The sequence below is a fragment of the Budvicia aquatica DSM 5075 = ATCC 35567 genome (genome assembly GCF_000427805.1).
Lineage (GTDB): Bacteria > Pseudomonadota > Gammaproteobacteria > Enterobacterales > Enterobacteriaceae > Budvicia > Budvicia aquatica.
In genome coordinates, this window is record NZ_ATYS01000034.1 from 1 (window position 1) to 57,080 (window position 57,080).

General features: G+C 46.7%; 58 protein-coding genes (1 of these 58 running past the window's edge). 41 read left to right on the forward strand and 17 right to left on the reverse strand.

Features of this window, described 5'->3' with window-relative positions; genetic code table 11:
* Positions 1-255, forward strand: a 255-nt coding sequence (locus YWE_RS31215) for a hypothetical protein (protein ID WP_211231014.1), incomplete at its 5' end; no start/stop codon positions are given.
* A 482-nt stretch (positions 256-737) separates the two neighbouring features.
* On the opposite strand, the gene mobB is transcribed toward YWE_RS31215, so the two are convergent.
* Both mobB and mobA read right to left on the reverse strand, forming a co-directional pair.
* Positions 738-1,271 carry a molybdopterin-guanine dinucleotide biosynthesis protein MobB gene (gene mobB / locus YWE_RS0114015; protein WP_036016124.1) on the reverse strand — a complete coding sequence of 178 codons (534 nt, stop codon included), beginning with the start codon at positions 1,269-1,271 and terminating at the stop codon, positions 738-740.
* Position 1,272: 1 nt separating this feature from the next.
* Positions 1,273-1,854: a molybdenum cofactor guanylyltransferase MobA gene (gene mobA, locus YWE_RS0114020; RefSeq protein ID WP_029095111.1), complete on the reverse strand. Its 582-nt coding sequence runs from the start codon at positions 1,852-1,854 to the stop codon at positions 1,273-1,275.
* 515 nt (positions 1,855-2,369) lie between these two features.
* Here mobA and nrfA point away from each other — a divergent pair.
* The 11 genes from nrfA to dsbA all read left to right on the forward strand — a co-directional run bounded on the left by nrfA (position 2,370) and on the right by dsbA (position 11,922).
* Positions 2,370-3,791, forward strand: coding sequence for an ammonia-forming nitrite reductase cytochrome c552 subunit (gene nrfA / locus YWE_RS0114025; RefSeq protein WP_227659909.1), 1,422 nt, complete (start codon positions 2,370-2,372; stop codon positions 3,789-3,791).
* Positions 3,792-3,837: 46 nt separating this feature from the next.
* Complete coding sequence (gene nrfB / locus YWE_RS0114030) at positions 3,838-4,386, forward strand: cytochrome c nitrite reductase pentaheme subunit (protein WP_029095113.1); 549 nt, start codon at positions 3,838-3,840, stop codon at positions 4,384-4,386.
* Positions 4,383-5,054 carry a cytochrome c nitrite reductase Fe-S protein gene (gene nrfC / locus YWE_RS0114035; RefSeq protein WP_029095114.1) on the forward strand — a complete coding sequence of 224 codons (672 nt, stop codon included), beginning with the start codon at positions 4,383-4,385 and terminating at the stop codon, positions 5,052-5,054. The genes nrfB and nrfC overlap by 4 nt, the downstream gene beginning before the upstream one ends.
* Positions 5,051-6,007 carry a cytochrome c nitrite reductase subunit NrfD gene (gene nrfD / locus YWE_RS0114040; protein WP_029095115.1) on the forward strand — a complete coding sequence of 319 codons (957 nt, stop codon included), beginning with the start codon at positions 5,051-5,053 and terminating at the stop codon, positions 6,005-6,007. Before nrfC ends, nrfD begins: the two co-directional genes overlap by 4 nt.
* A 26-nt stretch (positions 6,008-6,033) precedes the next feature.
* Positions 6,034-7,941: a heme lyase CcmF/NrfE family subunit gene (locus YWE_RS0114045; RefSeq protein ID WP_029095116.1), complete on the forward strand. Its 1,908-nt coding sequence runs from the start codon at positions 6,034-6,036 to the stop codon at positions 7,939-7,941.
* Positions 7,938-8,480 (forward strand): DsbE family thiol:disulfide interchange protein, encoded by a 543-nt coding sequence (locus YWE_RS0114050; protein ID WP_029095117.1) that lies wholly within the window; start codon positions 7,938-7,940, stop codon positions 8,478-8,480. The genes YWE_RS0114045 and YWE_RS0114050 overlap by 4 nt, the downstream gene beginning before the upstream one ends.
* Positions 8,477-8,935 (forward strand): heme lyase NrfEFG subunit NrfF, encoded by a 459-nt coding sequence (nrfF, locus tag YWE_RS0114055; RefSeq protein ID WP_029095118.1) that lies wholly within the window; start codon positions 8,477-8,479, stop codon positions 8,933-8,935. Before YWE_RS0114050 ends, nrfF begins: the two co-directional genes overlap by 4 nt.
* Positions 8,932-9,804 carry a c-type cytochrome biogenesis protein CcmI gene (gene ccmI, locus YWE_RS0114060; RefSeq protein WP_029095119.1) on the forward strand — a complete coding sequence of 291 codons (873 nt, stop codon included), beginning with the start codon at positions 8,932-8,934 and terminating at the stop codon, positions 9,802-9,804. The genes nrfF and ccmI overlap by 4 nt, the downstream gene beginning before the upstream one ends.
* 81 nt (positions 9,805-9,885) lie before the next feature.
* Positions 9,886-10,155, forward strand: a complete 270-nt coding sequence (locus YWE_RS0114065; protein ID WP_029095120.1) for a YihD family protein — start codon at positions 9,886-9,888, stop codon at positions 10,153-10,155.
* A 56-nt stretch (positions 10,156-10,211) separates the two neighbouring features.
* Complete coding sequence (locus YWE_RS0114070) at positions 10,212-11,201, forward strand: serine/threonine protein kinase (protein ID WP_029095121.1); 990 nt, start codon at positions 10,212-10,214, stop codon at positions 11,199-11,201.
* 22 nt (positions 11,202-11,223) lie between these two features.
* On the forward strand, positions 11,224-11,922 hold the full coding sequence (dsbA, locus tag YWE_RS27345; protein ID WP_084167094.1) for a thiol:disulfide interchange protein DsbA: 699 nt from the start codon (positions 11,224-11,226) through the stop codon (positions 11,920-11,922).
* A gap of 45 nt (positions 11,923-11,967) precedes the next feature.
* Here dsbA and YWE_RS0114080 read toward each other — a convergent pair whose 3' ends face one another.
* Positions 11,968-12,867, reverse strand: coding sequence for a 1-acylglycerol-3-phosphate O-acyltransferase, YihG family (locus YWE_RS0114080; RefSeq protein ID WP_029095122.1), 900 nt, complete (start codon positions 12,865-12,867; stop codon positions 11,968-11,970).
* Positions 12,868-13,604: 737 nt separating this feature from the next.
* Between YWE_RS0114080 and polA the strand changes: the two genes are divergently transcribed.
* Positions 13,605-16,400, forward strand: coding sequence for a DNA polymerase I (gene polA / locus YWE_RS0114090; RefSeq protein WP_029095124.1), 2,796 nt, complete (start codon positions 13,605-13,607; stop codon positions 16,398-16,400).
* 143 nt (positions 16,401-16,543) lie between these two features.
* Here the strand turns inward: polA and YWE_RS0114095 are convergent, their stop codons facing one another.
* Complete coding sequence (locus tag YWE_RS0114095) at positions 16,544-17,230, reverse strand: hypothetical protein (protein WP_029095125.1); 687 nt, start codon at positions 17,228-17,230, stop codon at positions 16,544-16,546.
* A 157-nt stretch (positions 17,231-17,387) separates the two neighbouring features.
* On the opposite strand from YWE_RS0114095, the gene YWE_RS0114100 reads away from it, so the two are divergent.
* From YWE_RS0114100 to YWE_RS0114110, 3 genes are read left to right on the forward strand one after another with little or no spacing between them, the layout of a single operon-like run.
* A complete protein-coding gene (locus YWE_RS0114100; RefSeq protein ID WP_029095126.1) occupies positions 17,388-17,834 on the forward strand; it encodes a hypothetical protein in 447 nt (148 codons plus the stop codon).
* A 30-nt stretch (positions 17,835-17,864) separates the two neighbouring features.
* Positions 17,865-18,269: a DUF6896 domain-containing protein gene (locus tag YWE_RS0114105; protein ID WP_029095127.1), complete on the forward strand. Its 405-nt coding sequence runs from the start codon at positions 17,865-17,867 to the stop codon at positions 18,267-18,269.
* Positions 18,269-18,787, forward strand: coding sequence for a hypothetical protein (locus YWE_RS0114110; protein WP_029095128.1), 519 nt, complete (start codon positions 18,269-18,271; stop codon positions 18,785-18,787). The genes YWE_RS0114105 and YWE_RS0114110 overlap by 1 nt, the downstream gene beginning before the upstream one ends.
* On the opposite strand, the gene YWE_RS0114115 is transcribed toward YWE_RS0114110, so the two are convergent.
* The 3 genes from YWE_RS0114115 to yihA all read right to left on the reverse strand — a co-directional run bounded on the left by YWE_RS0114115 (position 18,753) and on the right by yihA (position 20,679).
* Positions 18,753-19,193 carry a hypothetical protein gene (locus tag YWE_RS0114115; RefSeq protein WP_029095129.1) on the reverse strand — a complete coding sequence of 147 codons (441 nt, stop codon included), beginning with the start codon at positions 19,191-19,193 and terminating at the stop codon, positions 18,753-18,755. The two genes, YWE_RS0114110 and YWE_RS0114115, sit on opposite strands and share 35 nt — an antisense overlap.
* 20 nt (positions 19,194-19,213) lie before the next feature.
* Positions 19,214-19,549, reverse strand: a complete 336-nt coding sequence (locus YWE_RS0114120) for a hypothetical protein (RefSeq protein ID WP_029095130.1) — start codon at positions 19,547-19,549, stop codon at positions 19,214-19,216.
* 482 nt (positions 19,550-20,031) lie between these two features.
* Entirely contained in the window at positions 20,032-20,679 is a 648-nt protein-coding gene (yihA, locus tag YWE_RS0114125) for a ribosome biogenesis GTP-binding protein YihA/YsxC (RefSeq protein ID WP_029095131.1), read from the reverse strand.
* Positions 20,680-21,389: 710 nt separating this feature from the next.
* Between yihA and yihI the strand changes: the two genes are divergently transcribed.
* Positions 21,390-21,944: a Der GTPase-activating protein YihI gene (gene yihI / locus YWE_RS0114135; protein ID WP_029095132.1), complete on the forward strand. Its 555-nt coding sequence runs from the start codon at positions 21,390-21,392 to the stop codon at positions 21,942-21,944.
* Between the two features lie 190 nt (positions 21,945-22,134).
* On the forward strand, positions 22,135-23,508 hold the full coding sequence (gene hemN, locus YWE_RS0114140) for an oxygen-independent coproporphyrinogen III oxidase (RefSeq protein ID WP_029095133.1): 1,374 nt from the start codon (positions 22,135-22,137) through the stop codon (positions 23,506-23,508).
* A gap of 75 nt (positions 23,509-23,583) precedes the next feature.
* Here the strand turns inward: hemN and YWE_RS0114145 are convergent, their stop codons facing one another.
* From YWE_RS0114145 to glnA, 5 genes are all read right to left on the reverse strand, one after another.
* Positions 23,584-24,018: a GFA family protein gene (locus YWE_RS0114145; protein WP_029095134.1), complete on the reverse strand. Its 435-nt coding sequence runs from the start codon at positions 24,016-24,018 to the stop codon at positions 23,584-23,586.
* Positions 24,019-24,042: 24 nt separating this feature from the next.
* Positions 24,043-24,165, reverse strand: coding sequence for a hypothetical protein (locus tag YWE_RS31670; protein ID WP_255324307.1), 123 nt, complete (start codon positions 24,163-24,165; stop codon positions 24,043-24,045).
* 171 nt (positions 24,166-24,336) lie between these two features.
* Positions 24,337-25,755: a nitrogen regulation protein NR(I) gene (glnG, locus tag YWE_RS0114155; protein WP_029095135.1), complete on the reverse strand. Its 1,419-nt coding sequence runs from the start codon at positions 25,753-25,755 to the stop codon at positions 24,337-24,339.
* An 8-nt stretch (positions 25,756-25,763) separates the two neighbouring features.
* Positions 25,764-26,813 carry a nitrogen regulation protein NR(II) gene (gene glnL / locus YWE_RS0114160; RefSeq protein ID WP_029095136.1) on the reverse strand — a complete coding sequence of 350 codons (1,050 nt, stop codon included), beginning with the start codon at positions 26,811-26,813 and terminating at the stop codon, positions 25,764-25,766.
* Between the two features lie 232 nt (positions 26,814-27,045).
* On the reverse strand, positions 27,046-28,455 hold the full coding sequence (glnA, locus tag YWE_RS0114165) for a glutamate--ammonia ligase (RefSeq protein WP_029095137.1): 1,410 nt from the start codon (positions 28,453-28,455) through the stop codon (positions 27,046-27,048).
* A 363-nt stretch (positions 28,456-28,818) separates the two neighbouring features.
* Here glnA and typA point away from each other — a divergent pair, with 363 nt between their 5' ends.
* The gene (gene typA / locus YWE_RS0114170) at positions 28,819-30,645 is read left to right on the forward strand and encodes a ribosome-dependent GTPase TypA (protein ID WP_029095138.1); all 1,827 of its coding nucleotides are present in this window, start codon (positions 28,819-28,821) and stop codon (positions 30,643-30,645) included.
* A gap of 70 nt (positions 30,646-30,715) precedes the next feature.
* Here the strand turns inward: typA and YWE_RS0114175 are convergent, their stop codons facing one another.
* Positions 30,716-31,105 (reverse strand): YidB family protein, encoded by a 390-nt coding sequence (locus YWE_RS0114175; RefSeq protein ID WP_029095139.1) that lies wholly within the window; start codon positions 31,103-31,105, stop codon positions 30,716-30,718.
* 454 nt (positions 31,106-31,559) lie between these two features.
* Here YWE_RS0114175 and yihX point away from each other — a divergent pair, with 454 nt between their 5' ends.
* From yihX to YWE_RS0114200, 5 genes are all read left to right on the forward strand, one after another.
* Positions 31,560-32,147: a glucose-1-phosphatase gene (gene yihX, locus YWE_RS0114180; RefSeq protein WP_029095140.1), complete on the forward strand. Its 588-nt coding sequence runs from the start codon at positions 31,560-31,562 to the stop codon at positions 32,145-32,147.
* Between the two features lie 106 nt (positions 32,148-32,253).
* Positions 32,254-33,144, forward strand: a complete 891-nt coding sequence (locus tag YWE_RS0114185) for a virulence factor BrkB family protein (RefSeq protein ID WP_036016130.1) — start codon at positions 32,254-32,256, stop codon at positions 33,142-33,144.
* Positions 33,144-33,578 carry a D-aminoacyl-tRNA deacylase gene (dtd, locus tag YWE_RS0114190; protein ID WP_029095142.1) on the forward strand — a complete coding sequence of 145 codons (435 nt, stop codon included), beginning with the start codon at positions 33,144-33,146 and terminating at the stop codon, positions 33,576-33,578. Before YWE_RS0114185 ends, dtd begins: the two co-directional genes overlap by 1 nt.
* A gap of 70 nt (positions 33,579-33,648) precedes the next feature.
* Complete coding sequence (fabY, locus tag YWE_RS0114195; protein ID WP_029095143.1) at positions 33,649-34,563, forward strand: fatty acid biosynthesis protein FabY; 915 nt, start codon at positions 33,649-33,651, stop codon at positions 34,561-34,563.
* 123 nt (positions 34,564-34,686) lie between these two features.
* Complete coding sequence (locus YWE_RS0114200) at positions 34,687-35,676, forward strand: MBL fold metallo-hydrolase (RefSeq protein ID WP_029095144.1); 990 nt, start codon at positions 34,687-34,689, stop codon at positions 35,674-35,676.
* A gap of 67 nt (positions 35,677-35,743) precedes the next feature.
* Here the strand turns inward: YWE_RS0114200 and YWE_RS27350 are convergent, their stop codons facing one another.
* Both YWE_RS27350 and YWE_RS0114210 read right to left on the reverse strand, forming a co-directional pair.
* Positions 35,744-37,516 carry an AsmA family protein gene (locus tag YWE_RS27350; RefSeq protein ID WP_051323346.1) on the reverse strand — a complete coding sequence of 591 codons (1,773 nt, stop codon included), beginning with the start codon at positions 37,514-37,516 and terminating at the stop codon, positions 35,744-35,746.
* Between the two features lie 267 nt (positions 37,517-37,783).
* The gene (locus YWE_RS0114210; protein WP_029095145.1) at positions 37,784-39,187 is read right to left on the reverse strand and encodes a uracil-xanthine permease family protein; all 1,404 of its coding nucleotides are present in this window, start codon (positions 39,185-39,187) and stop codon (positions 37,784-37,786) included.
* Positions 39,188-39,504: 317 nt separating this feature from the next.
* Here YWE_RS0114210 and YWE_RS0114215 point away from each other — a divergent pair, with 317 nt between their 5' ends.
* The 14 genes from YWE_RS0114215 (at position 39,505) to YWE_RS0114280 (ending at position 52,644) form a co-directional block, all read left to right on the forward strand.
* Positions 39,505-39,819, forward strand: a complete 315-nt coding sequence (locus tag YWE_RS0114215) for a Rieske (2Fe-2S) protein (protein ID WP_029095146.1) — start codon at positions 39,505-39,507, stop codon at positions 39,817-39,819.
* 2 nt (positions 39,820-39,821) lie between these two features.
* Positions 39,822-40,130: a recombinase-like helix-turn-helix domain-containing protein gene (locus YWE_RS0114220; RefSeq protein WP_029095147.1), complete on the forward strand. Its 309-nt coding sequence runs from the start codon at positions 39,822-39,824 to the stop codon at positions 40,128-40,130.
* Between the two features lie 19 nt (positions 40,131-40,149).
* A complete protein-coding gene (locus YWE_RS0114225; protein WP_029095148.1) occupies positions 40,150-41,202 on the forward strand; it encodes an aromatic ring-hydroxylating oxygenase subunit alpha in 1,053 nt (350 codons plus the stop codon).
* On the forward strand, positions 41,199-41,960 hold the full coding sequence (locus YWE_RS0114230; RefSeq protein ID WP_029095149.1) for an SDR family oxidoreductase: 762 nt from the start codon (positions 41,199-41,201) through the stop codon (positions 41,958-41,960). Before YWE_RS0114225 ends, YWE_RS0114230 begins: the two co-directional genes overlap by 4 nt.
* A 38-nt stretch (positions 41,961-41,998) precedes the next feature.
* The gene (locus YWE_RS0114235) at positions 41,999-42,784 is read left to right on the forward strand and encodes an IclR family transcriptional regulator (protein ID WP_029095150.1); all 786 of its coding nucleotides are present in this window, start codon (positions 41,999-42,001) and stop codon (positions 42,782-42,784) included.
* A gap of 56 nt (positions 42,785-42,840) precedes the next feature.
* Positions 42,841-43,785, forward strand: coding sequence for a VOC family protein (locus YWE_RS0114240; RefSeq protein WP_029095151.1), 945 nt, complete (start codon positions 42,841-42,843; stop codon positions 43,783-43,785).
* The gene (locus YWE_RS0114245; RefSeq protein WP_051323347.1) at positions 43,782-45,020 is read left to right on the forward strand and encodes an NAD(P)/FAD-dependent oxidoreductase; all 1,239 of its coding nucleotides are present in this window, start codon (positions 43,782-43,784) and stop codon (positions 45,018-45,020) included. The genes YWE_RS0114240 and YWE_RS0114245 overlap by 4 nt, the downstream gene beginning before the upstream one ends.
* A 121-nt stretch (positions 45,021-45,141) precedes the next feature.
* The gene (locus YWE_RS0114250; protein WP_407641194.1) at positions 45,142-46,353 is read left to right on the forward strand and encodes an MFS transporter; all 1,212 of its coding nucleotides are present in this window, start codon (positions 45,142-45,144) and stop codon (positions 46,351-46,353) included.
* A gap of 33 nt (positions 46,354-46,386) precedes the next feature.
* Complete coding sequence (locus YWE_RS0114255) at positions 46,387-46,920, forward strand: cupin domain-containing protein (RefSeq protein ID WP_029095154.1); 534 nt, start codon at positions 46,387-46,389, stop codon at positions 46,918-46,920.
* Between the two features lie 30 nt (positions 46,921-46,950).
* A complete protein-coding gene (locus YWE_RS27355; RefSeq protein WP_084167096.1) occupies positions 46,951-47,817 on the forward strand; it encodes an alpha/beta fold hydrolase in 867 nt (288 codons plus the stop codon).
* On the forward strand, positions 47,814-48,608 hold the full coding sequence (locus YWE_RS0114265) for an SDR family oxidoreductase (RefSeq protein WP_029095155.1): 795 nt from the start codon (positions 47,814-47,816) through the stop codon (positions 48,606-48,608). Before YWE_RS27355 ends, YWE_RS0114265 begins: the two co-directional genes overlap by 4 nt.
* Positions 48,609-48,666: 58 nt before the next feature.
* Positions 48,667-49,461: an aspartate dehydrogenase gene (locus tag YWE_RS0114270; protein ID WP_029095156.1), complete on the forward strand. Its 795-nt coding sequence runs from the start codon at positions 48,667-48,669 to the stop codon at positions 49,459-49,461.
* A 16-nt stretch (positions 49,462-49,477) separates the two neighbouring features.
* Entirely contained in the window at positions 49,478-50,947 is a 1,470-nt protein-coding gene (locus YWE_RS0114275; protein ID WP_029095157.1) for an aldehyde dehydrogenase, read from the forward strand.
* Between the two features lie 59 nt (positions 50,948-51,006).
* Positions 51,007-52,644, forward strand: coding sequence for a thiamine pyrophosphate-binding protein (locus tag YWE_RS0114280; protein ID WP_029095158.1), 1,638 nt, complete (start codon positions 51,007-51,009; stop codon positions 52,642-52,644).
* Between the two features lie 258 nt (positions 52,645-52,902).
* Here the strand turns inward: YWE_RS0114280 and YWE_RS31945 are convergent, their stop codons facing one another.
* Together YWE_RS31945 and YWE_RS0114285 are read right to left on the reverse strand one after the other, a co-directional pair.
* Positions 52,903-53,097 carry an IS1/IS1595 family N-terminal zinc-binding domain-containing protein gene (locus YWE_RS31945; RefSeq protein ID WP_428829270.1) on the reverse strand — a complete coding sequence of 65 codons (195 nt, stop codon included), beginning with the start codon at positions 53,095-53,097 and terminating at the stop codon, positions 52,903-52,905.
* Between the two features lie 1,068 nt (positions 53,098-54,165).
* Positions 54,166-55,131: a threonine/serine dehydratase gene (locus YWE_RS0114285; RefSeq protein ID WP_029095159.1), complete on the reverse strand. Its 966-nt coding sequence runs from the start codon at positions 55,129-55,131 to the stop codon at positions 54,166-54,168.
* Positions 55,132-55,424: 293 nt separating this feature from the next.
* On the opposite strand from YWE_RS0114285, the gene YWE_RS0114290 reads away from it, so the two are divergent.
* The 3 genes in view from YWE_RS0114290 to YWE_RS0114300 are tightly spaced (each overlapping or abutting the next) and all read left to right on the forward strand, a layout consistent with a single transcriptional unit that may run on beyond the window.
* Positions 55,425-56,123, forward strand: a complete 699-nt coding sequence (locus YWE_RS0114290; RefSeq protein WP_036016132.1) for a FadR/GntR family transcriptional regulator — start codon at positions 55,425-55,427, stop codon at positions 56,121-56,123.
* A complete protein-coding gene (locus YWE_RS0114295) occupies positions 56,120-57,025 on the forward strand; it encodes a 2-dehydro-3-deoxygalactonokinase (RefSeq protein ID WP_029095161.1) in 906 nt (301 codons plus the stop codon). The genes YWE_RS0114290 and YWE_RS0114295 overlap by 4 nt, the downstream gene beginning before the upstream one ends.
* Positions 57,009-57,080 carry the beginning of a 2-dehydro-3-deoxy-6-phosphogalactonate aldolase gene (locus YWE_RS0114300; RefSeq protein ID WP_029095162.1) on the forward strand. It continues 546 nt past the right edge of the window, so 72 of the gene's 618 nt are visible here — the first part of the coding sequence; its start codon is at positions 57,009-57,011; the stop codon falls past the right edge of the window. Before YWE_RS0114295 ends, YWE_RS0114300 begins: the two co-directional genes overlap by 17 nt.

Consider the following 57,080-nt stretch of genomic DNA (forward strand, 5'->3'; position numbering starts at 1 on the left):
TGCCAGGCTTTAATTAAAAGTAATAACCCTCAGCGTAAGCTGGGGTTTTTGCTTTTATGGAATATGGAAAATCCCTATTCGAGCATGGGAACGCACCGCAGGTGCGTAACATGCGACCAAATCGTCGGGAACGATTTGGAACAGCGCTTGCGCTGGCCCCGGCGGGGCGAGTATCAGGATGATACGAGTATTGTAGGGAACTGCCAGCCTTTTTGTTTTGTCTGTAGCTTGTCGGTAAGCGTCTCGACAGAGTAGGACAAATGTGTCGGGAACACATTTGAACATCGCCTGCGACGGCCCGAAGGGCGGCGGGCAGGAAGCCCGGCGTAAACTGCCAGGCTTTAATTAAATGGATAAGCCCTCTGCGAAAGCAGAGGGCTTTTTCTATGGGAAATTTTCAATTTATCTATCAGCGCATCGGATTGGCCCAAAGGGTGGCGGGCGGGAAGCCCGGCGTAAACTGTATGCTTTAAATAATGGGTAAGCTGGGGTTTTTGTTTTGTCTGAAGCTTGTCGGTAAGCGTCTCGGCAGAGTAGGACGACGATGTTGGGAACACATTGGGCAACGTATCGCATCTATGTTTATATCGCGTTAATAAAAAAGCCCTGACGGCTATCAGGGCATATAAATCAAGAACATGGTACTTGAGAGAATTATTCCTCTCTAACGTTCCATTGTTTGGTTAGCATACTAAAAATAAAGTCATTTATTTCACCGGCCTGGCTTAACTTGTATCTTAATATTTTTCTATTTTCTGACTGTTTAACCATGTCTGAATAAATTTTGCTATTACCGCCGGATTATTAATATCGAGTTTTGGAATATTAAGTTCTATATCGTCATCCGTAGCTAATGCAATAACATACTGATCAATTAATCCCTCAAAGGGTTTCGCTATGCTGGATCGAAATAAGGCTATCTTGTTTACCGGTTCATGCTTAAAGCCTTCAATTAACACTAAATCTATAAGATCAGGATTAAATTGAGTAATTAACCCTGATAGATTTACTGCGTTATCGGGTGTTTCGGTCATTAGCGCCCAGCGTTGATCGCAGGCTACTATGGTTTGAGTTGCCCCCGCTTTACGCAGTTCATAGCTATCTTTTCCCGGCTTATCGATATCCATATTATGGTGGGAATGTTTGATTAGCCCGCAGCGTATACCCATAGAAAATAACTCAGGAATGAGTTTTTTGAGCAGCGTGGTTTTTCCGGTACCGCTATAGGCGGTAATAGCTAATAAAGGTATCTGATTATTAGTTATTTTCATATTATTTCTGCTCGTTCCAGTTATTACATTCGTCTAAGGTGTTGATATTTCTGAACGCATCTGGCGAGTTTTGAAAATCTACCGGCGTTGCCTTTTGTTGGGAGAGAAAGATCATTAGCTTGCGATCGCCACCGAGTAAATAGCGACGTAATGGCGTTATTAAGTCGGTGTGTAATAGTGCCAGCGTCGGATGAGCTCTGTGACCATCATCCGCATAGGCGGCGAGCTGATTGCCTCGGTTATTCCATAGCCTGTCTGCAAGATCATCAGGTATCAGTGGTGTATCACAAGGTGAGAAAAGAACCCAATCGGTGTTACTGTTTTCTAATGCGGTAAGAATTCCGGCTAATGGGCCATTAAAGCCATCCATTGAGTCGGAAAAAACCGGATAGCCACTCTTTTGATACTCTTCAATATTGCGGTTAGCGCTAATAATAATGTGACTAACCTGCGGTCTGAGTCGCGCGAGTACGTGCTGGTATAAGGGAACCCCATTAACTTTAACCAGACCTTTGTCTGTACCGCCCATACGCGTTGCTTGCCCGCCTGAGAGTATCGCTCCGGTAAGTGGAGGTATTGGCATTTCTGTTCCCCTATAATGCAATAGTAGTCGCTATTCTAACGTTATTGTTAGCAGATGGCCTGCTTTATTGATGATTGAAAATTTGCGTAGGCTAGTTTAAATGTAATTGAGAATCATTTTATATTATGGACAGTGACTAATATTCATATGGAATATTTTCGAAAATTGATATTATTTTTATATAACCCATTATGGTTATATGTTGTTTACCCACTAATTAAATACCTATAAATGGTTATTTAATTTATATAACTCGTTATAGGTATTTGAAAACAATAGATGAATATATTATTTGAACCCTATCAAGAAATTAAAAATTATCGCCCATATTCATTGATCTAAAACAATCAACATTTAGACAAATATTTAATTACTCCAGAATTCGTTATATTTAATGTGATAAATAAAATACTACTTTAGTAGTAATTTTTTAGTGCACAGGAATAGGCACATAAAGATATATATCTTACTAATCGGCTCAATGAACGCCGAATTTATAATAAATGGGAGTACTTATGGTGGGCAAGATTAAGGCAAGGTTATCAGCTACTTTACTGATATTGTTTGCATCATTTCTGGTAAGCAATATTGCGGTAGCTAAGTCAGATGTAGAGGCTCGTAATGAGGTTTTTGCAAAGGATCATGCAAATCAATACGAGTCATGGAAAGCAACCAGTGAGCAAGACAAATTGGGTGGCGGTCTCGATGAATTCCCTGACATGGTTATTCTTTGGGCGGGTTACCCTTTTGCAAAAGACTATAAAAAAGCGCGTGGTCACTTCTACGCCATTACAGATATTCGTGAATCTCTTCGTACCGGAGCACCAGTAAAAGACACTGATGGTCCATTACCTATGGCCTGTTGGAGCTGTAAAAGCCCTGATGTCGCCAGACTAATTGATGAAGGCGGTGAAGCGGCTTATTTTGAAGGTATGTGGTCAAAAGGCGGTGCGCAAGTTGTTAACCCGATTGGCTGTGGCGACTGTCATGACACCGCATCTAAAGAGTTTGCGGAAGGTAAACCCGCTCTCTATATGTCACGCCCTTATACCGAGCGTGCATTAGAGACTATCGGTAAGCCATTCGATAAAGCCAGTCGTTTAGATCAACAGTCTATGGTTTGTAGTAACTGCCACGTTGAATACTATTTTGATGGCAAAAATAAAGCGGTTAAGTTCCCTTGGGATAAGGGGATGACCGTTGAGAAGATGGAAGAGTATTACGACAATATCGCTTTCTCCGATTGGGTTCATCAGCTCTCTAAAGCTCCGATGCTGAAAGCTCAACATCCTGAATATGAGACTTGGAGTCAGGGTATTCACGGTAAAAACAACGTGACCTGTATTGACTGTCATATGCCTAAAGTGCAAAACGCGGAAGGCAAAGTTTATACCGACCATAAAATTGGTAATCCATTTGATCGTTTCAACGAAACCTGTGCCAGTTGCCATACCCAAAGTAAGCAAGAGCTACAGGATATCGTTGCTAGCAGAAAAGAAGCGGTTAAAGAACTTAAGAAGAAAACTGAAAGTCAGTTAGTTCACGCTCACTTCGAAGCGAAAGCTGCATGGGATGCCGGCGCTACCGAAGAAGAGATGAAGCCAATTCTGACCGATATTCGTCATGCTCAATGGCGCTGGGATTACTCTATTGCTTCCCATGGTATTCATATGCATGCACCTGAAGTGGCATTGAAAACTCTGGGTACTGCATTAGATAAAGCGGCTGATGCACGTACTAAATTAGCCCGCCTGTTAGCGACAAAAGGTATTACTCACGAAATCGCGTTACCGGATCTTTCCACTAAAGCTAATGCACAAAAAGCATTAGGCATGGATATGCAAAAACTTGAGAGCGATAAACAAGAATTCTTGAAAACCAGACCGGTTGAATGGGATGCAAATGCCAGAAAAGAAGGGCGCTTGTTAAGCAAATAAAGTTATCGGCCCCGGAATCACGGGGCCCTATTAAGGTGGAATTATCATGGGCAGTTTACGTTCATTATTTAAGGGCGGACTGTTGATGCTGGTATCAATGCTTGTGCTGACGGCCATGCCGTTGTCAGCCGCGCAGGCGCCGGAGCAGAAAACAGAAGCATCGTCCGAGTACAAAGTGGAATTACAGCGTAATCCTGATTATGCCTGTACTCAGTGTCACAAAGAGAATAAAGATCAGATGCATGGCGCTCACGCCAAGGCAACGAATCCTAATAACTTATTACCAGTAACCTGTACTAACTGTCATGGGAAGATATCACCAGAGCACCGTAATGGCGTGCCTGATGCTATGCGTTTCAATAAAGATACCTTCCCAGTTGATAAACAAAATCAGGTTTGCATGACCTGTCATCAGCCGGAAAAACTGCGCACTGCACTGTGGGCTCATGACGTTCATATCCTTAAGACATCGTGCGCCAGCTGTCACCAGTTACACCCACCGGTCGATCCGGTACAAGGGTTAGACAATAAAGGTCAGATTAAGCTGTGTGTAGATTGTCATACCAAACAGCAAAAAGATAAGGAAACCCCATGAGTTGCTCACGCCGTCATTTTATTGCCGGTATGGGAGCAGTAATCTTTATGACCGGCCCGGTTAGCGGCACGTTGGCACAAACCATGTCTATTAATGGTATTCGTTATGGCATGGTATATGACGAGACTCGTTGTATAGGTTGTACTGCGTGCATGGATGCTTGCCGGGAGGTGAATAAAGTTCCTGAAGGTGTGTCACGGCTAAATATCATCCGTACAGGCCCGATAGGTGAGTTTCCTGAGGCAAAATATCAGTTCGATCGTCACTCTTGTCAGCATTGTGATAATCCACCTTGCGTACACGTGTGCCCGACCGGTGCGTCTTATAAAGATGCAGCAACGGGCATTGTTGATGTTAATCCGGATCGCTGCGTAGGCTGTCAGTACTGTATTGCTGCCTGCCCATACCGTGTGCGGTTTATTCACCCGGTTAAGAAGACCGCGGATAAATGTAATTTCTGCCGCGATACTAACTTAGCGCAGGGGAAATTACCGGCTTGCGTGGAGTCTTGTCCAACTAAGGCTCTGACATTCGGTAACTTAGACGACCCGAACAGCGAGATTGTGAAATTAATCGCGAATAAAACGACTTATCGCTCAAAAGTACATTTAGGTACAGATCCTAAGATGTATCGTATTCCAAGCAAACATGGGGAGATTAAAGGATGAGCAGTGCTTTTCATTTTGAATCTCTGGTTTGGGACTGGCCGATCGCCATTTACCTCTTCTTAATCGGCGTTTCTGCAGGAATGGCAACCATCGCTGTTTTTCTTAAGCGCCGGGTTTTAGGTAATGACGCAAGCAAAGATGGCGTGATCAAAGCAACGGCAATTATCGCCCCTTTGACCGTTATTTTAGGCCTGACGATTCTGATTTTCCACCTGACCCGCCCTTGGACCTTCTGGTACCTGATGATTTTCTATAGTCCGACTTCAGTTATGTCACTTGGAGTTATGCTGTTTCAGGTTTATATGGTGGTTCTTCTGGTCTGGCTGGCATTACTGTTTCGTAATGAGATCGCGGTATTTATTGAGCAACGCTTCAAAGCACTTAGCTGGATTAACGGAATTTTAGCCAAGCTTGTTCGCTTTGAAAAAATGCTCGAGCCATTGATGGTCTTTCTTGCCGTCGCATTGGGGGCCTATACCGGCTTCCTGCTGTCTGCGCTTAAGACTTACCCGATGTTGAATAATCCGGTTCTTCCGGTATTGTTCTTATTCTCAGGGGTATCATCTGGTGCTGCGGCTGCTGTGCTTTTCGGGATTGTTGGCTTCAAGCAACCTGTCGATAGCCCGTCAGTTCATTTTGTCCACCAGATTGAAAAACCGGTTGTTCTGTTCGAACTGTTTCTGCTACTAGCACTGTTTGTCGGCCTATTCTTTGGCGGCGGGCAGAAAGAAGTTGCGGCAATCGCCGCTGTTGGCGGCGGGTTCTGGTCTAACGTATTCTGGTTTGGCGTTATCGGGCTGGGTATTTTACTGCCACTGATAATGGGTATTGTATGCAGTAAGAGCATTCAGCACAGTAAAGGCTATATAATAGCGGTATCTTGTATGGGATTATCCGGCGTACTACTGCTACGGTTTTTTATACTGTATGCCGGCCAGATGACGGTAGCCTAGTGAATGTTAAACGTTAAGGATATAGCATGATCCCTGATTTGGGGCTGCTATCCCTGCTGTGTGCTTTGGCACTTTCAGCTTTATTAAGCATTGTTCCGCTGGTTGGTATTTACCGCCAGCGGACGTTACTTATTCGCTATGCGATGCCTTTAAGCTATGGCGTCTGTCTGTTTACTACCCTATCTATTTTATTACTGGGTTACAGTTTTGGCACTGATGATTTTTCCGTGCTGTATGTCGCCCAGCATTCCAATTCACAACTACCACTATTTTTTAAGCTGGCTGCAGTATGGGGCGGACATGAAGGCTCTATGCTGTTTTGGCTCTTTTCCTTGTCTGTCTGGACTGCTCTGGTCGCCGCCCTGGGGAAAAAAGTTGATATTCTGATTAATGCCCGGGTACTGGCAATACTTGGCATTATTATGATTGGCTTTTGCCTGTTTATCTTACTGCTATCTAATCCCTTTGAGCGCATTTTTCCTTCTCCGTTGGAAGGTCGCGACCTCAATCCGATGTTGCAGGATATCGGGCTGATCTTTCACCCTCCTTTACTGTACCTGGGCTATGTCGGTTTTGCGGTTAATTTCGCCTTTGCCATTGCGGCATTACTCAGCGGAAAAATGGATGCGGCCGTTGCCCACTGGAGTCGTCCCTGGGCACTGGGCGCATGGATTTGTTTAACCGGCGGTATTATTCTCGGTTCATGGTGGGCTTATTATGAGCTGGGCTGGGGAGGATGGTGGTTCTGGGATCCGGTTGAGAATGCCTCTTTAATGCCATGGCTGCTAGGCACGGCGTTATTGCACGCACTGGTTGTTACTGAACAGCGTGGTGCTTTCAGTTACTGGAGTCTATTGCTCTCCATTTTTACCTTTGCTCTCAGCCTGCTGGGTACCTTTATTGTCCGTTCCGGCGTACTGACTTCCGTTCATGCCTTTGCGGTCGACCCCGGTCGTGGAATCATGTTGCTGCTGCTATTAGGCATCGCGATTATTGGTGCGCTGACCCTATTTGCTTTTAAAGCCAATACCCAGTCTTCAGCTATCCGGTTTAATCTATTTTCGCGTGAAGTATTTTTACTGTTAGCCAATGTATTACTCAGTATTGTGACGTTGATTGTCCTTATCGGGACGTTTTATCCGATGCTGTTTACCGCCTTTGGCCTAGGTTCTATCTCAGTCGGTGCACCTTACTTCAACAGCACCTTCGTACCGCCTGCGTTATTAATATTATTGGTTATGGGTTTTTCAACCCTCAGCCGTTGGAAAAGTATACCGTCGTCCAGCTTAAAGAAAATTATGATACCAGCCGGGCTGGCGGTTCTGGGCGGAGTCTTGTTCGGCCTGATGTTTGAACGGGTTTATCCGACGGTGATATTGGCGATAGCTCTCTCGCTATGGGTTATTTTGGGCAATCTGGTATTTATTCAGCGTATTACCCTGAGAAGCCTTGGTGTGTTGTTGGCTCATAGTGGTGTGGCGATAACCGCAATAGGAATTACATTATCAAGTTACTACTCCACGGAAGTCGGTGCCAAGATGATTCCGGGGAGTGAGAGCTCGTTGAGCGGATATACTTTCCACTACGATGAAACCAGACTGCTTGTCGGACCTAATTACACCGCAGAACAGGCAGTTATTAGCGTCTCATCTCAGGGTAAAGCGATAACACAGTTAATGCCGGAACGTCGCCATTATACCGTTCGAACAATGATGATGAGTGAACCGGGTATCTCCTGGGGATTATTTGGCGACCTGTATGTTGTTATGGGCGAAAAAGTTGACGGGGATTACTATGCCCTGCGTTTTCACTACAAGCCTTTTGTCCGTTGGGTATGGGGTGGCGGATTATTTATGATGTTGGGCGGCCTGTGTGCGCTGTGGAGTAAGCGCAGTAAGCGAAGCAGCAATTCTGTTGTCGGAGGAATATCATGAACAGGTTAAAGCTATTTTTACCTCTGTTTTTGGTTATGCTTTTGGGCATCGGGCTATATTTTGGCCTAAAGCAAGACCCGCATAATTTATCCCTTCCTCAGCAGGATAAGCCATTGCCCGCATTTATCGCCGATGATTTGCTTCAACAGCATACAACCATTACGCCACAGGATTTCAAAGGTCAGATTACGCTACTTAACGTTTGGGCAAGTTGGTGCCCGTCGTGTAAATCTGAGTTTCCTTTTTTGATTAGCCTTAACGAGCAGCCGGATTTTCAGGTCTTTGGCCTGAATTACCGGGATGAGCGCAATGCTGCGCTGGATGTACTTGACCGTTTGGGTAATCCTTATATTCGCTCTATTTACGATCCTGAAGGCAAACTGGCGTTGGACTTAGGGGTTTACGGCACACCAGAAACCTACCTCATCGACCGCCAGGGAATTATTCGCTATCGCTATTCCGGTGAGCTAAATCAGGCTATCTGGCAAAAAGAGTTTCAACCCAGAATTCAGTCAATCATGCAGGAGGGAGTAAAATGATACGTCAGCTATGCCGTTTTATTTTATTACTCATGATTGTGCTGCCTCTGCGGGCTGAAATTGTTGATACCTGGCAGTTTAAAAATGCTGAGAATCAGGAAAGGGCGGTCAATTTAGCTAAACAATTACGTTGCCCGCAGTGCCAGAATCAGAATTTAGTTGAATCAACCTCGCCGATTGCGCGTGATTTACGCCTTGAGGTTTATAGGATGGTTGATGAAGGTAAATCGAATGATGAAATTGTGACTTTTATGACCAGCCGGTTTGGTGACTTCGTGCTATATAAGCCCCGATTGAATGCCCAAACCGCGTTGCTATGGTTTAGCCCGTTTATTTTACTACTGATTGCTCTGCTGGCTATCTGGCGTTATTTACGCCGGCCACGTTCCCCTGCCGCGCAGCTGAATGAACAACAAAAGAGCCAGTTGGCAGAATTGCTGGAGAAAAAACCGTGATAGCTTTCTGGTGCGGCGTGGCGCTGATGATAGGCATTGTTTTGCTGATCGTTTGGCTGCCTGCGCTGCGCAGCGGTAAAACAGCGACAACGGATATCCGCAAAGAGACCAATATTGCACTTTACCGTAACCAGCTTGCACTGGCTGATAAACAGTTTAGTGCTGATGAAAAAGACAAGATTTTGCTTGATGAGCTAAAACAGGAAATCTCTATCGGGCTACTGCATGATGTTAATGATAATCCGCTCGAAGCCCCGGAAAGTCTTACTGTTCCTGGCACCGATAATTCAGTGAAAAAGAGTCTCTTTATCCCTGCTAGCATGACGTTGGTTGCGCTACTGATCCCGCTGTTGGGCTACAGCCTGTACGGGCAATACTCGGAATCAGCGCAATATAGCCAGCAGGAACGCATGGATCCCTTTGCCGGAATGGATATCGAGCAAATACAGGATCGTGTCATTACCGAGCTTCAGCAACGGATAAGACAGGCCCCTAATGACGGTGATGCATGGTTTATGCTCGGACAGCGCTATCTTAATAGCAATGAATTTAATAATGCGCTGATTGCTTTTGACCGGACAGAAAAAATCAGAGGGCAGGATGCAGAGCTACTGACGGCTAAGGCCGCGACCTTGTATTATCAGGCCGGCCAGCGCATGACGCCTCAGGCCAGAATATGGCTTAATGATGCCTTAACCCTAGACCCCAAACATATCACTGCGCTGATGTTGCTGGCATCGGATCACTTTTTGAATGCGCAATATCAGCAGGCAATTGATATTTGGCAAAGCTTGCTAGACAGCAATAACCCAAAAGTGAATCGGGTAAAACTTATTGAAGCCATCAATATGGCTCGAATGATGAAATAAACAGACTATTAAAATCTTATCAAGCCTGCTACCTTGTGACTCTTTTCCCGTGTTTTAATTAAATTTGAAGGAATAGACGTTATGAAATGCCATCGCGTCAATGAACTCATTGAGCTTATCCATCCAGCCTGGCAGAAAGATCCCGATCTTAATCTGGTTCAGTTTCTGCAAAAATTGGCTACCGAAGCTGGTTTTACCGGTCCTCTGTCAGAACTTACCGATGACGTTTTGATTTATCATCTCAAGATGCGTGAATCAGGTACTACTGACGTTATTCCTGGTCTGAAGAAAGATTATGAAGATGACTTTAAAACCGCCCTGTTACGCGCCCGTGGCATTTTAAAGGACTGATTAATGTTGCATACCAGCCATTGCGCTCTTTTGTTAAATGAAGATATGAATATCTTATGAGCAGTACATCAGCGTTTGTTTTCCATTCACTTGTTCCTGACCTGATTCTGGATGCACTGGAAAGCGTCGGGCTACGCGTCGATTCAGGACTCACGGCGCTGAATAGCTATGAGAACCGTGTTTATCAGTTTATGGATGAAGACCGCAAACGCTACGTGGCTAAGTTCTATCGCCCGGAACGCTGGAGCAATGAACAGATACAAGAAGAGCACGATTTCTCTTGGGCGTTGTCTGATACAGATATTCCGGCTGTAGCACCGCTGAGAATTAATCATCGGACGTTACACGAGTATCAGGGATTTGTGTTTGCCGTTTTTCCCAGTGTAGGTGGCCGCCAATATGAGATTGATAGTCTTGACCAGCTAGAGTGGGTCGGGCGCTTTCTCGGGCGAATCCATCACGTAGGAAAGCAGCACGCTTTTGTCGCCAGACCAACCATTGGGCTGGATGAGTATTTGTATCAGCCTCGGCATATATTGGCTGAAAGCGCGCTGGTTCCGGCAAAAGTCAAAGCGTCGCTGCTGTCGTCTTTGGACGTGTTGATTAAGGCGGTTGAACAGTACTGGCATACAGATTGGACGCCATCGCGTTTACACGGAGATTGTCATCCGGGAAATATTTTGTGGCGTGACGGCCCAATATTCGTAGACTTAGACGATTCACGTACCGGACCGGTTGTTCAGGATTTGTGGATGCTGCTACACGGGAGTCGACAAGACCAACTGATGCAGTTGGATATCTTGCTTGAAGCATACGGTGAGTTTGCTGATTTCGATCAGAAAGAGCTGCTACTGATTGAGCCTCTGCGCTGTATGCGAATGGTTTATTACCTTGCTTGGGTGGTCCGTCGTTGGGACGACCCGGCATTTCCAAAAAGCTTTCCATGGATTGCCGATTTGGATTTTTGGCAGAAACAGCCATCAATATTTACCGAACAGGCTAAGTTGTTACAGGCTCCGCCGCTACAGCTTATGCCCATGTACTGATTATTTTTACGGAGTGTTATTAATGAAGAAAGTATGGCTTGTCATTATTTGTGTTGTGATTGCTGCCGGTGGTTATTTTTTCTGGTCCAACAATTCAGCGGCTCCGGCAAATGCTGAAGCCAACAGTAACACCGGCGGGAGTGCACCGGCATCTGCGTATACTGATGGTAAACAATATGTAACGCTGAACAGAACGGCAACAGAAGAACCTCAGGTTCTGGAGTTTTTCTCCTTCTTCTGCCCGCATTGCTATGACTTCGAAAGTGTTTATCACATGAGTGACGAATTTAAAAAGCAACTGCCAGAAGGCGGCAAGCTGGTGAAATACCACGTTGACTTTTTAGGCGGTGAATTAGGTCCTCAACTGACTCAGGCATGGGCTGTTGCCATTACATTAGGCGTGCAGGACAAAGTTGCTCCGCTGATTTTCAACGGTATTCAGAAAACGCGTACTATTCAAAACCTGAATGATATTCGCCAGGTATTTATCTCTGCGGGCGTGACACCAGAAGAATTTGATAATTCATGGAATAGCTTCATTGTTAAATCACTGACTGCCCAACAGCGTAAGCTAGCCGCTGACGTTCAATTGAATAGCGTTCCGGCTGTTCTGGTTAACGGTAAGTACATGGTTAAGAATGATGGCGTTGAAGCATCAAGCGTTGAAGGCTTTATTAAAGAGTTTGGCCTGACCGTTAAACATCTGCTTAATCAAAAGTAATCATAGCAAAAAATAATGCCCCGCTTATTTTCAACGGGGCATTATTTATTTACGGTATTCAGACTTTAACCGGTCTATTAGTTGGTCTTTACTTTGCCAGATACCATGTAACCAGAGCTGAAATTGACGCTTGTAAGCCTTGTCATTAAGATAATCTCCCCGAATACTCTCATCAACTGGCAGAGTCTCAATTCTCACCACAATCCGCTTCATTTGGCCTGACAGTAGGTCGAAAAAGGGGCGTTGCTCATTGTCCGGATAATAAAGCGTCACGTTGAGTATTTTATCAAACTGGGAGCCTAATACATTCAATGCTAAAGCAATACCGGCTGACTTGGGGGGAAGTAAATTCCTATAGGGAGATTTACTTTTTGTTTTCTTTTGTTCGGTAAAGCGTGAGCCTTCAACAAAATTAACAATAGTCGTCGGGTGGTCGCGAAACTTTTTACATGAGCGACGGGTAGTTTCTATATCTTTACCACGAAGTTCGGGGTGCTTAAGTAAATAAGAGCGAGAATACCGGCGCATAAATGGCATATCTAATGCCCAACAAGCAATGCCGATAAAAGGAACCCAGGCCAACTGTTGTTTCAGAAAGTATTTATTCATTGGAATACGATCGCGGAGTAATACACACAGAGCGACTATATCCGTCCAGCTCTTATGATTACTGATTAACAAATACCAATTATTTTTACTTAAGTTGTCTGTGCCCTGAATATCCCAAGTTATGCGGTTAGTGATTTTAAGTATAAAGGCCAAAGAAAGGCACCAACACCACATCATAAAGTTGCAGAATGACGATACACCACGGCGAATAGGCTTAAACGGGAGTAGTAGCTTTAATACTCCGGCGAACACCATAGGAATAGAACACAGCATAGTAAAAATGATGGTCAATATTGTGGTGATTAAAAATGTAATTGGGGCAAACAGTTTTGACATGTTTATAGCTTTTTATAAGTGTCGAAGAGCATGAATATGTAGGAAGTTATAAGGCGAGCACGATTCTAACAGAAAGCAGGCATATAATAAATTCTCGCTCAATTTAAGAGTGGGACTATTAACCTTTTATGCGTTTTCTATGACTCCATTTCTAATATCCATTTTAATGATAAAACGATAATAAGCTTTCTTCGGTAGGCATATAAATAATAAGCTATTCGGGATTACTCGGCCCATCCATAGGCCTCACCTTCGCGAGGCCGCTGCGAGCAGCGTTCAAATCTGTTCCAGACAGATTTGCCATTCTCTTGCCGTCACGATGTAACTCGAATTATTTTTGGTATATCAATTATCGGGCCAGATGAATCATCGGAGATCTCACTTTTTCGCAAAATGATCTGGTGAATCGCGAATGCAGATGTTGATAGCTCTTGACAGATATGAATCACTGGTAAATCAACTATCCACAGTTGATCGTCAGGATGATCTATCAGCTCCATGACAACGCCTTTGTATAGCGTAATGATTTATATGTATAATTTTTCTTTATTAAGGCGTTCGACAATCAATGTACAATATCCACTTATTTTTATGCACAGAGTTATCAACAGGAAGTTAACGGAGCTTTATGGACTTTTTTCCTGTTGTTATCGTTAAAAGATAAGAAGCTATTCGTCTCTTGGCTCCAGCTATGGCATTCTTATCACCATGACTGAATTTAACAGTGAAGCGTAATTATGGCTCAGATTGCAAAAAATCCATTGGTACTTGTTGATGGTTCTTCCTACCTTTATCGTGCATTCCATGCATTTCCACCGCTGACGAATAGTGAAGGCATCCCTACAGGTGCCATGTATGGCGTATTAAATATGCTGCGTAGCCTGATCTCTCAGTGCCAGCCTAGCCATATTGTGGTGGTATTTGATGCAAAGGGAAAAACTTTTCGCGACGAGTTATTCGCTGAATATAAATCCCATCGTCCTCCGATGCCTGATGATTTGAGAGTTCAAATTGAACCTCTGCATCAAATGGTTGAGGGAATGGGACTCCCGCTATTAGTGATTCCGGGCGTTGAGGCCGATGATGTTATCGGTACGCTGGCAAAAAATGCGGCGGCTCAGGGCCGGGACGTTTTGATCAGTACCGGCGATAAAGATATGGCCCAGTTGGTTACCCCGCTGATTACCCTGATCAATACCATGAATAACACCATCCTTGGCCCGGATGAAGTGTGTGAGAAGTATGGTGTTCCACCTGAATTAATCATCGATTTCCTTGCCCTGATGGGCGACGCTTCGGATAATATTCCCGGTGTTCCCGGCGTTGGTGAGAAAACGGCTCAGGCATTACTGCAAGGGTTGGGTGGATTAGACACGCTTTACAGTAATCTGGATAAAATTGCTGATTTAAGCTTTCGCGGGGCAAAAACCATGTCCGCCAAGCTGGAACAGCATAAAGACGCTGCCTACCTATCGTATAAACTGGCGACGATTAAAACCGACGTTGAGCTGGATATTACTGACGATCAGCTTGCCCTGCGTTCACCGGATACTGAGCTATTAAAAGAATTATTCGGCCGCTATGAGTTTAAGCGTTGGTTGGCAGAACTGGATTCCGGCTCTTTTATGGATGGTAAAAAGTCACCGTCAACGGCCAGAACGCCGGCGTCTGCAACGGTCATTCCTTTCGCTCCCGGACCGGAGGTTTCTGCCACGCTGTCTCAGGAAGACTATGAAGTTATTCTTGAACAGGCCGATTTTGATCGCTGGCTGGCGCTGCTAAAAAATTCAGGCCAGTTTGCTTTCGACACTGAGACCGATGGTCTGGACTACATGAGTTCTAACTTAGTCGGCGTTTCTTTTGCCATTGAGGCCGGTAAAGCGGCTTACGTACCCTTCGGCCATGATTATATCGGTGCCCCGGATCAGCTACGTAGCGAAGACGTTCTTGCCAGTCTAAAACCCTTATTAGAAAGTGAAACCCTGTTAAAAATTGGCCAGAACCTGAAGTTCGATCAGAGCATGCTGGCCCGCTATGGCATTACGCTGCGTGGCATAGAGTTCGATACTATGCTCGAGTCCTACGTGTTAGATAGCGTTGCAGGCCGCCATGATATGGATAGTTTAGCAAGTCGTTATCTCAGCCATAAGACCATCAGCTTTGATGAGCTGGCGGGCAAGGGTAAAAATAAGCTTACGTTTAATCAACTATCGATTGAAGATGCCGGTCCTTACGCCGCAGAAGATGCTGACGTCACTCTGCGACTTCACCAAACGTTGTGGGCTCAGCTGCAGACTCATGAAGGGCTGACCAAGGTATTTAAAGAAATTGAAATGCCTCTGGTGCCTATCCTGTCGAAGATTGAACGTACCGGAGTATTAATTGACAGTAAGATTCTGGAAAAGCATTCAGTTGAGCTAGCCCAACGCCTGCAAGAGTTAGAAACGCAGGCCCATGAGTTAGCCGGTGAACCCTTTAATCTCTCTTCGCCTAAGCAACTACAGACCATCTTTTATGAGAAGCAAAAACTGCCGGTTTTGAAAAAAACGCCGGGGGGCGCACCATCGACCAACGAAGAAGTATTAGCTGAGCTGGCGTTAGATTATCCGTTGCCTAAGATTATTCTGGAGCACCGAGGCCTGGCGAAGTTAAAAACAACGTATACCGATAAACTTCCTCTAATGGTCAATGCGGTTTCCGGCCGTGTGCATACCTCGTATCATCAGGCTGTTACGGCGACGGGGCGTTTGTCGTCCAGCGATCCTAACCTGCAGAATATTCCGGTGCGCAATGACGAAGGGCGAAGAATTCGTCAGGCGTTTATTGCTCCTGAAAATCACATTATTCTGGCTGCGGACTACTCACAAATTGAGTTACGGATTATGGCTCATTTATCCGGTGATAAAGGCTTATTGGCTGCTTTTGCTCAGGGCAAAGATATTCATAGAGCCACCGCATCGGAAGTATTTGGCACTGCGCTTGAGCAGGTAACCGGCGAACAGCGCCGCAGCGCTAAGGCCATTAACTTTGGCCTGATTTATGGCATGAGTGCTTTTGGTCTTGCTCGACAGCTAGGCATTCAACGCGGTGAAGCTCAGCGTTATATGGATCTTTATTTTGAGCGTTATCCGGGGGTTCTGGAATATATGGAGCGCACCCGAGTTCAGGCTTCTGAGGAAGGCTATGTCGAAACCTTGTTCGGGCGTCGCTTATATCTGCCGGATATTAAATCCAGTAACGGAATGCGTCGCAAAGGTGCTGAACGTGCAGCTATCAACGCCCCGATGCAGGGAACAGCTGCAGATATCATTAAGAAAGCCATGATTGCCGTTGATGGCTGGTTGTCTCAGCAGGATGAGCCGCTAGTCAGGATGATTATGCAGGTACACGATGAATTAGTGTTTGAGGTTCATGAGTCTGCGGTAGAGCAGTCGGGTGAGACAATCCGCCAGTTGATGGAGCAGTGTGTTGAACTGGCTATTCCGTTGAAAGTGGATGTTGGTACAGGTCTGAATTGGGATGAAGCCCACTAGCCCTAACAAACTTGAATTCGGGATAAGAAAATAAGTTACTAAAAGCGGGTTCCGCGATTAAATCTTTCGATTAAGAAGGATATCAAGGAACCCGCTATGGATAAATTGATAGGCCATTTTGCTAGTCAGGTTTACCTCGTCGGTTAACGGATCCTGATATCAATATAACCTTCATTATCATCAGGATGAATGCCAATGCTGCCCTCAGAAAGGCTATCGTTCTGATTATATTGATACAAGACCTCTAATCCGCCATCGCCTTCATCACTCAGAGCAAAACGCAGAGCTTCCAAAAACTGGTGTCCTATCGGTTCTGGCCAAACAGACCATTTCCCATAGTAATGGGGGAAGTCAAATGTCGGGTTGATAACTGTTCCAACCCGGGTTTTGTGCCAATAAACGGTTATCTTATCTTCGGTTAACGACTTCATTTTCTTCGCGCTTAGTTTGTTCAATATTTTGCCTTCATTTTTAGCAATTATCGTCATATCCTGATAAATCCAGCGTGGAAAATGGGTGAATAGTTCATCAGAAACGGTAGCGAAGGTAATAATTTCACGCGCCGTGGCCCAGTCTGTCTCTTCAGTATATTTATCGGCTAAATCATAGACTGAACCTGTTACTGGGCTGACTTGTTCAATGGTGATATAACGAATGAGCTGTGGTAAATCGAAGGTAAGGTATTTATCTCTTAGGTTATTGAGACTGTGGATCGGAAATAACAGAGTCCATTCTTGATGAGCTTGATTAAGAAACGTCATGCTTAATGAACCACCATCCCGATAGATGTCCAGACGGATTAGGGTGTACTGCCGATCGATATCATCCATGACGTTTTCTCTTGAATACTTTTTGATATGTTGAGATAAAAATAACTTTATTGGTAGGGATGGTTCAATAAAAATTATGACAATGCAAAAAACAGGTTCTTGAGTTAGCCTTTCGTTTAAAACGTATCTAAAAAATATGAAATAGCAGGTCAATAAAATGGATTATGCAAACTTAACACAGGACGAGCGAGACCGTGTATTACAGGCTGATTTATCAGAAGATAAAATCAGTTTTTTAAACAAATATAAGCTAATCAGTAGCCCAGAGCAGCGCTGGCACACCGTGAAGAATCAGACTCCTGCGCGGCTCTATTTCAGCCACCAATTTATTAAAAATAACGGCATGATGGAAATCGTGTTCCGTAAATATCAGTTCTGCTATGCCAAGCTAAAGTATTTTCGGCTGCATCTGAATGCTTTTTCCTTTTATAAGCATCATCCCAAAGTGGGTTTTATTGAGACCGAGCTGTGGGATGCGGAGTTCTTCCGGCATAAAGCCAGTGGTAAAATAGTCGATTTACGTTATCTGCAACAAATTAGTGATGTTACGGTTTTTATGGACCTGATGGCGTGGTTATCGGCATCAGAACTGGCAACCTGCTGAGATTCGCTTCTAGTTATTTAGGGAGACATTATGGATGATGAATTACTGCGGATTATTCAACTGTTCCAGCGCTCGGTAGAACAACGCTTCGGGCAAATTGCCAGTTACTGCCAGATTGCGCTGCCGGTGACTAATAGCGAATGGGTTGGTATTGAGCTTCCTCATCCGATTAAGCTACCTAATGGCGTTGTCGGTTTTAAGCATGGGTTTGGTATTTCGATGTGTGAGCACGGCACCGTGACCAACTTTGATTTAGGTGATAACGGCGAAATTGATGGCTTTAACGCCCATTGGTTAGCCGGTTTTGTTCAAAGCCATCAACTTGAAACTCATCTGACCGATGCGAAAATCATTCAATCACTGATTGATGATGGCGTCAGCTGCGGCAAAATTCGTTTCTCTGGCTATATTAATTACTACCTGAGCAATGAGTGATGAAAAGAACAAGACTAAAAGTTGTGGCGGGTAATGTACTGGAGCACTTTGTCAGCAGAAACAGTGATATTAGCGGTTATTGGGCTATGGGTGTTTTACACCGATTTGCGCTCAATCATCAGGTATATACCGTTGATCTGGACTTACTTAATCGAACGATTGAACCGGCACATTCGCAGTTGGTCTCATGCTTAGACCATCCGAGGTTGATGTTTGAGCGGATGGTTATCAATAATGGTCTGAGTATGGCAGAAGTCACTCAAGCGCTAATCAATATCGAATTTCAGGTCGCTTATGATCCTAAACTACACGCGAGATCGTTTGGTTACGGTGACCCGTTTCGTTGCCAGTTGGTGATTGACGATGATTTAGGGCGGCGTAGAACGGCCACTATCGGGGGGCGAAGTGCTGCGCATAACCCTAAGCGTGAACATCGAAGTACCCGGGGTGATGGTGCGCTGAAACTCAGTCTAAACAAGTTGGTTATTGATGAGGTAAGCGGTAATTCGGATAAATAGCGCCATAATGACCGGTATAATCAATAATGGGTAATATATGATTTTCTGGGCGCTCCCAGGTTCCCTGATGATGGATGAGGTTTATTATTGGCTCAAACGGATTAAGGTAAGAAGAAAGTAGCGGATGGCGATGCCATATTAGATAAGAATGGAAAATCCGCCTTTCACGATCTGATGGTATTTGTGTTAGTAAGTTACTAATTTCACCACCCTTCGCAAATTCAACCTTTGGCGGTGGGTTATACCCCATCAGTACAAATGAAAATTGCTTAGGTCGCTCACCTATAAATTGCTCCCAGCGCTCTAAAGCTTCAGCCATAAATATGATTAATCGATCGCAAAGTAGTCCTTCACCTTTCTGGGTGAGGCGAGTCAGCTGAGTTTGTTCTTCCGCTGTTATCGTCATCATTTACCCTATTTAAACAGTTAACGACGAATGGCTAAATCGCCAGATTGCATAACGAAGTCAGAGCCTTGCTCATCGGTTAAAATGGTCCAATTTTCGGGCTTCGACGATTCGTTATCACTTATCAGGTAGTAACTGACCGATGATGAGTACTCTTCAGGCATGACAAGAATTTTTGCTCCGCCATAAATTTGATATTTCTCACACAGTTCAAGGCGCTTAATCGCGGTCTCAATCTCATTAATAAAACCTATCTGCTCGGCTTTGTCACTGACGGTAATTTTTTGCAGCAGTCTTTGCTGTTCCTCTGACATCCATTGATGTAGACGGGCAATAACGCGGTGACTGATATCCATTTATATCCCAAGATTGTAGTCGTTAATTGATTGATTAATCTTAGACAATATCGCCAATGAATACAGCTAAAAGAGGTTGCCGGTTAACTCATCTGAGTTGGGGAAAAGAACGTTGGAAACGAAAAGCAGGTTTCATGCTCAGGTATTTCGACTAAGGGGTTATCACTTTAGCTAATTTATGAGGCTGGTTTCAGCTTGTTTTCTAACCAGTTACGTTGATTTTTTCGTAAGTTAATTACATGCGTTGCGATTTTTTGTGAGTAATATCTCGATATTAGATATATTTCCTTGTAATTATATTACAAATAATTCTTTTACAGCGCGAAGAAATGGGGTAAAGTTATCGGCGTAGGGTACAGAGGTAAGATGTTCTATTTTCAAACCTGTAATAGGATTGGCTTTATATTAGCCGCCCCATTCTTTTGAATGGGGCGTTTTTTTATCTAAAAAATAGCTTGGCAGGTCAGGATTTATGAGGGGAATTACTCTTCAGGGGCATCGGCCATGTCATCTTCTAGCTCAAAAGGTAAGTTAAACCACTCATCCAGCTTGAGGCGTAGTTTATCAATGCCAATTTTTTTCAGAGAAGAGAATATTTCGACCTGAATATCACCCTGGAAAGGTAATATTGCCTCACGCACCATATTCAGTTGAGCCTTACGGGCTCCGGAAGCCAGTTTATCCGCCTTGGTCAGCAGTATCAGTACCGGGAGCTCAACGTCTACAGCCCACTGAACCATCTGCTGGTCTAACTCTTTTAACGGATGGCGGATATCCATTAATACCACCAATCCTTTAATACAATTGCGCTTTTGCAGGTATTCACCCAACGCACGCTGCCATTTACGTTTCATTTCTTCAGGAACTTCGGCGTAGCCGTAACCCGGTAAATCCACTAAATGAAGGTTATCTTCAACCCGGAACAGGTTGATAAGCTGGGTGCGCCCCGGTGTTTTACTGGTGCGGGCCAAGCTTTTTTGATTGGTTAAAGTATTTAGAGCACTAGATTTACCAGCGTTAGAACGGCCGGCAAAAGCCACTTCAATGCCTTCATCAGCAGGCAGATGGGTAATATCCGGTGCGCTGGTGACGAAATGCGTCTTGTGATAATTAAAGTTTTTCTGAGTCAAAACGTCCGTCTCCGAAGGATAAATTTAAGGGCTGATTATACTTATTCGCGGTGGGAATAGGTGAATTTATTCTTATCATCTCGATTTAGGTGCCTAACGGCCAAGCTCTGTAGTCCAAGCGTGTGAGACATTGACTATAGTAACGTAGGGCAATTTCCTCTTTTTCAAACAACCCTATAATTTAAAGTGTTTATTATCATTAAGTTATTTTTCCTACATAAAAAAACCTAGTATTTTTACCTGTAAGTCACTTGTTTGAACTCCTCTACAGGGTAAAGTACGTATCAAGCAAGGGATGCGACGGAATACAAATACACAGGATGTGTAATCTCAAGGAAACGTCAGGACGACGTAATAGAGATAAAAGGAAAGACCTGAATGGATGAGGTCACGCGATACAGGATTGTAACGCAGATACGGAAATCAGGATACGCGGAGCGTAGTTCAGGAAGAACAAAGGCAAAGGATAGCACCAAGGATGAAAATCTTCTCCAGGATGTGAGATAAAGATTGTCGCCAGGGACTGGATGTAAAAACAGACGGAAAAACCGGGATGTTGGTTGTTCACAAGGATGAGACTAGGAATAAAATTCCTATACAGGTTAGAGATTAAGGCGACAGATTAAACTGTCGCCTTTTTTCTTTCTCCGCTTTCTGCTAGATTCCGACGCAGTTCTATACTGAATATCTCCATTTAAGAGAAGACCTCAATGAAGCAGTCCCAAAATGCCCCTAAAGGCAGTAAAAAAAATGATAAGCCAAAGCGTAAAAGTCGTGCAGATTTAGATATCGAAGCTCGCGATCGTAAACGTCAGAAAAAGCACCGCGGTAACGTTTCCGGTGCCCGTACTAACGTTGAGTCGGGTTCTGATAAAAATGGCAACGCTGGCGCTAAGCAAAAAGATCCTCGTATTGGCAGTAAAACACCGGTTCCTTTAGTTGTTGAGAACAACAAACCAGTCGTTGCGAAGGCCGCCAAACCGAAAGAACCAAAGCAACCAAAAATGTCCCCGGAAAAAGAGCTGGCGCTTTTAGAGCAGGATGAGCGTCTGAATCAGCTGCTTGATGCCGTTGATGAAGGGAAAACCCTGACGGCAGAAGAGCAAACCTACGTTGATAATACCCTCGATCGCATTGATGAACTGATGTCAGAGCTGGGTATTGATTTAGGTGATGAAGATGACGATCTGCTTGACGGAAACGATGAAGAAGAGAAGAAAGAAGACATCGTTCAATTGCTGAAAAGAAGCAGTTCTAAAGAGTGATTTAGCTGATGGGCTGGATATTACTGCTGGTTAGTTTGCTGCTTGCATGTTATCTCATCCGGTTATTAGGTAGACTGTTATGGCTGAGCCAACTTAAGCGACGTTGGCGTTCGGCCAAAGCACCCCGTAAAACAATGAAAGATTTTAAAAGAAAGTCGGGGAGACATAGAAATAAACGGAGTGAGCAATAATGTCTGAGCAATTGATTGATTGGGATCTGGCCCTAATTCAGAAATATAACTATTCCGGGCCGAGATATACCTCTTACCCGACTGCGCTTGAGTTTAGTGAGCAATATACTGAAAATGATTTTCAGGCCTCGGTTCAGCGCTATCCGTCACGTCCTCTTTCACTTTATATCCATATTCCGTTTTGTCACAAGCTTTGCTACTTCTGCGGCTGTAATAAGATCGTTACCCGCCAAGGGCAAAAGGTCGAACAATATCTCGATGTTTTGGAACAGGAAATCAAGCACCGTGCACCGCTGTTTGCTGACCGTCAGGTTTCTCAAATGCACTGGGGCGGCGGCACACCGACTTATTTGAATAAAGAGCAAATTAGTCGTCTGAACGGAATGCTACGCCAGCATTTTAATTTTTTACCTAGTGCTGAAGTCTCTATTGAGATTGACCCGCGTGAAATTGAGCTGGATATTCTTGACCACCTCAAGTCTGAAGGCTTCAATCGCATGAGCATGGGCGTGCAGGACTTTAATAAAGAAGTTCAGAAGTTGGTAAACCGTGAGCAGGATGAAGAGTTTATTTTTGCTCTGATCAACCGGGCTAAAGCGCTGGGCTTCAGTTCAACCAATATCGATTTAATTTATGGTCTGCCAAAACAAACGCCAGAAAGCTTTGCCTTTACGCTCAAGCGCGTAGCCGAGCTAGCGCCAGACCGCCTGAGCGTATTTAACTATGCGCACTTGCCAAGCCGCTTTGCCGCCCAAATTAAGATTAAAGATCACGATTTACCTTCGGCCAATGAGAAGCTGGATATTTTGCAGGAAACCATTACATCTCTGACCAACGATGGTTATCAATTTATTGGTATGGACCACTTTGCCCGCCCGGATGATGAACTGGCAATTGCTCAACGTGAAGGTCATTTACACCGCAATTTCCAAGGCTACACAACTCACGGCGATAGCGATTTACTGGGAATGGGCGTTTCGTCCATCAGCATGATTGGTGATAACTATGCTCAAAATCAGAAAGATTTAAAAGCATACTATGCCAGCGTCGCTGAGAAGGGTAATGGCTTATGGAAAGGCATCACCATGACCGATGATGACTGCCTGCGCCGGGACGTAATTAAAACCCTGATCTGTAATTTCCAGTTGGAATATGCCGCAATAGAAAAAGATCATAACGTTAATTTTGCTGAATATTTTGCCGAAGATATGAAACTGCTGGCACCGCTGGCAAAAGATGGTCTGGTGACAATTAATGACAAAGGTATCTACGTTACCGGTAAGGGACGATTACTGATTCGTAATATCTGCATGTGTTTCGATGTTTATTTACGTCAACAGGCCCGCAGACAGCAGTTCTCTCGGGTTATTTGATTCGGTTTTATTGAATAGAAAAAGGCCGGGCGTCATTTCTTACGCCCGGCCTTTTTTAATCTTCTGTTTTAAATCTCAACTTGGCGTATTTTCCGCGATGAACTTCATTAGCTCTTCACCGGTGAGCCTTTTGGTTTGATTGCTAAAGCAATAGAACTTAGGTTGGCTATCAACAAATATTTCAGCGGCCAGCTTTAATTTTTCTTTTTCTTCGTCGCTGAGTTCTAGTGATGAATAGGATACGTAAGTCTGTTGACCGTCAGTGGTTTGCCAGAATAATGAGGTCCCGCAGTTCTGACAAAAACCGCGTTTTCCCCAGTCTGAAGATTGGTAGAGTTTCAATCCGGTCGGTTTTTTGATTGAAAGCGTATTGTTAGCTTCGAGTGAGAGGAATATACCACCGGACCAGCGGCGACACATCGAACACTGACAGGCCGATACGTTATAGTTTTCCAGCGTAACTTCAAATTCTACATCACCACACAAACACTTCCCGGCAACCTTTTCCATTGTCTTCGTTTCTCCTGATAAAAATTAGGTAAACAGTACAAACATAATAACGCACAGAATGGCTGCAAATCCCGTTTGTGGCGACTGGGCAGACTGCGTAATGATTTCAGAACTGAAATTAAACAGAGAAGTTAAGTGTTCCAGCATAACCCTGCTCCGGAAGAGGAAGTGATAAAGTTTCAGCAATCATACTCAGCCGATAATAGCTGTAAAGTACAAAATTTCATCAATGGTATTTAGCTCAACAAATTTTGATTTAACTGAAATTGAACGGTCGGAGATCTCTCTGGCATCCTTGCCCGTAAGCGATTAGCTCGCCTATTCCATATCCAATTCTTTAAGCTTTCGGGTCAGAGTATTTCGACCCCAGCCCAACAACTGTGCCGCTTCTTGTTTATGCCCGTGAGTATGGCGCAGGGCAACGCTGAGGAGAACCCGCTCCATATCGGGTTGAGCTTCAGACAGTAAGTCCTGTTTACCCGCGATCAGTGCCTGCTCAGCCCAACGCTCAAGTAAAGTAGTCCAGCTGCCGTCCTGAACGGTAATAGGGCTTTCTGGAGCCTCTGGATCGTATACAAACAGCTCTTCCGGCAGATCCTGCGGTAAGACTTCTTTTCCGGCAGCCATTACGGTCAGCCAGCGGCAGGTATTTTCTAACTGACGCACGTTACCCGACCATTCCATACGGCTTAAGGCTTTTTCAGTATCGGGGTGAAGTATTTTAGCTTCGACACCCAGCTCTTGGGCCGTTATCAGTAAAAAGTGGCGGGCTAAACGGGGAATATCTTCCCGGCGTTCACGTAGCGGCGGGAGATGAATTCGAATAACGTTTAGGCGGTGGAATAGATCTTCACGGAATTTATGTTCTTTAACTAACTGTTCGAGGTTCTGGTGAGTGGCGGCAATGATTCGAACGTCTACTTTAACTGAAGCATAGCCACCGACCCGATAGAACTGACCATCGGCCAACACTCGCAGCAGGCGGGTTTGTACTTCCAACGGCATATCGCCAATTTCATCTAAAAAAAGCGTACCGCCGTCTGCCTGTTCAAAGCGGCCTTGCCGGACCTGATTAGCACCGGTAAAAGCCCCTTTTTCATGGCCAAACAGTTCTGATTCTATGAGATCTTTGGGGATAGCGGCCATATTCAGAGCGATGAACTTGCCTCCGGCGCGCGGGCTATGCCGGTGTAAAGCATGAGCGACCAGCTCCTTTCCGGTACCGGATTCACCATTAATTAATACGCTAATGGATGACAGTGAAAGCCGACCGATAATCCGATAAACATCCTGCATCGCAGGGGCTTCACCAATAATATCGGTGGTGGGATCTTTCGGTATAGCTTTGCGTTCAGGCTGGCGTATTTCCTGATAGTGGCTGATAGCCCGTTCAACTAACGCAACGGCTTCATCAATATCAAACGGTTTTGGTAAATAATCAAAGGCACCAAACTGATAGGCGCTGACCGCGGCATCAAGGTCTGAGTGTGCGGTCATAATAATGACCGGCAGCAGTGGGTGATGTTGCTTAATTTGTTGTAATAGCGTCAGGCCATCAATTCCGGGCATGCGAATATCTGAAATTAAAACGTCGGGAGACTTCTCTGCCAGCGCCGCTAATACGTCATTAGCTGAATCAAAGCTGGTGCACGCAATATTAGCGCCGGTTAAAGCTTTCTCTAATACCCAACGGATGGCACTGTCATCATCGATAATCCAAGCGGTTCCTTGACTCATTGCAACCCTCACTGACGGATGGGCAGGTAGACCGAAAATTCGGTATGACCCGGCCAACTGTTAAACTCGATTTTGCCCTGATGTTGATCGATCAGGCTTCGGGCAATAGAAAGACCCAGTCCGGTACCACCTTCTCGCCCGCTGACCATCGGGTAGAATATGGTGTCTTGTAATAGTGTCGGAATACCGGGGCCGTTATCTTCAATATCAATACGTGCGGATAAACGATAGCGAACGCCATGCAATGTCACCTGAGAGGCCGTCCGGGTGCGGAGAATAATATTTCCCCCTTGCTTTCCCAGCGCCTGCATTGCGTTTCTGGCGATATTTAATAAGACTTGCTCGATTTGCTCAGGATCGTGGCTGAGTTCAGGCATACTCGGGTCATAGTCTCGCACAATGCTGACATTTTCTGGTTTTTCCAGCACTAAAAGCTGATAGACCCGCTCAGAGACCTGATGGATATTTTGTACTTCGCGCTGACCCGGATGCTGCGGGCCCAGCAGACGATCGACCAGATTTCGTAATCGGTCAGCCTGCTCGATAATCATTTTGGTATATTCATTCAGCGCCGGATCGGGCAAGGCTTTGGCCAATAGCTGAGCCGCACCGCGCAGGCCACCTAATGGGTTTTTAATTTCATGGGCTAAACCACGAACTAATTCTCTGGCTGCCGTTTGTTGAGCCTGCTGGAGCTGCTCTTGGCTTAAACGGCGATGATTATCTAAGGCCGAAAGCTCCATGAGAATATAGTCATCGGCTAATAGCTGAGCGCTCAGGGTTAAAACATGAAGCTGGCTATCGATCACCATAGTCACTTCATTATCAGTAAAACCTTGTCCTTCACGCAGGCTGGACCACATCAGTTCAATATCTAATGAAAGATAGTTAACTAAGTTAGGCAGTGGCGTACCAAAAAGTTTACGTGAACTCTGAACTAAAAGCTGTTGTGCAGCAGGATTGGCATAGTGAATGGCTAAAGAGAGGTCCAGAATTAAGACGCAGGTAATCTGTGAATTAAGAATCTGCTCTGTATCCGGTAGCGGAAGGATTTCCATTGATGTATGACTCCTTTGCACCAAATTAGGGCATCAACTGACAATGCTAAAAACGCACGCTCCTCATCGCCGTCTCTTCCCGTTCGTCACCCCGTTGAAAAACGGGGTCCAGACTTTAAGCTGAGTGCTAATTTGTTAGCTAAAACCGGGATCCCGTTTTTCAACGGGATGACGACAGGATAAGGCCATATTTAGGTAAAAAGACTTTGTTCCTTAAACCAACAAAAATCACTTAAACGCTGTAATACAGTTCAAACTCCAACGGATGCGGCGCCATACGAACGCGATTCATCTCGTCTTGTTTCAGCTCAATATAAGCATCGATAGAGTCATCAGTGAACACGCCACCGCGGGTTAAGAACTCACGATCGGCATCCAGACTTGCCAGCGCTTCTTCTAAAGAGCCTGCCACGGTAGGGATGTTTTTCGCTTCCTCTGCCGGTAAGTCATACAGGTTTTTATCCATGGCTTCGCCCGGATGAATTTTATTGATGATGCCATCAAGGCCAGCCATCAACTGAGCAGCGAATGCCAAATATGGGTTAGCGGCCGGATCCGGGAAGCGAACTTCGATACGACGTGCTTTCGGGCTGGCAACCACTGGAATACGAATTGACGCTGAACGGTTACGGGCAGAGTAAGCCAGCATGACCGGCGCTTCATATCCCGGGACTAAACGCTTGTATGAGTTAGTCGTTGGGTTAGCAAAGGCATTGATTGCTTTAGCGTGTTTGATGATTCCGCCAATGTAATACAGAGCCATTTCTGACAGACCGCCGTATTTATCACCGGCAAACAGGTTAGTCCCGTTTTTAGACAGTGACATATGGCAGTGCATACCAGAACCGTTATCGCCGACTAACGGTTTAGGCATAAAGGTCGCCGTTTTACCAAATGCGTGAGCAACGTTATGCACCACATATTTGTAGATTTGGGTTTCGTCTGCTTTTTTAGTCATGGTATTGAAGCGGGTAGCCACTTCATTCTGACCCGCCGTTGCAACTTCATGGTGATGGGCTTCAACAACCAGGCCCATTTCTTCCATGGTTAAACACATAGCAGAACGAATATCTTGTGATGAATCAACCGGTGGTACTGGGAAGTAACCGCCTTTCACCATTGGACGATGGCCTTTGTTTCCGCCTTCGTATTTAGTTCCGGTATTCCATGCCGCTTCAATATCATCGATATGATAGTAAGCACCTGCAATAGAGTTACCAAAACGAATATCATCAAACAGGAAGAATTCTGGCTCTGGTCCGAACAGCACGGTATCTGCGATACCGGAAGAACGCAGGAAGTCTTCAGCACGCTTAGAGATTGAACGCGGGTCACGCTCGTAGCCTTGCATGGTGCCCGGCTCAAGAACGTCACAGCGAATAATCAGCGTGGTATCATCAAAGAACGGGTCAAGCAGGGCCGTCGTTGGGTCCGGCATTAACACCATGTCGGATTCATTAATACCTTTCCAGCCACCAATAGAAGAGCCATCGAACATTTTGCCATCTTCGAAAAAGTCTGCATCAACCTGATGAGCTGGGATCGTAATATGTTGCTCTTTACCTTTGGTATCGGTAAAACGCAAATCGACAAATTTTACTTCGTGCTCATTAAGCATAGTCAAAACATGTTCAGTAGACATTGTTGTTCTCCCGGTGGCTGTATTATCTTTTCACATTTGGCATCGGTGCCATGGATAAAAGGTATGCTATAATCATGCCAAGTTTCTATTCATGGCTGTCAGATAGCCGTCTTCGGCCCTATGACAACAGAGTATGAACGAAAAACATTTTTTTGCATCTGTTATTGCACCAGAGTAGTGCGATAACGAATGGGGTTGACCTTTTTTGGTGCAATTTGTGTTTTTTCTAAACGCTTTACACCGTGAAAAGGATCACAATCCATCTAAACGATAGTTGTTTTTAATAGATCTTTGTGATCTTGTTTAGTACTTCGTCTAAAGTGTGTACAATAACGCGCTATTTCTAATGCCTGAGGCAAATCTGTGATTGAGAATCTACGTAACATCGCTATTATCGCGCACGTAGACCATGGGAAAACAACCCTGGTTGATAAGCTACTACAAATGTCCGGAACTCTCGGAGACCAACGTAACGAAGCCACTGAGCGCGTTATGGACTCTGGCGATCTTGAAAAAGAACGTGGGATCACCATTCTGGCTAAGAACACCGCCATTACCTGGAACGGTTACCGTATCAATATCGTTGACACTCCGGGACACGCCGACTTCGGTGGCGAAGTAGAGCGCGTAATGTCAATGGTTGACTCGGTGTTGCTGGTTGTAGATGCAATGGACGGCCCTATGCCGCAAACTCGTTTCGTGACCAAAAAAGCCTTTGCTAATGGTCTGAAACCAATCGTTGTAATTAATAAAGTTGACCGTCCTGGCGCGCGTCCTGACTGGGTTGTTGATCAGGTATTCGACCTGTTCGTTAACCTTGACGCAACCGACGAACAGCTTGATTTCCCAATTATTTATGCTTCTGCATTATTGGGTATCGCGGGTGACGACCATAACGAAATGACGGATAACATGGATCCCCTGTTTGAAGCTATCGTTAAGCACGTTGCTCCACCGGACGTCGACAGTGACGGTTCGTTCCAGATGCAAATTTCCCAATTAGACTACAACAACTATGTTGGCGTTATTGGTATCGGTCGTATTAAGCGCGGTAAGGTTAAACCTAACCAGCAGGTCACTGTTATCGACAGTGAAGGTAAAACTCGCAACGGTAAAATCGGTAAAGTACTGGGCCATATGGGTCTGGAGCGTATCGAAGCGCAAGTGGCTGAAGCTGGCGACATCATCGCGATTACCGGTCTGGGCGAACTGAATATCTCTGATACGGTGTGTGATGTGCAAAGCGTTGAAGCTCTGCCAGCGTTATCCGTAGATGAACCAACCGTTACCATGTATTTCTGCGTAAACACCTCTCCGTTCTGTGGTAAAGAAGGTAAGTATGTGACTTCACGTCAGATCCTTGACCGCCTGAACAAAGAGCTGGTGCACAACGTGGCACTGCGCGTTGAAGAAACTGAAGATGCCGATGCGTTCCGCGTATCTGGTCGTGGTGAACTTCACCTGTCAGTTCTGATCGAAAACATGCGTCGTGAAGGTTTCGAAATCGCGGTTTCTCGTCCAAAAGTTATCAACAAGATGATTGATGGTCGTAAACAAGAGCCATTCGAAAACGTAACGCTGGATATCGAAGAACAGCATCAGGGTTCAGTCATGCAAGCCATGGGTGAACGCAAAGGCGACGTTAAGAACATGGTTCCGGACGGTAAAGGTCGTATTCGTCTGGACTACCTGATCCCCGCGCGTGGTCTGATCGGTTTCCGTACTGAATTTATGACTATGACTTCTGGTACTGGCTTACTGTATTCAACCTTCAGCCATTATGATGATGTGCGTCCGGGCGAAATCGGCCAGCGCCAGAATGGTGTACTGGTTTCTAATGGTCAGGGTAAAGCAGTTGCGTTCGCACTGTTCAGCCTGCAAGACCGCGGTAAGCTGTTCTTAGGTCACGGTGCAGAAGTGTATGAAGGCCAAATTATTGGTATTCACTCACGTTCTAACGACCTGACAGTGAACTGCTTAACCGGTAAGAAGCTGACCAACATGCGTGCATCTGGTACTGATGAAGCGACTACGCTGGTTCCTGCAATCAAGATGTCTCTGGAGCAAGCTCTGGAATTCATCGATGATGACGAACTGGTTGAAGTAACTCCTCAGTCTGTGCGTATTCGTAAACGTTACCTGACTGAAAACGACCGTAAACGTGCTAACCGTGGCCCGAAAGAAGCCTAATAAGTTACGTTATTACCGGTTGTTAAAGTAGAAAAAGAGGCAATGAAAATTGCCTCTTTTTTCGTCTGAATTAACCGAAGAGTTTACCTTTTAGCATAGACAGACCGGCAGAAATCATATCGGCATTGCCGGGTTCCTGACCGTCAGGTGAAAGTTTGTTAACAATTTCAGGCAAAAATTGAGCAACAATACCTGAAGCCATCTGGCTATCAATACCGAGTTTTGCTGCCAGTTGCTGTAGTGCGTCACTGCTTAAAACCTGTTGTACCTGATCGCTGGAAATGGGCAGATTATTGCCGGTACTTATCCATGACTGAACGATGTCAGCCAGCCCGCCTTGGCGGAATTTGTCTAACAGGCCGGAGATTCCACCCTGTTGTTCAACCCACTGCATAATCGCAACATAATCAACGGAACCTTTGCCGCCAAGCGCTCCGCCCAACTGATCTAATAAACCCATTCTGTGGCCTCTTTAATAAGCAAAACTATTGGATATCTTATTGGTCAAACCCAATATCCTGACGTTTTTTAATTTACTTATGCCCGGCGACGCTGATAAATACGCGACAACCGTTCACAGGAGAAAGCATAAGATAACAAAAATATTATAGACCAGCGTTTGATGATATCGCATTTTTTATGGTTACTGACTGAGGTTTAAGGCGAAAAATTATCGCTTTAAAATGTGTCTATACAGGTTTTTATTGCGCGCCAGCACAGTATCCGTGTTTTGCTCTGTGCTAAAACAGAGACGGCGAATAATGGCATGCGGGTTAAACAATTATTCTGAAAGAGTTGTTAATACACTGTATTTACCTATTATTTTTATAATGCATCCGGCTTTCTGATGCGTAGAGGAAGATATCTGTGTTAGCGTAGCAATATGGAAAAACGATGAAATCGGGCGGGTGCATATGCTGTATATCTTTGATTTAGGTAATGTGATTGTCGATATCGATTTTAAGCGGGTCTTAGGGGTGTGGAGTAATTTGAGCGGCACTCCTTTAGCGACGCTCTCTGAACGCTTTACTATGGGGCAAGCTTTCGAACAGCATGAACGCGGAGAGATCGGTGACGAAGAGTTTGCTGATAAAATTTGTGCTGAACTCGGTGTATCGCTGAGTTTTGAACAATTTTCTGCCGGATGGCAGGCAATCTTCGTTGGCCAGCGTAATGAAGTAGTAGATATTATGCAGCGCCTGAGAACCGAAGGGCATCGGGTTGTGGTGTTATCCAATACCAACTCACTGCATTGCCGCTATTGGCCGGAACAGTATCCACAGGTGGGTGAGTCAGCCGATCGAATCTATTTGTCTCAGGAGCTTGGTATGCGCAAGCCTGAAGCGAATATTTATCGCTACGTTCTTGAGCAAGAAGGGACTACGCCGGAAAACACCGTCTTCTTCGACGATAACTACGATAATATCGTTGGCGCAACCGCATTGGGAATCACATCTATACATGTTGTCGATAATAAGGTTATCCCCGCTTATTTTAACTAGAATATAACCATACTCTTTGATTTTCCGTCAGCCGTAATGGCTGGCGGAGTGTCGGGCTTTGCAGTTTGCAACTGGCCAACGTGGTCTAATATTAGGCGAGAACCTCATGCCGCATTTATCCCATATTCGTGGACCTAAAAAGATTCGCCCGATTATTGCCTACGGACAATTACTGTGGACAAGGGCTAATCAAGATCGGCTGAGCGTAGTAGCAGGCAATTTAGCTTATATTTCTTTGTTATCACTGGTACCGCTGATTACGGTTGTTTTTGCGCTGTTTGCTGCCTTTCCGATGTTTTCTGAAGTAAGCGTTCAACTAAAATCTTTTGTTTTTACCAATTTTGTGCCGGCCGCCAGTGAAACTATTCAACAGTATCTGGAACGGTTTGTAGAGAATTCGAATAAGATGACGGCGATTGGTACCTGCGGTCTGATTGTGACAGCACTGTTGCTAATCAGCTCGGTTGACTCTGCGCTTAATGCCATTTGGCGCAGTGAACGACAAAGGCCCATCGTGTTCTCTTTTGCCGTTTACTGGATGGTTTTAACGCTGGGCCCGCTACTGGCCGGAGCCAGTATGGCAAGCAGTTCTTATCTGCTATCACTTGGTTGGCTGGATGTCAGCGAATTCAGCAATATGACCGATCGCCTGCTGCAAGTATTCCCGCTGTTACTCTCTTTTGTCTCCTTCTGGCTGATTTACAGTATTGTGCCTACGGTTAGCGTTCCGGCAAAAGATGCGGCCATTGGTGCGATAGTGGGGGCGGTATTGTTTGAGCTCTCTAAGAAAGGCTTTGCTCTGTACGTCACGCTTTTCCCATCCTACCAGCTGATATACGGCGTTTTGGCTGTGATACCCATATTATTTGTCTGGGTTTACCTGAGCTGGTGTATTGTATTATTCGGGGCCGAAGTGACGGTAACATTAAGTGACTACCGTAAACTGCGTGAAGATTATGACACCGATACCTCTTTAGATTCAGGAATAGAAAAATAATGATAGCGTTAATTCAGCGGGTAATCCGTGCTGATGTTGTTGTGGAAGGTCAGACAGTCGGAGCTATTGGCCACGGGCTTTTAGTGCTGTTGGGCGTTGAAAAAGATGATACGCCGGAAAAAGCCGATCGCCTGTGCGAACGCGTTCTGGGTTATCGGATATTCAGTGACGAACAGGGCAAGATGAATTTGAACGTTCAGCAGGCGGGCGGCAGCGTTCTGGTCGTTTCTCAGTTTACGTTAGTGGCTGATACGCAAAAGGGCATGCGACCGAGTTTTTCTCGCGGCGCAACGCCGCAGGATGCCGAACGTTTATATGATTATTTTAGCCAGCGCTGCCGGCTCCGTGTTCCGACTGAAAACGGCGTATTTGCTGCTGATATGCAGGTATCTTTGGTCAATGACGGGCCGGTTACTTTTAGCCTGCAGGTTTAATTGTCCGTTGCTGTTTATCTAATAAAGCATTATTAATAATCAAAAAACCAATAATAAAAAGAGAGTCAGTATGTATCACCTACGTGTCCCTGTTACTGAACAAGAGTTAAACGATTATTACCAGTTCCGCTGGGAAGTGCTGCGTAAGCCGTTGCATCAACCTATAGGTTCAGAGCGGGATGGCTATGATGCAATGGCCTATCACCAAATGGTGGTCGATAATCAGGGGCAGGTTGTCGCTGTCGGACGGTTATATATTAATGCTGATAATGAAGGCTCTATTCGCTTCCTAGCGGTTGCCGCCAATGTTCGGGGCAAAGGGCTGGGGACGTTGCTGGCGATTACTCTGGAGTCGATAGCGCGGCAGGAAGGGGTTAAGCGCGTTGTCTGTAGCGCCCGCGAAGAAACAGTCCGTTTTTTTGAAAAATTGGGTTTTGTTAATCAAGGTGAAATAACCACCCCGCAGACCACGCCGGTACGGCACTTTCTGATGAGAAAAGCGATTGCTACATTAGATGACATTCTTCACCGGCCTGACTGGTGCGCCCAATTACAAAAAGCCTGGCATAAGAATATTCCCTTGAGCGAAAAGATGGGGGTACGTATCACTCAATATACCGGTCAACGTTTTATTACTACCATGCCGGAAGCTGTGAATACCAATCTGCACCACACTATTTTCGCCGGAAGCCAGTTTTCATTGGCAACCCTGACCGGTTGGGGTCTTATCTGGTTACTGTTGCAGGAGCGCCAGCTAGGGGGGGATATTGTGTTAGTCGATGCCCATATCCGTTACCACAAACCGATAACCGGACGCCCGGTTGCGGTGGCGAGCTTAGATACGATGAAGGGAGACTTAGATCGCTTGGCCAGAGGGCGCAAAGCCAGAGTACAGCTGGAAGTTAAGCTATCAGGCGATGAGGACACTGGCTGTGTATTTGAAGGTACCTATATGGTATTGCCGGTCGAACATGATAGTAACTAACCAGCCGTAGCGGCTGGTTGCCTGCTATCTCGGCTCTATCGTTCAGCTTATAGCTTTCTACTCTGGTACCATGGGATCGTCGTTTATTCGTTTATGCCGATGATTATCTAAAGGAGTGGCGTCTTGTCCAAGGCTAATCCCTACTTTGATCCAGCTAAAAAACATCATACACCCACCGGGTTTCGTAATTTAGAGCATGACCAAATCCATTCATCTGAAGACGTAAAACGTTGGCGCAAAGAGCGTAAAGAGAACGGCTTACCAAAGCCACCGGCTTTGGGTTATCAAGGGGTTATCGACCAATGGTGGCAGCAGGCTGATTTCAGTTTTTGTGATGATGCGGTTTGGTGGTTAGGCCACGCGACTATGCTGTATCAGTTTGGCAGCGTACGGATCCTCACTGACCCGGTTTTTTCTAAACGGGCTTCTCCCGTCAGTTTCTATGGTCCTGCTCGTCGTACACCTGCGTCAGTAAGCGTTGAGCACTTGCCGCCAATTGACGTGGTGGTTATTTCTCATAATCATTACGACCATTTGGATTTGCCAAGCATCCGGCGTTTAGTGAAACATTCACCACAGGTTCGGTTTTTGGTTCCGCTGGGTTTAAAGCGACTCGTGGAGAAACAGGGTGCCCGTCAGGTTGATGAGCTTGACTGGTGGGACGACCGGACCATCAGCGGTATTACTTTTACCTGTGTTCCGGCCCATCACTGGAGCGTGCGCAGCCTGTGGGATCAGAACCAAACGCTCTGGTGTGGATGGATGATGCGAGTTAACCATAAAAATTACTATTTCCCGGGTGACTCAGCTTATTCATATACGCTAAAAGAGATTGCAGAAAGGCTGGGGAGCGTAGAGGTTGCGGCTTTGCCTATCGGCGCTTACGCGCCCCGTTGGATGATGAAAAACAGTCATATGGACCCGCAAGGGGCAGCTAGATTACATAATGACTTAGGGTGTCAGCGTTCATTTGCTATGCACTGGGGGGCGTTTGAGCTCTCCGATGAGGCATTGGACGAGCCACTGACTGAGCTGTCTGGCGCTCTGCTGGAGCAGAATATTTCACCGGACGATTTTCAAGTTATCAAGATAGGTGCGTACTTCCCGCTATGATAACTTCCCGCTATGATAAAAGGATACCGGCCATGAGCCGGTATCCTTTTTAGCCTAAGGACACACCTTACGGCATTACGGGTGTTTCTGTTAGCTGTTCTGCCGGTGAGCTTACCGAAACGTCACTCTGCTGAATCACATTATTATCCAGCGGTACGTCGCCCGGCTCTGCTAAATACTGAGTTAACTGCTGGCTCTCAGCATTGACCATTTTTAGCGTCCCTTTCAGCGTGGGTTTGCCGGTAGTTTTATCTTTAAGATGACCATTGAGCTGAAGGTTGATATTGCCGTTACCGGTTAGCGGAATCGCCTGCCAGCCCCAACTTTGTACTATATTTACCGGTACTGAACGACCGCTTAGCGTCAATTGCAATGGTCGTTCCGGCTGTTGGCCCAGCGTAGCTGTACCCTCGATCAGACCTTCTTTAGTAAACGCACTGCCCTCGGTGAAGCTAATGCTGTTCGGCGTCGCGGTTAAAACTAATGAAGGGTGGCGCAAATCGATTTTATTCAGCGTAGCTTCCGACGCATTAATATTTAGCTGACCTTCCCACAGACCAAACTGGCGATCTTTAATCATAACTAAATCGGTACCGCTGGCATCGACTGAGGTAAACTGGAACGGAAATTCCGGATTAATATCAATAAATATACTGCGATTAGTGCTGAACTTTGCGATACGCAGTTCCCGCAACCACTCGGGCTGCGGCTGTTGCAACTCATTCAACCATCCTTCCGGCAGGGTATACAGCAGTGAGGTTAGCGCGACATCATCCAGGGTTAGTACCTTAGTATTACGCTGCCATTCTCCGCTGGCCCGAACTAAACCATCCTGCCAACGGCTGCTGAATTGCTTAATTTTGACGGAGTCTTGTTCTAGTGCCAGATTCAGCACCGGGTTGGTCCAGTGCTGATCGCCATACACGACATCAAATGCGCTCATCACGGCGGTGCCGGCAGAAGACTGCCAACTGCCTTTGATTAAATTCACATCCTTCAGCGACAGCGAAAAATCACTTAATGCCCACTCCTGTCCCTGAATATTGGTATTCAGCAAGTCGAGTCGTTTAATTTCAATATCAGCATTGCCGGGAAGTTGGGTTATCTGCTCCAGCAAAGTCCCTAAACTTAGGGTGCTTTGATACTTCACATCGCTCAGACGCAGGCTTTCAATCAGCCATTTTCCTTCCGCGCTACGCTGGCCGCTGGCGGTTAGCAATCCTTTACCCAGATCGGCGCCGACGTTATTAAATAAAATTTGGCGGTCTTTAATATCGCCCTGAATTAAGGCTCTTTCTGTCTCGATTCCGTTAACCACTAATTTATCGGCACTTAGTTCAAAATGGCTATCGGTATTCGGCAGGTTCTGACCGGTTAATGACCAAGGAATAACCCCGGCATTGACCCGCTCACCCTGCATATTGAAATCGGCATTCTCAATATTCAGCGCCATATTACGCAATTGCAGGCGATCGCTGCTCAAGTTCAGCGCAGTCGCACTTTTAGATGATAAATCTAAAGCACCTTCTTCCAACACCAGACTGGAAAAGTGGAATGGGGATTCCCATTGGTTAGCCGTGAGGCCCAGAGTTACTTTTTTAGCGATAAGTATCGGGGATTGTTCTTTTTGTTTTAGTTCGACACCATTTAGGACCACTTTAGACGGGTCAGTAATATCGTAATCGATATTGCCTAATGAGAGTTGGTAATGCGTGTTGTCATTCACCCACTGACTAGCCCACTTGGCTGCGTAAGATGTTTGTCCGATAAAATAGACAGCCACCAGCGCCAGAAGTATCAGGCATAAAACAACGAATAATAATTTTCGGATGAATCTCATGGCCTAGACCTGAATAAAATGTTGAGATGAAGCCCCTTTATGCCGTATTTACAACGCGATCACAATGAAAATAGTGAGAATATATGTGTAAGGGCCGCGCTATTTTTAGCGCAATGGCAGATAAAGGAGGGGCAGATTTCACAATCTTCTTTGATCTTTGGCTACAGGATAATAGACATATTCCAATGCTGTTTTTTTGTTGAGTAAACAAAATTAAAGGGCCATATAAATGGCCCTTTAGAGGAAATACGCCGTCCAAAATAAACGTTATTTCTCGTACGGGAAGATCAAATTCAGCACGATCGCCGTAATACCGCCGGCAGCAATACCGGAGGACAGTAACGTTTTCAGCCATTCCGGAGCAAACTGCAAAATAAGCGGTTGTTGAGATACGCCCAAACCAACGGCCAGCGACAGGGCCATAATCATAATTGCACGACGGTTAAGCGTTTCCCGTGACACGATCCGCACGCCTGATGCGGCAATAGTACCGAACATCACCAGCGTTGCGCCGCCCAGAACCGGTTCTGGAATGCTCAGTACAAAGTCACTGACAAACGGGAACAGGCCAAGTATCACCAGCATTATCGCCACAACATAGCCCACATAGCGGCTGGCTACGCCGGTAAGCTGTATCACGCCATTGTTCTGACCGAAGCAGGAGTTAGGGAAGGTGTTGAATACCGCTGATAGCATCGAGTTTAAACCGTTAGCTAACACCCCGCCTTTCAGGCGCTTCATATAAACCGGACCAGTAACCGGTTGTTCTGATACGTCAGAGGTGGCGGTGATATCGCCAATGGTTTCCAAAGAGGTGATCATAAATACTAACATCAGTGGAATGAGTAGCGTCCAGTCGATACCTAATCCGTAATAAAGCGGCGTCGGAACCATGATTAACGGGCTCTCAACGTTGACGCGCTCCGGTAACATATCCATAAACCATGCCAGTATATAGCCAATCGCCATCGCGATAACCAGTGACGAAACTCGCAGATAAGGGTTGCGTTGACGGTTAAGTAAAACGATGGTCGCCAGTACAACACCGGCTAACAGCAAATTCTGAGGCGAACCAAAAGTATTGTTAGTTTCAGACATGGCACTGTAGCCGCCGCCGATAGAAATCAGCCCAACTTGAATCAGCGACAGGCCGATAATCATCACCACGATACCTGATACCAGCGGAGTAATAATGCGCTGGGCCAAATGTAATACTCTTGATAGGAAAATTTCAGTGCAGGATGCCAGCATCAGCGTGCCGAACAGGGTCGCCATCATGGTCGGTACATCAGCCCCGCCGTTTTTCAACGCAGTGCCACCCATAATCAGCGGGGCAACAAAGTTAAAGCTGGTGCCTTGAATAGACAACAGGCCCGAGCCAACCGGCCCCCAGGTACGGATTTGTAGCAAAGAGGCGAGGCCAGAGGCAAACAGTGACATGCTGATAATATGCTGAGTATCTTTAGCCGGCAGGCCAAGAGCCTGACAAATCAACATGGCCGGGGTAATTACGGCAACAAACATCGCCAGTAAATGCTGAAATGCAGCAAATAGCGTTTGAGGCAACGGTGGACGATCTTCAAGATGATAAATCAGTTCACTGCTGGATTTTTTATCGCTGATTTTTGGGGTACTGATTGCCCCGGATACGGAGTGTGAGCTGCTAGCCATAATTAAGATACAAAACCTCTAAAGCCACAAAGAGCGCATTTTAATGATATTTCTTACGATAGCAATCGTTTGCCTATCTTATTTTTTCCTACCTCATCTCATGACTTCGAAAATCTATCGCTAGCCTATGTGGATTGTTCCACCCATTTTTTTACCGCCTCATTTCGTGATCTGTTACACAAATGTAATCAATATATCCAACTTGTTACGATTCAGTTAAATAACGCCTTGACGGATTATTCACCACTTCTATAGTTTGGGTATTAAATAAGAAACATAGTTTCATATATGAAACAGTCTATTAGAGGAACTGAGCAATGAGCTGGATAGATGTATGTGAACCCTCTCAGGTTAAAGAAGACTTCCCCTTCTCAGCAAAGGTTAATGACAAAGAAATCGGTGTTTATTTCATTGATGGCGAATATCACGCTCTGGAAGATGTTTGTCCCCATGCCTATGCCTTATTGAGTCAGGGATTTGTGGAAGACGGGTTAGTGGAATGCCCGTTACACGCTGCCGTATTCGATATCAAAACCGGACGCTGCGAAGGCGGACCCGGTCAGGATATCCACAAATATCCGGTTCGCGTATTCGAAAATAAAATCCAAATCACTTTTCTCCCGGAGGAATAAAGATGGAACAGATTAAGGACTTCAACCCCTGGTTGCCGGATACCCAACAGGTTATTCCCACCAAAGAAGGCGGCAACGGGCAGATTCACGTACCGGGGCAGTATCAGAATGTTATCTGGCAAAACCGCTCTCGAGTGCCGGACAGTTTTGAAGTTGCGCTGATAGCGGCGCTGGAAGAGATTTTCGATCGGGGGACTGAAGAGCTGGAGCAGATCGTCACTCAGCTTAACGACAAGCGTCTGTTTGATCGCAGCGGTGATGCATGGACGGAAAAAACGTTCTGCCACTTCCTTAAAGTAAACGGCTTCTGATCGGAACGAGGACAAAATAATGACTGACAATACTCAAGACTCAGCCAAGCAGATACAAAACTACTTAGACCAGGGCGTTCGCGGTGTCTGGTACCCGGTATTGGCGAGCTGGGAAGTGAATAGTAATCCGGTCGGAATTACCCGCCTTGAACAACAAATTGTGTTATGGCGCGATACTCAGGGCGGAATTAATGCGCTGGAAGATCGTTGCCCGCATCGCGGTGCCCGCCTCTCTATGGGCTGGAATTTAGGCGATCGTATCGCCTGCTGGTACCACGGTTTAGAGATTGGTGGCGATGGTGAAGTTAAAGACGTGCCCGCGGTTGAGCGCTGTCCGCTGGTCGGACAAAAGTGCCTGAAAAATTATCCGGCGAAAGAAGCTTATGGCGCTATTTTTCTTTATTTTGCTGTGGCTGATGAAGCCCCGCCTGCGCTGGAGTTTCCCAAAGAGCTGGCTGACTCCGAGTCTTATAGCCACTTTCTGTGTACCGCCAGTTGGGACTGCAACTATCAATATGCATTAGAAAACGTGATGGACCCGATGCACGGCACTTACCTGCATTCATCCTCACACTCCATGGCCGAAGGAGACCGCAAGGCCGATATGGTGCTCGAACCTACCGACAACGGTTTTATCTTTAAGAAGAGCGAGCAGGTAGGCGTTAACTTCGACTGGGTGGAATTTGCTGATACGGGGGCCTTCTGGATGCGTTTATCTATTCCTTATAAGAAACGTTTCGGACCGGGCGGCCACTTCTGGATTATCGGTATGGTTGTACCGGAAGATAAAGATCACTGCCGGGTATTCTTCTGGCGCATTCGTCAGGTTAAAGACTGGCAGCGCGATATCTGGCGCTTTATGTACCGCAATCGCCTGGAACAACTCCACTGGGACGTACTGGAACAAGATCGCATTGTGCTGGAGAACATGGCGCCAAATGCCCGTGGTCAGGAATATCTCTATCAGCATGATGTCGGGCTTTCTCGCCTGCGCCGTATTTTACAAAAACAGGCCAAGAAGCACCTGGATACCCTCAGCAAGCCAGCGGTTTCACCAGAGGCATCGGTATGAAGCCGCTACAGCTACTAAAAGACCAGCGAGTGGTGGTGACCGGTGCCGCCCGTGGTTTGGGCAAAAGCTTTGCCGCTGCGGTTGTTCAGGCCGGCGCCCGGGTAGTGATGTGCGATGTGCTTGAACAGGAATTGATGGCCAGCGCCGATGAACTGATTCAGCAAGGCGCTGACGTTGAGGCCCGAGTTATCGATCTGTCATCACCTTCCTCGATTAAAAATGCCTTTGTACAGATTGCCAAGGGCGGTGGGATTGACGGTTTAGTGAATAACGCTGCGCTGGCAACCGGGGTAGGCGGCAAGACCATGATGGAGTACGACATTGACCTCTGGGATCGGGTTATGACGGTCAACGTCCGTGGTACATGGTTGGTCAGTCAGGCGGCGGTGCCGCTGCTAAGGTCCGGTGACCACGGCAAGATCGTCAATATCGCATCGGATACTGCTCTCTGGGGGGCCCCGCGCTTGATGGCTTACGTTGCCAGCAAAGGTGCGATTATCTCGATGACCCGTTCAATGGCTCGCGAGCTGGGCGCTGATGGTATCTGTGTTAATGCCATTGCGCCCGGGCTAACTCGGGTAGAAGCCACCGAATATGTCCCGGCAGAGCGTCACCAGCTATATGAACAAGGTCGGGCTTTGCCGGGCGCTCAGCATCCTGATGATGTAACCGGCAGCGTACTGTACTTACTGTCGCCGCTGGCTAACTTTGTGACCGGCCAGTTGATACCGGTTAACGGTGGCTTTGTCTTTAATTAATGACGGTCGATATACCAGTAAACCGCCCGGGAGGGTAAATGTCTAACCAACAAGTTGCTAAATATTTAGTACCCGGACTGGTGAAAGGGCTGGAAATTTTGCTGGTGTTAGGTCAACAAAACAAAGAGCTGACTTTTGCTGAATTGCACCGTTTAGCCAAAATGCCGAAAGCAACGGCGTATCGGGCGGTGCAAACGCTGGAACATATGGGTTTTATCATTCGAAATTCCCGAACCAATACCTTTTCAGTTGGCAGCAAGGTGTTGTTACTGGGCTTTCAGTATATCGCTTCGCTGGATGTGGCTCAGATTGGCCAGCCGATTATTGAAAGGCTGCGGGATATCAGCCAGTGCAATAGCCATTTAGCGATCCGTGATGGTCTGGACGTTATCTATATTGCTCGAGTGAGTTCCCCGTCTTCGCAGATTAACCATGTCACGGTAGGAACCCGCCTGCCGGTTCACCGCACATCTCTGGGGCGGATGTTACTCACCAGCAGTACCCGTGAAGAATTTGAGCAGCTTTATCCGCATGATGAATTACCCGATAACTCACCGGGCTCCCCAAGCAGTCGTGAGCAGCTTTGGGAAATGATTCAACAGGATAAAGCCAGAGGTTACGTGATCGGTGAATCCTATTTCAGATACGGCATCTCCTCCATTGTTTACCCGGTATTCAACCATGAAAAACGGGTACAGGCGGTGGTCAGCATTATGGTGCCTTCCCATGAAATTCCTAAAAGCGATCGTCAGCGTCTGCAGGAAGTAGTCCGCGACGCGGCGCTAAAAATTTCTGACCTGTTAGGGGCTTTGCCCGCGCATTAATACCTGACGACAGCTGGTACAGGTATCAGACACTTTCAAATTATTGTGAGGCAAATATGAGCGTAATTGGCATAGAAAAGATGGAATTCGGCGTAGAAGATCTGTCGACCTGCGAAAGGTTTATGACTGACTTTGGCCTGACCCCTGCCGGTCAGGGCGGGCTTGCTGGTCCCCGTACCTTTAAGACCCTTAGCGGTGCCAGCATTGTGCTGCATCCCCATGATAGCGATGAGCTACCGGCAGCGTTTGAGTCGGGTTCAACTTTACGCCGTATGACCTGGGGTGTGAAGTCTAAAACCGATTTGGCAGAACTAAACCAAAAGCTGTCGGGCACTCCCGGATTCAGGTTGATCGATGATGGTGAAATTGAATGCCGGGATCCTAACGGCATGACCCTGAGATTTATTGAACAACAGCAAAAGCATGTGGTGTTACCAATATCGCCGATAAATCAGTGGGGGGATGTCCGCCGGGTTGATGAAGCCAGCCCTGTCTATAGCAAGGCCAGCCCGATCAATATCGGTCACGTGGTATTTTTCGTACAGGAGTTGGAGGCGACCGAGCGCTTTTACTGTGAGGTATTGGGCTTTCAGGTATCTGACCGCTATACCGATCGGGCCGTATTCTTGCGGGCTCAGGTGCGCGGAGTTCACCACAATTTATTTTTACTAAAAATTCCTAACCGTAAGCCGGGGCTCAACCATGTTGCCTTCACTGTCAGAGATATTCATGAGGTGATCGGCGGCGGTCTGGCGATGAACCGCCACCACTGGAGCACCTTTATTGGCCCGGGTCGTCATCCGATCTCTTCGGCGTACTTCTGGTACGTCAATAGCCCGACCGGTGGTGCTTTTGAGTATTACACCAATGATGATTATCTGACTGAAAACTGGCAGCCGCGGGAAATGGAACACTCAGTCACTACCTTTACTGAATGGGCGGTGGAAGGCGGTATTGATTATGACACTCGGCGCCAGATTAAGAAGGCGGAGGTGGTATGAACCAGATCCCTAATCAGGAACAGCAAGAGGATGCTGGCATCGTGATTATCGGCGGGGGACAGGCTGGAGGATGGGCTGCTAAAACCCTGCGGGAGAGCGGTTATACCGGCAAACTCTCGGTGATCGGCGATGAACCTCATGATTTTTATGAGCGACCACCACTGTCTAAGGCTGTTTTGCTCGACAGTGAGGGGCAATTGGGTCTGACCCGGCTGTTCTCGGAAGAGGCCGTGGCTGCGCTGAATATTGACTGGCACCGCCCGTTAAGAGCCGACGGTATTTTGCGTGATAAACAACAGGTGATAATGAGCAATGGCGAAAAACTGCCTTATCGTCAGTTGCTGATTGCTACCGGCGGACGCCCGCGCCGCCCTGAGGGCTTATGGCAAAGCCATAAGAAAGTCTTAACGCTGCGTTCATGGAATGATGCCCTTCAGCTTAGAACTCAGTTAGCGCAGTCGAAAACCTTGGCGGTAGTCGGTGGTGGTTGGATTGGTCTGGAAATTGCTGCGTCGGCCCGCAAGATGGGGATTGCGGTGACGGTTTTTGAACGTCAAAGCGCTCTGTGTCTGCGCAGTATTGGCAGCGAAGTCTCGCAGGCTCTGCTTGAGTTACATCAAAATCAGGGCGTTGAAGTCATCTGTGGCTGTGGTGACATTACCCTGACTGACAATAACGGGCAGCCTGAGCTTAAAAGTGAGCTGACCGAAAGCCAAACGTTTGATCTGGTCGTTGTCGGGATTGGCGTGATTCTCAATCTTGAATTAGCCCAACAGGCCGGTTTAGAGGTTCGTGGCGGCGGCATTGTTGTCGACGATCAGGGCAGAACCAGCGATCCGGCTATCTTTGCGGCCGGCGATGTTGCCTTACATTCCTCATTGGGAATCTGCCTGCAATCCTGGGCCTATGCCCAAAATCAGGCAATTACCACGGCCCGTAGCATGCTGGATATCGGTCAACAGGGTTATGAAGAACAGGCATGGCTGTGGTCAGATCAATATGCTGAAAATATCCAAATTTTGGGTATTCCGGCCAACGACTCGCACTGTGTTATCCGTCAGGACGGCTCTTCCAAAGTCTATTTCTACCTTAACGCAAATAACCAACTGGTACAGATGGTGGCCTTTAACGACGCCCGTACCATCAAGCTAGGCAAGCGCTGGTTACTGGCTAAAAGAGAACTTGACCCGGCGCAGTTATCCGATCCCTCTTTTTCATTGATGGCACTGAAATAGCGGGCCGTGGCCCAGTCTATCTTCGGGTAACGCTCCGGAACGGGATATCACTATGACGACTCAACCGATTGAAACTACACACTCACAGGCTTATGTTCCGCCCGTTTTGGCCGGCGATGAAATGCCGGTCCGTTGGTCAATTCCTCTGGCGCTGTTTGCCTGTGTTGTATTGGCTTTCTTCGACAAGATAAGCATTGCCGCACTGTTTTCAGATACTGAGTTTCAGAATGCATTAGGTTTGTCATTCGACCCGACTTTGTTGGGATTGTTGATGACCGCCTTTCTGCTTTCTTATGGTATTTCATCCATGTTTTTAAGCAGTATCGGTGACTATATTGAACCAAAAAAGCTGCTGATATGGATGATGTGCGTCTGGTGTATGTTGATGGTCTGCATGGGCTTTGCTAACTCTTACCGCACCATGATGATGCTAAGGATTATGTTAGGCATTGCTGAGGGCCCGCTGTTCTCACTGGCTTTTGCCATTGTCCGGCACTCGTTTCCTCAGCGCCTTCAGGCCCGGGCTACGATGTTATGGCTACTGGGAACGCCGATTGGTGCCGCCCTTGGGTTCCCGGTGACGTTATTTATTCTGCATCACTTCGGCTGGCGCTGGACCTTCTTTGCCATGGCCGCGCTGACTATTCCGGTGATCTTTATCGTGATTTATGGCTTACGCCACGTCAACGTCACGCCGAAACTGAAAGCCGCACAGTTAGCCAAGTCAACGCCAGAGAATCCGGTTTTGAGCCGCAAACAAGAGCGGCAAGAGCTGTATAAAAGCTGGCAGTTTTGGCTGATTTGTATTTTTAACATCGCCTTCCTGACTTATCTGTGGGGAATTAACGGCTGGCTGCCAAGCTACCTGATTAAAGGTAAAGGCATTCATCTGGAGCAGGTTGGCTATCTTTCCTCGCTGCCGTTTATCGCCATGCTGCTGGGTGAAGGTATCGGTGCTTATGTTTCGGATCGTTTAGACCGCCGGGCAATGTCGTGCTTTATCTCTTTGCTTGGCGCCAGCGCCGGCCTGGTATTGGTACTTTATATTGAGGGCACTTATCAGGTTATTGCTGCCATGGCTTTCAGTACCTTTATGTGGGGCATCGGGGCACCTAATGTATTTGCCCTGTTGGCTAAAGTGACCAGCGCCCGAGTCAGCGCGACGGCCGGTGGCATCTTTAATGGTCTGGGGAATTTTGCCGGGGCATTGGCTCCGGTGGTAATGGGAATGCTGATCGCCGCATCAGGCAACATGGATGTTGGTTTACTGTTTTTAGTGATAGTTGCTGTTACCGGTTGCGTGGTTCTGCTGCCGCTGGTGAAACGTTATTGATTGATCCAATAGACCTTAGAAAGGAGTAATACCATGTCACAAGCTCAGGTTTTACCGCATAACGATACCGTCAAACCCGAAGGTATTTCGATGGAAGATTGGCTGGAGTCGCGGATTGCCCGTTTTGAAGGGCGTAAATATGACTGGGATGCCCTGAAGTTTCAGGCGGATTTCGATCCTAAATATCGTCGGGCTCAAATGCGTTATATCGGTACCGGTGCCACCGGCGTTGCCAACGATGTGAACACCGTTCCGGCAGAAAATTTCACCTTCTCTACTATGGTGCTGCCGGCCAAGTGTGAAGGGCCTCTGCATCTGCACTCTGACGTTGAAGAAGTGTTCTTTATGCTTAAAGGCTGCATCACGCTGTTTATTCGTGACGGGGATCAGGAACATCAAACTATTTTGCGTGAGCGGGATCTGATTTCAGTGCCTGCGGGTATTTATCGTGGGTTATTAAACCATGGCGAAGAAGAGGCACTGATGTGCGTAATGTTAGGAACTCAAAAGCCGGCGATTCCGACATACCCTTCAGATCATCCGCTGTCTAAAGTGAAGCGTGGCTAATCCCCTGACTGATTGCATAAAGGAACTGTTATGAATGCCGTGATATTACCCAATCAACCTAATGGCCTTGCAGAGCAAAATTCGGCGTTATCCGGCCATCGTCTGAGCTGGAGAAGCGCAGGAACAGGGCAACCCGTTATTTTGCTTCACGGCATCAGTTCCGGTGCGCTGTCATGGGAAAAACAGCTTACCTGCGGCAAACTGACCAAACGCTGTCGTTTACTGGCTTGGGATGCACCCGGATATGGTAATAGCGATGGTTTAGCCACAAATGAACCAAAGGCTGAGCTTTATGCCGACAGGTTGATGCAATGGATTGAACAGGAGCAGCTAACTAACCCGGTGCTGGTTGGTCATTCATTAGGGGCTATTATCGCCAGTGCCTTTGCAGCTCGCTATCCACAACGGCTGTCGGGCCTGGTTTTGGCAAATCCGGCACAGGGATATGCCACTGCGCCTGCAGAAAAGCGTCGGCAGGTTTTTGACCAGCGGCAAACCATGGTCAATACCTTAGGCATTGACGGCTATGCCGCTCAGCGCGGTGCGGCGTTGCTTAGGCCGGATGCCCGACCGGAAGACATTGAGCGGGTACAACAAAATATGCGTCGATTGCATCCCGACGGTTTTCTACAGGCCGCATGGATGCTGGCCAATGATGATATTTACGCGTATTTAAAACATTACTCCGGGCCCGTTGAGATCTGGTGTGGTGATAGTGACAACATTACTCCGGCCGAAGGTGCCATCGCGCTGGCTCAGCACATCGGTGCTGAGTTCAAGCTAATAGCCAATGCGGGCCATGCCAGCTATATCGATGCGCCGGAGATCTTTAACCAACGGCTCAGCCAGTTTGTTGCTCAGTACAGTACATCAACAAAAGGAGTGTCTGCGGTATGAATTTACACATTGAAGGACGGGTAGCCGTTGTAACCGGCGGTTCATCCGGCATCGGTTTTGAAACGCTGCGCTTACTGTTGGCCGAAGGCGCAAAGGTGGCGTTTTGTGGGCGTAATGCCGACAAACTGTCGGGTGCTGAAACTATTCTTAGGCAGGATTTTCCGGCAGAACAGATGCTGGCCTACCGCTGTGACGTTCTTGACCCCCTTCAGGTTGCTGATTTCGCCCATGCGGTTGAACAGCGCTTTGGTGCAACAGATATGTTAATTAATAACGCCGGTCAGGGCTTTGTTTCCCGTTTTGATGAGACCCCTCCGGATGCCTGGCTGAATGAAACCAAACTGAAACTGTTTGGCGTGATTAATCCGCTCGAAGCATTCTTGCCAATGCTTGAGCGGTCAGATATCGCCTCAGTCACCTGTGTAAACTCCCTGCTGGCGTTACAGCCGGAGGAACATATGATTGCTACCTCCGCAGCCCGGGCGGCGTTACTTAATATGACGCTTACGTTATCAAAGGAATTGATTCATAAGGGTATTCGGGTAAATTCTATTTTATTAGGGATGGTAGAGTCTGGCCAGTGGAGACGCCGGTTTGCAGAACGCAGTGATACCAGTCAAAGCTGGGAGCAGTGGACCGGTGCAATTGCCGTGCGTCGAGGAATTCCGATGAAGCGCTTAGGTAAACCTCAGGAGCCGGCTCAGGCATTACTGTTTTTAGCTTCACCGTTGGCTTCTTTTACTACCGGTGCCGCGCTGGATGTTTCCGGCGGTTTTAATCGTCACCTGTAGCCAATTTATGCTAACGACTTGAAGTCACAACAATAACAAGATCGAGAGAATGATAAAAATGAAGAAGATTATGATGATCGGTTTTGGCGCAATGGCCAGAGAAGTGATATCTCGTTTGCCTGATGGCGTTTCCATTGGTTGGGTTGTTGCACGCCCACATCACCATCAGGCTATTCAGCAGGCTTTAGGCCATGGAGTTCAGGCGATTGAACATCCGTCAGCCTGTCAGGAGCGACCCGATTTAGTACTGGAATGCGCCAGTCAGAAAGCGGTGCATGAGTTTGGTGAATTCATACTGAATAGCGGCTGGAAGCTGGCTTTGATCTCCACCGGAGCATTAGCCGATAAGCCTCTGTTTCAGCGTTTAGTACAGGCAGAACAACGACATCAGGGTGAGCTGATTGTCCTGTCAGGAGCCGTTGCCGGGATGGATGGTTTGGCATCGGCCCGGGAGGGCGGATTAGACAGCGTGACTTATACCTCCAATAAAAGCCCGGCCAGCTGGCGCGGTAGCCCGGCTGAAAAGCTGGTGGATTTAGATAATGTCACTGAGCCGGTGGTGTTTTTTGAAGGCTCTGCGCGTGATGCCGCTCAGCAATTTCCGGCCAATGCCAATGTGGCGGCCACCGTTGCTTTGATGGGTATTGGTATGGATTTGACCAAAGTAAAATTACGAGTAGATCCCCACACTTCTCGTAATACCCACACCATTTTTGCAGCAGGAACCTTCGGCGAGTTTCATATCGAGCTTAACGGTAATCCTCTGCCGACTAATCCTAAAACATCAACCCTGGCTGCCCTGAGTGCGGTACAGGTCTGCCGCCGACTTGTCGACGGTGGTTTAGTGGCTTAAACGCCGGGAGCAGCTGATGGATATGTTAAAAATCTATTTCGCCGGTCAGTGGCGTGAAGGTCGGGGAGAAGAGTTAGTCTCTTATTTCCCAGCCGATGGCAGTGTGAATGCCCGTTTACGTGCCGCCAGTCTGGACGATGTAGAACTGGCGGTTGAGGCGGCCGAAAAAGCATGGCGGGCACCGAGCTGGCGTGGCCTGATGCCCCACCAGCGAGCGACAATTCTTTATAAAGTCAGCGAGCTCATCTTGCAGCGCCATGAAGAGCTGGCTCAGCTACAAACCCGTGATAACGGCAAACCGCTGGCCGAAACCAGAGGGCTGGTCGCCAGCGCGGCTGCCACGGCGCGCTATTTTGCCGCTGCCTGTGAAGTATTGGAAGGTGAGCTGCCAACCCAGCGCAATGCCGATGCAATGACTATCAGCACTTATGAGCCTCTGGGGGTGATCGCCGCTATTACGCCGTGGAACTCGCCGATTGCCAGCGAAATGCAAAAAATTGCTCCGGCACTGGCGGCCGGTAACTCAGTAATCCTAAAGCCAGCGGAAGCCACGCCATTAACCGCGCTGAAACTGGCCGAACTGTTTGAAGAGGCGGGTTTACCTCCGGGGGTACTCAGCGTGCTGCCGGGTAAAGGTTCTGTGATTGGTGAAGCTCTGGCCCGCCATCGTTACGTCAGGAAAATTTCATTTACCGGTGGTACCACGACCGGTAAGCATCTGGCCCATATTGCCGCCGATAAGCTAATTTCGGCATCGCTGGAATTGGGTGGCAAGTCACCGACCATCGTGCTGGACGATGCCGATCTTGAGCAGGCGGCTCGCGGTATCACTTACGGTATTTTCAGTTCAGCTGGGCAAGCCTGTATTGCCGGCGCTCGGTTGTTTATTCACTCTTCGATATATCAGCCGTTACTGGCGCGTATTGTGGAGCTTACTAACGGATTACGTATTGGCCTGCCGACAACGCCGGGTATCCATATGGGGCCGTTGATTAATGCTAAACATCGGGAGTCAGTGCAGAAGTATGTTGATTTGGCGAAGTCTGAAGGCGGGCGAATCGTGATAGGAGGAACCGCGCCATCCGATCCGGCGTTGGCCGACGGCAGCTACTTTCTGCCAACCATCATTGAGGGGTTATCCAATCAGGCCTGCGCGTGTCAGGAAGAAATTTTCGGACCCGTATTAGTGGTGCTGCCTTTTGATAATGAAGAAGATTTAGTCGCACAGGCCAATGATTCAGTTTATGGCTTAGCGGCCGGGATCTGGAGCCGTAATTTTTGCCGCTCAATGGCACTGGCATCGCGCTTAGAGACCGGAACGGTCTGGATTAATACTTATAAAGTTTTCTCTATCTCGACGCCGTTTGGTGGCTTTAAAGAGAGTGGATTGGGGCGTGAGAAAGGGCTCAACGGTATCAAAGCTTATATGCAGCAAAAGAGCCTCTATCTTGCACTTAACTCTAACCCAAACCTCTGGAGTGATTAATCGGGCATTGAACCGGATCATCACTGTAGATAACCCTATTCAGATAATTAAGGCAGACCATGAGCGATAAAATAACGGTTGGCGAGGCAATTGCCCGCACTCTGGAACAATACAAGGTATCGGCCATTTATGGCATTATTTCAATTCACAACTTGCCGATTGCTGATGCCATCGGACGACGCAATAAAATTCATTTTGTTCCGGCGCGTGGAGAAGCCGGCGCCGTGACGATGGCGGATGCTCACAGCCGTTTTTCTGGTTTAGGGGTTGCGTTAACCAGCACGGGTGCCGGTGCCGGTAATGCGGTCGGATCAATGATTGAGGCTCTGAATGCCGGTTCTCCGCTGGTGCACATAACCGGCCAGGTAGAGAAAGCCTATCTGGATGCGGATAGCGGGTTTATTCACGAAACTAAAGACCAGCTAGGATTTTTGCGGGCCTGCTCCAAGCGGGCCTATCGAGTAAACTCCCCGGAGCAGGCGATTTCGGTATTACATCGCGCCATTCAGGAAGCTCAAACCGTACCATGCGGGCCGGTAGCGATAGAGATTCCGATTGATATTCAAAATACGCTGGTTCCCCTTGCTGTTTTGAGTGACACCGTTGAACCTGCGGTATACCCGGTCGCGTCCGATAAGCTGATTGAACGGCTTTATCGCCGGTTGTCTGAGGCTAAACGCCCGACCCTATGGATCGGCGGTGGGGCTTTAGGCTGTAGCAAGGCAGTACGCCAACTGGCAGATGCCGGTGTTGCGGTGATCTCAAGTACGCACGGGCGAGGTATTTTACCGGACAGCCACCCGCGCAACCTGCGGGCATTCCATAATTCACCGTCGATTGAGGCTATTCTTGAACAAAGCGATCTGATGCTGGTTGCCGGCTCGCGTTTACGCAGTAATGAAACCCGCACCTGGTCTTTAAAGCTACCTCGCCCGATGATTCAGATTGATATCGATCCCTCGGCCATTAGCCGTAACTATGTCGCCGATGAGGTGGCGATCGGTGACTGTCAGGATATTTTACAGGCGCTGGCTGATCGGCTTTCTAAGGCGCCTAAGGCAGATGCCCAATGGGATGCCGATATAGCTGATGCGATTAAACAGGCCGATGCCGGGTTACGTAAGCAGTCGGGCCCGTATGCGGCCCTCAACGATGCGCTGGAAAAGGCCTTGCCTGCTAACGGGCTGTTTGTTCGGGATATTACCGTGTCCGGTAGCGTTTGGGGGAGTCGCTTGTTTCGCGCACATGCGCCACTGGAAAATATTCATTCTCTGGCCGGAGCCATTGGTCTGGGTTTAGCGATGTCGATCGGTACTGCGGTGGCTAACCCACAGCGTAAAGTTGTCGGGCTTGTCGGCGATGGCGGTCTGGCTCTCGGTATCGGCGAGTTGGCTACCATGGCCCAGGAAAAGCTCAATCTGACCCTGTTGGTCATGAATGACGGTGGCTATGGTGTAATGCGCGGTATTCAGGATAAATATTTTGAAGGCCGTCAGTATTATAATGAGCTGCATACGCCATCATTTACTCTGGTTGCTGAAGCGATGGGGCTGAAGTCATGGTTAATCGATAGTGCAGATGATTTTGAGCGTATTTTGGCAGAGGCAATTAGCTACCAAGGACCGTCAGTTGTTGAAGTGAATATGAAGCGTATCGGAACGCTAACCTTTGCCGGGCCTCCACAAAAATTGTATTAATAATCCAAAATATCAGGGCCTTAAATGGCTCTGATAGTGATGACTTTGTTGTAATGTGCGAGCCATTGTTGACGCGGGGCAGGAACGGCTGAGAGTATTTATCTGCTAACCGGGCAGGGAGATGGCGGCGATAAGGCACATCCGGTTCGGCATCCAGAGCGGCTAATTTACAATATAGCCGCTATGCGAATTGAACAGGATGATTTGCTGATTGCATCACTATTTCATACCAGCCGGGCTGGCCCAGCGTTGTTGATATCAGTCTTTATCTTTATCTTTATCTTTATCCGTTTCTGAGGGTTTTTCCTGCTTATACGCATTGTAGACATAATTAAGTTGAAACGTTTTTTTACAATTAGAACAGTAGAAACGTGGGTATCCGGAGCGACCTCGTCCATGTTTTCTAACGGTATTCTCGCTGTTGCATAATTTACACACTCTAGGTACGTTCATTTTCTTTGCTTTCTATAATAATGAGTTAGTGTCATTTTCGTTGTGCGTCATAAGGGCAACCCGGCACGCTGACTGATGCCATGGGCTTTAGACATACAATGAAGGCTGGCTTTGCGAGCTCATTGTTCGCGGTACTAAAGTCGTACTATTTATGGGGCTACCATCATTATCGGCCCGATACATATTCTTCCTATCAATTCATGGGCAAAATAATGAAAGTTATAAATATCAGATTCATTCTTGAAAACTGCCCAGTAAAAATGATTAATCTAAAAACCCCTACGATTATAATTGGGTTTTTATATTATTAATAATTTTTTTAAATACGTGTTATTTTTAAATTGTAAAATAATTTTCGTCACGTATATGTTATGTTCTAAAGCATGGCTATTAATTACCCTAAGTTAAGGCTTACTATCTAATAATTTGGCTGTTTATAGATTATCATATTGTTTTTATTTTCTCCTGGTTAATCGTATGTGTTGTTTTTATTGGTTTTTATTTCAATCCCTTACCGGGTTAGTCTGTCATCATTAGAAATAACAATCAACTTAACCTTTGCGTATTAGTGCTGTGACAGTAGGGGTTTTAGCAATAGATATTTGTTTTTTAGCGATTTAAATATAGGTTTTTACATATCTACAAAGTAATTATCCATTTTATTTTATATTTTAAATAGTTTGCTGCGATTATTTTTGTTGTTTTTAATAGAGCTTTCCTATTATTAATTGGTTAATGTGTGTCATTATTGACTGATTACTTTTTTTGAACTTAATGAAATGCTTGGCTTTTTATGATGTGGTATATCGATTAACGTCGAGCTGAAATAAATAGTTACACCACTTATAAATTATTTCATACGTTATTATAAGGAGTGAGGGTTATTTTTTATTTTGATGTATTAACGTTTTGCTTGTTTGTATGGCGATGAGTGTTGTTTTAAATATCCAACTGCACCTAATGATGTATCTAATATGAATTCTTGATAAAAGGAGTGGTTTTGTCTGGCTTGTTACGATGAAGCATAACAAGCCATGGTATATGTATTGCTATCTTGTTTGGCGAGACTTACTCATCATCGTTGATCGCATTAATGAACTTTTCCAGCACGATATTTTTGCCACACAGGACAACGCCGATCTTCTTTCCTTTGAACTCCGGTGCAATTTTTAGCGCCGCTGCTAATGCGACTCCGGCGGCACCTTCGATCATCCAGCGGTCTGTACGGGCAATTAAGCGCATAGCCTGACGAATTTCCTGTTCACTCACCAACTCATAGCGATCAATGACCTGTTGGCTTAGCGGGAAGGTAATAGAACCGGGCTCAATGCCACCGGCTGTGCCGTCAGACAATGTTTCCTGCTCGTCTATTTCAATTATCTTACCGGCTTTCAGGCTGGCATACATACTGGTGGCATTGGCTGGCCAGCAGCCAATAATCTGCGTTTTGGGTGATAAATGCTTGAATGCAGCACCGATACCGGAAATCAGTCCGCCGCCGCCGACGGAAACAAATACGGCATCCAGATCGGGCTGTTGTTCCACCATTTCGATTCCGGCGGTTCCCTGACCGGCAATAATATATTTGTCATTGTAAGGAGAGATAAAAGGTTTGCCTTGTAAAGTCGCCTGCTTGGCGGCTTCCAGTTCAGCAGACAAAGCATCTCCGTCAACCAGTTCTATCTGTGCGCCATAGGCCCGTATCGCATCCAGCTTAACCTGTGCTGCGCTGACCGGTGCAAAAACCGTCACCGGAATTCCTGCACTTCTCGCGGCCAAAGCCAGTGCCTGACCGTGATTACCGGTCGATGCCGTGATCACGCCGTTCTGCCGGGCATCCTGATTTAATAGCCGTATTTTATTGACCGCACCGCGAAATTTGAAAGAGCCAGTGTGCTGCAGGTGCTCGCATTTGAGGTAGATTTCACACTCGGTCATAAGCGTCAACAGCGGGCTATAGTCCAGAGGCGTTACCCGAACCTGCGGGCGTATCGCAGCATGGGCTTCAGTGACGAGCTGATAAAGGGAATTCATAGTCTCTCCTTATGCGAATTTATCTAGTTGTAGCCTGATGGCCGTTTGATGTCGAGATCTGGACGATGCTTTTTAAATGATATTCGTGGTGAATAGCTAATTGTACGTTTTGCGATCCAGATCGTAGTACAATTTATATTTATTGAATTACAATGAACTCGTTGTTGAGAACGATGGTGAAAATTTTGCGGTGGGTACCAGACAGTCGTCCTTAAGGTCGATAAGCTCTCAGGTTATCCGGCGGGTAAGCCGTAGCGAAATGAAAAATGACACTATAACTTTCGGAGCTATCGATGCCTCAATCTGAAATAAGTAAAACTGACCGCATTATCATTGAACTGGGTAAACAGATTGTGCAGGGGAAGTACATTCCCGGCGCATCACTGCCGGCAGAAACCGATCTCTGCGATGAATTTGGTACTTCTCGCAATATTATCCGCGAGGTTTTACGGGCGTTAACGGCGAAGCGCTTGGTTAAGGTGCAAAGGTATCGGGGGGCATTTGTCACATCCCGCAATGAGTGGAGTTACCTCGACAGCGATGTACTGCAGTGGATACTGGAACATGACTATGACCCGCGGTTAATTGCTTCAATGAATGAGGTACGAAACCTGGTTGAGCCCACGATTGCCCGGCTGGCTGCTGAGCGGGCTACCTCAACCGAACTGGTAGCTATTGAAGATGCTTATAACGATATGGTGACTAACAGTCAGGATCGTGATGCCTTCAATCAGGCAGATATCCGCTACCATCAGGCAATTTTAGTCGCCACACATAATCTTATATTACAGCAACTTGGCGTTGCATTTAGCTCTTTGCAACATGCGGTATTTGAACGGACCTATATGCCGGACGATGACAATATGCCTCGCACGCTCAGAGAACATAAAGATCTCTATGATGCAATCCGCCATCAGGATATTGAAGCAGCTGAGAAAGCGGCACTGAGTATGATTGCCAGCTCAACCCAGCGTTTAAAGGAGTCCATATGATTGAACAGTTTATCGGCGTTGACTGGGGGTCCACTAACCTGCGCGCTTGGCTATTTGATGGAGAACACTGTGTAGACAGCCTGCGATCGGAGCTTGGTGTTACCCGCTTTAACGGGCAGCCCGCTGCGGCCATTTTTCATCAGGTATTTGATAACTGGCTGGCTCAATACCCTGACGGGATTCCCGTGGTCATGGCCGGAATGATTGGCAGTAATGCCGGTTGGGTTTCTACGCCTTATCAGATGTGTCCGGTGAACTTGAGCCAAATTTCTCAGCACCTGATGCCCGTTGAACAGCTTGCGCCGATGCGCGGTTGGATTGTGCCGGGTATTGCGATTAATCAGGCGGATAACTGCAACGTGATGCGTGGTGAGGAGACTCAGCTGATTGGTGCACATGCCTGCCAGCCTTCAGACTATTACGTTATGCCGGGTACCCATAGCAAATGGGTTCAGATGGACGGAGATAACATTGCCGACTTTCGCACGGTAATGACCGGTGAGCTTCACCATCTGCTGATTAACCATTCGCTGGTTGGTGCCGGTATCGGTGAACAGCGCGAGTGTGCGGATGCATTTAAGCAAGGCATGGAAGTTGGTTTTAACGAAGCCAATATTATTCGCCGGCTGTTTGAGACTAGAGCGGCACATGTTTTGGGGCAGCTTGACCGTTCAGTCGTTCAGGAGTGGCTGTCGGGATTATTGATTGGTCACGAAGTTGCTCAAATGCAACATCAGTATGCGGATGTTAAACAGCGCGGAATTACGCTGATAGGCAGCCAGAAACTGGTTGCACGTTACCTACAGGCAATGGCATTCGCCGATATTCCTCATCGTACTATCGACGGAGATATTGCATTTAAATCTGGCATAAGGAGTCTGGTTAATGAGCTGGAAAACTAACGTTCCGCTGATTGCTATCTTACGTGGTATTACACAGCAAGAAGTGGATGAGCAT

Bases quoted from the DNA above. Each gene is read 5' to 3' on its own strand.
- mobA (WP_029095111.1), bottom strand. From the start codon at position 1,854: ATGCCAATACCTCCACTTACCGGAGCGATACTCTCAGGCGGGCAAGCA.
- YWE_RS0114110 (WP_029095128.1), top strand. From the start codon at position 18,269: ATGAAAAGAACAAGACTAAAAGTTGTGGCGGGTAATGTACTGGAGCAC.
- fabY (WP_029095143.1), top strand. From the start codon at position 33,649: ATGTATCACCTACGTGTCCCTGTTACTGAACAAGAGTTAAACGATTAT.
- YWE_RS0114295 (WP_029095161.1), top strand. From the start codon at position 56,120: ATGATTGAACAGTTTATCGGCGTTGACTGGGGGTCCACTAACCTGCGC.
- nrfA (WP_227659909.1), top strand. From the start codon at position 2,370: ATGGTGGGCAAGATTAAGGCAAGGTTATCAGCTACTTTACTGATATTG.
- YWE_RS31670 (WP_255324307.1), bottom strand. From the start codon at position 24,165: ATGCTGGAACACTTAACTTCTCTGTTTAATTTCAGTTCTGAAATCATT.
- YWE_RS0114095 (WP_029095125.1), bottom strand. From the start codon at position 17,230: ATGGATGATATCGATCGGCAGTACACCCTAATCCGTCTGGACATCTAT.
- YWE_RS0114250 (WP_407641194.1), top strand. From the start codon at position 45,142: ATGCCGGTCCGTTGGTCAATTCCTCTGGCGCTGTTTGCCTGTGTTGTA.
- YWE_RS0114145 (WP_029095134.1), bottom strand. From the start codon at position 24,018: ATGGAAAAGGTTGCCGGGAAGTGTTTGTGTGGTGATGTAGAATTTGAA.
- YWE_RS31945 (WP_428829270.1), bottom strand. From the start codon at position 53,097: ATGAACGTACCTAGAGTGTGTAAATTATGCAACAGCGAGAATACCGTT.
- YWE_RS0114255 (WP_029095154.1), top strand. From the start codon at position 46,387: ATGTCACAAGCTCAGGTTTTACCGCATAACGATACCGTCAAACCCGAA.
- YWE_RS0114280 (WP_029095158.1), top strand. From the start codon at position 51,007: ATGAGCGATAAAATAACGGTTGGCGAGGCAATTGCCCGCACTCTGGAA.
- YWE_RS0114115 (WP_029095129.1), bottom strand. From the start codon at position 19,193: ATGACGATAACAGCGGAAGAACAAACTCAGCTGACTCGCCTCACCCAG.
- YWE_RS0114270 (WP_029095156.1), top strand. From the start codon at position 48,667: ATGAAGAAGATTATGATGATCGGTTTTGGCGCAATGGCCAGAGAAGTG.
- YWE_RS0114120 (WP_029095130.1), bottom strand. From the start codon at position 19,549: ATGGATATCAGTCACCGCGTTATTGCCCGTCTACATCAATGGATGTCA.
- YWE_RS0114065 (WP_029095120.1), top strand. From the start codon at position 9,886: ATGAAATGCCATCGCGTCAATGAACTCATTGAGCTTATCCATCCAGCC.
- YWE_RS0114175 (WP_029095139.1), bottom strand. From the start codon at position 31,105: ATGGGTTTATTAGATCAGTTGGGCGGAGCGCTTGGCGGCAAAGGTTCC.
- YWE_RS0114105 (WP_029095127.1), top strand. From the start codon at position 17,865: ATGGATGATGAATTACTGCGGATTATTCAACTGTTCCAGCGCTCGGTA.
- nrfC (WP_029095114.1), top strand. From the start codon at position 4,383: ATGAGTTGCTCACGCCGTCATTTTATTGCCGGTATGGGAGCAGTAATC.
- mobB (WP_036016124.1), bottom strand. From the start codon at position 1,271: ATGAAAATAACTAATAATCAGATACCTTTATTAGCTATTACCGCCTAT.
- YWE_RS0114215 (WP_029095146.1), top strand. From the start codon at position 39,505: ATGAGCTGGATAGATGTATGTGAACCCTCTCAGGTTAAAGAAGACTTC.
- nrfB (WP_029095113.1), top strand. From the start codon at position 3,838: ATGGGCAGTTTACGTTCATTATTTAAGGGCGGACTGTTGATGCTGGTA.
- YWE_RS0114265 (WP_029095155.1), top strand. From the start codon at position 47,814: ATGAATTTACACATTGAAGGACGGGTAGCCGTTGTAACCGGCGGTTCA.
- YWE_RS0114070 (WP_029095121.1), top strand. From the start codon at position 10,212: ATGAGCAGTACATCAGCGTTTGTTTTCCATTCACTTGTTCCTGACCTG.
- YWE_RS27350 (WP_051323346.1), bottom strand. From the start codon at position 37,516: ATGAGATTCATCCGAAAATTATTATTCGTTGTTTTATGCCTGATACTT.
- yihX (WP_029095140.1), top strand. From the start codon at position 31,560: ATGCTGTATATCTTTGATTTAGGTAATGTGATTGTCGATATCGATTTT.
- polA (WP_029095124.1), top strand. From the start codon at position 13,605: ATGGCTCAGATTGCAAAAAATCCATTGGTACTTGTTGATGGTTCTTCC.
- YWE_RS0114245 (WP_051323347.1), top strand. From the start codon at position 43,782: ATGAACCAGATCCCTAATCAGGAACAGCAAGAGGATGCTGGCATCGTG.
- YWE_RS27355 (WP_084167096.1), top strand. From the start codon at position 46,951: ATGAATGCCGTGATATTACCCAATCAACCTAATGGCCTTGCAGAGCAA.
- nrfD (WP_029095115.1), top strand. From the start codon at position 5,051: ATGAGCAGTGCTTTTCATTTTGAATCTCTGGTTTGGGACTGGCCGATC.
- hemN (WP_029095133.1), top strand. From the start codon at position 22,135: ATGTCTGAGCAATTGATTGATTGGGATCTGGCCCTAATTCAGAAATAT.
- YWE_RS0114230 (WP_029095149.1), top strand. From the start codon at position 41,199: ATGAAGCCGCTACAGCTACTAAAAGACCAGCGAGTGGTGGTGACCGGT.
- YWE_RS0114235 (WP_029095150.1), top strand. From the start codon at position 41,999: ATGTCTAACCAACAAGTTGCTAAATATTTAGTACCCGGACTGGTGAAA.
- dsbA (WP_084167094.1), top strand. From the start codon at position 11,224: ATGAAGAAAGTATGGCTTGTCATTATTTGTGTTGTGATTGCTGCCGGT.
- YWE_RS0114220 (WP_029095147.1), top strand. From the start codon at position 39,822: ATGGAACAGATTAAGGACTTCAACCCCTGGTTGCCGGATACCCAACAG.
- YWE_RS0114210 (WP_029095145.1), bottom strand. From the start codon at position 39,187: ATGGCTAGCAGCTCACACTCCGTATCCGGGGCAATCAGTACCCCAAAA.
- YWE_RS0114045 (WP_029095116.1), top strand. From the start codon at position 6,034: ATGATCCCTGATTTGGGGCTGCTATCCCTGCTGTGTGCTTTGGCACTT.
- YWE_RS0114285 (WP_029095159.1), bottom strand. From the start codon at position 55,131: ATGAATTCCCTTTATCAGCTCGTCACTGAAGCCCATGCTGCGATACGC.
- nrfF (WP_029095118.1), top strand. From the start codon at position 8,477: ATGATACGTCAGCTATGCCGTTTTATTTTATTACTCATGATTGTGCTG.
- YWE_RS0114275 (WP_029095157.1), top strand. From the start codon at position 49,478: ATGGATATGTTAAAAATCTATTTCGCCGGTCAGTGGCGTGAAGGTCGG.
- YWE_RS0114080 (WP_029095122.1), bottom strand. From the start codon at position 12,867: ATGTCAAAACTGTTTGCCCCAATTACATTTTTAATCACCACAATATTG.
- YWE_RS0114185 (WP_036016130.1), top strand. From the start codon at position 32,254: ATGCCGCATTTATCCCATATTCGTGGACCTAAAAAGATTCGCCCGATT.
- YWE_RS0114050 (WP_029095117.1), top strand. From the start codon at position 7,938: ATGAACAGGTTAAAGCTATTTTTACCTCTGTTTTTGGTTATGCTTTTG.
- YWE_RS0114240 (WP_029095151.1), top strand. From the start codon at position 42,841: ATGAGCGTAATTGGCATAGAAAAGATGGAATTCGGCGTAGAAGATCTG.
- yihI (WP_029095132.1), top strand. From the start codon at position 21,390: ATGAAGCAGTCCCAAAATGCCCCTAAAGGCAGTAAAAAAAATGATAAG.
- YWE_RS0114100 (WP_029095126.1), top strand. From the start codon at position 17,388: ATGGATTATGCAAACTTAACACAGGACGAGCGAGACCGTGTATTACAG.
- dtd (WP_029095142.1), top strand. From the start codon at position 33,144: ATGATAGCGTTAATTCAGCGGGTAATCCGTGCTGATGTTGTTGTGGAA.
- YWE_RS0114290 (WP_036016132.1), top strand. From the start codon at position 55,425: ATGCCTCAATCTGAAATAAGTAAAACTGACCGCATTATCATTGAACTG.
- YWE_RS0114225 (WP_029095148.1), top strand. From the start codon at position 40,150: ATGACTGACAATACTCAAGACTCAGCCAAGCAGATACAAAACTACTTA.
- glnA (WP_029095137.1), bottom strand. From the start codon at position 28,455: ATGTCTACTGAACATGTTTTGACTATGCTTAATGAGCACGAAGTAAAA.
- glnG (WP_029095135.1), bottom strand. From the start codon at position 25,755: ATGAGTCAAGGAACCGCTTGGATTATCGATGATGACAGTGCCATCCGT.
- glnL (WP_029095136.1), bottom strand. From the start codon at position 26,813: ATGGAAATCCTTCCGCTACCGGATACAGAGCAGATTCTTAATTCACAG.